This is a genomic window from Marinobacterium arenosum (genome assembly GCF_019795155.1).
Lineage (GTDB): Bacteria > Pseudomonadota > Gammaproteobacteria > Pseudomonadales > Balneatricaceae > Marinobacterium_C > Marinobacterium_C arenosum.
The window spans coordinates 1-47561 of the sequence record NZ_JAILYN010000035.1 but is presented as its reverse complement, the minus strand read 5'-3'; the positions used below and the strand labels follow the sequence as shown (position 1 = coordinate 47561).

Genomic DNA, 47561 nt, shown 5'->3' with positions numbered 1-47561 from the left:
ACTCTGACCGGCCTGAAGTGCTTTGGCAAACGCCTGGATATCGATTTCGTACTTATCAGCCATGATGTGTCGCTCCCTTTTTCAGTCAAGTGTAGGAAACGACACAGAACTCTGAACACTACCAATTTCAAATATCGTCCCCGGCCAGCTCCCATTACTTCGCGCAATCTGGCCGGATTCGCATCCCTGCACAACTACCCATCGGGGCGTCGTTCCGGCAATCAGTGGGGGCCGGCTGTTACGCTGTTGAAAACGGCCTCTGGCGCACCCTTTTACTTCAACTTCCATGAACCGCTGGATAGGGAGAAGGTAGAATCCACACGCTCCAGTCAGGTGGGAAACGCTGGAAATGACGAGGGACAACCGGACAGTGAGCAACAAAAAGCATTGGCAAATACGGTGATAATAGGCCCTTCCGGATCAGGTAAGACCGTCGTCCAGGCATTTGTCTTGGCCCAAGCTCAGAAATTCAATCCGACATGTGTGGTATTCGACAAGGATCGCGGGCTTGAAATCTTCGTGCGGGCCATGGGCGGTGTGTACTTACCACTGAAAAGCGGCCAAATAACCGGATTCAATCCGTTCCAACTGGAACCGACTGAGCACAATCTGCTATTCCTGCAGGCCCTGATTAAGAAGTTGATTACGGCCGATAATTACCAGCTGAGCGTACGCGAAGAGCATGAGGTCTCTGACGCGGTGAATGCAGTAATGACCGGCCTTCGCAAACCTTCACGACGCTTGCGGGCATTACTGGCCTTTATGGATCAGACCAATTCGGAGGGTGCAGGCGCCCGTCTGAAGCGCTGGTGCGACAGTGGTTCGCTGGCGTGGGTCTTTGATAATGATGAGGATCAGCTCGACTTCGCGGACAGTCGTCTATTCGGCTTTGATATCACCTCTTTTCTGGATAACCCGGAAGTACGCACGCCGATCGTGATGTACCTATTTCATCGGATGGAGGAGTTGATAGACGGTCGACGCTTTATCTGTTTCATGGATGAGTTTTGGAAGATGCTGCTGGATCGTTATTTTGAGGATTTTGCCCAGAACAAACTGAAGGTGATTCGTAAACAGAATGGCTTTCTGGTTATGGGTACTCAAAGTGCCAGGGATGTACTGCGCTCCCCGATCTCGCACTCCATCATTGAGCAGTGTGCGACGATGATATTCATGCCGAACCCGAAAGCAGATCGGCAAGACTACATTGATGGTTTCAAGCTAACGGAGCGGGAGTTTCAGCTAATCAAGCAGGATATTCCCGAGCATTCGCGCAGTTTTCTTATCAAGCAGGGACATAACTCTGTGGTCGCGGAACTGAATTTAAAAGGCTTCGATGACGAACTGGCTGTCCTATCGGGTACGACCGGAACGGTCGATTTACTGAACCGGATCATCGAGAAAGTTGGTGAAGAGCCCATAGTCTGGTTACCGGAGTTTCAAAAGCAAAGGAGAATGCAATGACGAGGGAACAACCAGCGCTGGCGGCGGCATTAGCCGCTGCAATATGGATTGCCAGTCAGGCCTCGGAAGCCACGGCCGGCGGGATTCCGGTGTTTGACGCATCCAACCTGTCCCAACAAGTAAAGCAAGTAATAGAAATGCAGAAGCAACTCGACGCTCTGAATAGACAGGTGGCTGCTGCAGAAGGTACTCGGGATGCATTGAAAGGTGTACGCAACATGGCAGGGATTATTGACACCCTATATGACCTAACTACAACCGTCGACACTCAGGAGGTTCTGTATACTTCCGGTATTCGCTCAGCGGAGCATTACGGATTGCAGGGGGACATGGCCCTCTTTTACCAGGACCAGAACCGGCAAGCCGCGGCCTGGGTTGCCAATTCACAACGGTTTATGGGGCAGGCGAACGATCGCTTCAGCACTCTGCGCACGCTGATAGACAAGATTGATGACTCGCCAGATCCCAAGGACATCATGGACCTGAGTGCACGCATCCAGGCGGAAAGCGTATTTCTTGAGAACGAGTTAGTCCGGCTGCAGATGATGAAGTCCGAGGCTGAGGCCCAGCAGGCCCTGAACCGTCGCCGCGCGACTCAGCTGCGCCTGGAGATGATTAAAGGTAATACAACGCGTTTCTAACCACTGAGAGCAGTCGATGAACTTCGTACGTACGAAGTTCATCTACAGCCTTAATAGCAGCAATCAGGTGCTTCTATGTTCTATACTTTCACCGACTTGTTTGCCAATGTTGACAATTTAACACATGACTACATATTGGTCTCGACCCAGGCTCTGATTACCTGGTTTACTCCAATGTTCCGCAGCCTGTTGATAATTTTCGTGGTCTTTTGGGGTATCGCTCACATCCGCGGTGCTATCCAGGAAACAGTAAAAGACGGAATGTTGAGGGTCATCAAGGTCGGCTTTATCGTAGAGCTTGCTCTAACCGTCGGTCAATATAATAGTTTGGTTGTTGATGCCTTCTATAAAGGGCCGGATCAGATAGCGGAAATAATTGGAGATGCAGCCTCGTCTCTACCTGCACTGGAATCGGAAAGTTCAGAGTCGTCACGCACGATGCTGGATAATATGGCGACTATGGGCTTTAGGTTAGGCCTTAATGCTTGGGAAAAAGGCGCTATTTGGGGGAATGGTGACTTTGGTATGTACTTTGTTGCACTGATTATTTTTGCAGCAATCGCCCTCCTAACTGCTTATGCGGGATACTTGCTGCTAATGTCAAAAATAGCACTGGCTATTTTATTGGCAGTTGGGCCGCTATTCATAGCCATGATCCTATTCGAATCGAGCAAGCGATTTTTTGAGTCTTGGCTTGGCCAAGTTATGAATTTTGGCTTGGTGGCGGTTCTTGCAATTGGTGTGCTGAAGCTCCTGTTGTCTATGTTTAGCACTTACCTCAACAAGCTTACCGAGTCCGGTAATATCGGCTTGGAAGACACAGTCGCGTTGGCGATTTTATCGATTATAAATATCTTGGTGCTTCGCCAAGTGCCGCAAATTTCATCGGCATTGGCAGGTGGTATATCGCTAACGTCACAAGGAGCATTTACCGATTTAGCCCAAAGGTTGGGCGGAGCTACACGGAGGCTAGGGCGAGCTGCAAATGGAATGCGACCAGCAAACGTACAAAAAAGCTATCAGGGCATTAAGCAGGGTGTCAGGGAGGATGCTAAGGCCGCCGTCGTACCCTTCAAAGCTGCCGGGAAAGCTTATCAAAAAGTATTCGGCGGTAACGGTATATCCAAATCATGACCTCTTAGTAGTGGGTAGCCCTACACGGCATACCTAAATGGCGAGTCAATTGCTTATTAATTGAGAGCATATATGGGTGATATTGGTTTTTGGGAGATGGGTTTTGACCGGGTAAAGGAGTGACATGAAACTATCACAATATTCGATCCTGCTACTCGTGTTTAGTTTGGCGGCATGCTCCAACGCGCCGTCAGTTCCTACGTATATGGATGATAAAAGAGGCATGAGGCCCATCAATCCCGGTATGATCCCCATTACAAACAATGGGGGATTTCGATCAATAAACATGGACACTACTCCAAGACTTTATGGTATTCAGGTACAACCATAGGGTGATACGCAAGGACGCTTTCATGACAGATAAAATAAGTGCGGCCGAACTGGAACGCCGATATTTTGATGAAGCAAATGGCTGGGAGCGGGATATAACTACACGCTTAAGGACTTCGGAGAGAAGGGCTTGGCGTATCGCTGTGACCGCCTGCCTGGTAGCCTTCGTCGCTGTTGGTGCAGTGGCAGCTCTCACGCCGTTGAAAAGCGTCGAACCTTTCGTTATCCGAGTTGATCAGAGCACGGGTATTGTCGATATAGTACAAGCGCTTCAAGATGGACAAGCCAACTACGATGAAGTGGTAAACAAGTACTTTCTCAGTAAGTATATTCAGCATCGTGAGCGGTACCTCCCGGAAACCCGCGATTATGATCGTCGTGTTGTAGGGCTGATGTCGGATGCTGCCACCGCTCAGGTATATGCGGAATACACAGACCCTCGCCGCAACCCCTCGGCCCCCATCGCTCTATATGGCGATACTGCTCGGGTAGATGTAAGTATCAAGAACATCAGTTTTATCAGTCCTCAGGTGGCGCTAATTCGGTATACCAAAAAGGTGGAACGAGCGGGCCAGCAATCACCGGCTAGCCACTGGGTAGCTACTGTGCCTTTTACGTATATCCAGGCACCGATTGGAGAGAGTGATCGGTTGGTCAATCCGCTGGGCTTTCAGGTAAGGGATTATCGCAATGACCCCGAAACGGTTCTGGGTGGGTGATTCGATGAGTGGTTACCTGCGAATTGCCAATGCCCTTTGCCTGGGTTTGTTTTTGACTTGCCGGCCAAGCCTGACGGCTGCTCTGGAAGATCCCGAGGGGGGGCCCTACGACGAACGGGTCAAGTTTATCGACTACAACGCGGCAGAAGTGGTGAAGCTGGTCGGTCATTATGGCTACTCAACTCATATTCAGCTGAGTTCGGCCGAAAGCGTGCAGCAGATTGCCATTGGTGATGATGCGGCTTGGCAGGTGGCTCCGGTCAACAATCACATTTTCCTGAAGCCTAAAGCACTAGATGCGCAGACCAATATGACAGTACTGACGGACCGGAGGACCTATAACTTCGAATTGAGTGCGAATTGGGCAGGGGGTGGCGCGAAACCAGAGCCCTCCAATATGTATTTTCAGATTAACTTCCGCTACCCGAAAGAGGAAGCTGATGAAGCCATTCGTAAGGCTGAGAAAGTAGAGCTTCAGGCCGCCTTGAAAACCCCTCCACCTCCGGTGCCGCACAATTGGAACTATTGGGTGCAAGGCTCGGATGAAGTGTCCCCAGTACAGGCCTTCGATGATGGTCGCTTTACCTATTTGGCCTTCCACAACAATCGGGAAATGCCGGCTGTCTACCTTGAACATGAGGACGGTAGTGAAAGCCTGGTCAACAGCCATGTAGAAGGCGATACCTTGGTTGTTCATCGTGTGGCTCCCGTTTTGGTGCTGCGCAAAGGCTCTGCTGTAGCCGGCATTTTCAATAAGTCGTTTGATCCAAACGGATTCAGTAATCCCACCGGCACTACATCACCGGACCTCAAGCGGGTTATCAAGGAAGAAAACAGATGAGTCAGGATGGAGTGAAACGGGATGGTATTGTCGATGGCGAGCGCGGCCTTCCGGCCGTTAATCCCCATCGCCGTGGCCACGCAGGAGTTGGCTCTAGAGTTGCCTTGGTAGCTTTGCTGATCGTGGCGGCTGTTGGTTTGGTTGCCGTGAACGGCGGTTTTAGTGGTGATGAACCAAAGGATGAACAGGGTACCGGCAAAAAGCGTGCTGTGGTGAAAAATAATCTGCCACCATTGCCACCACCTCCGGCCCCTCCAGCATCACTGCACTTTGAATCCCCCCCTGAAACCATATTGCCGGCAATGCCGGTGGCCGGAACTGGCGAAAGGGTGTCACCGCCAAGGTATTATGAAGATGAGAACACAGATGAATCGGCAAATTCAAAGGAACGTAAGCTGGCCGGTTCCCTGTTGGTGTATGGAGCTCCAGGTAACTCCGACAAAGAGGATTTGCTGAGGTTATCCGCAGAAGAGCAAACCCAGCGGATCATTGCGGCGCAAAATCAGTCACCCGGTTCACCCTTCGGCGTGCAAGAGGCATCCGATTTAGATGGTCTGCAACCCAAGTTGCAGCCTGTACGGATATCCGGGAACAGGGCCTCGCTTATGAAACAGCGCAGCTTTTTTATTACTCGCGGAAGCTTTCTGGATTGCGCCTTGGAAACCGCGATCAGTAGCGATCTGGCTGGCATGACCAGTTGTCGTCTTACACGAAATGTCTACAGCACGGATGGCAAGGTGCTGTTACTTGAACGAGGCACCCGGATCACGGGTCAGTATCAGGGGGGCATGGAGCGGGGCCGGGCCAGGATCTTCGTTCTTTGGAATCGGGCCGAAACGCCCAACGGAGTGTTGGTAGAACTGGACTCACCAGGTACCGACCCCCTCGGTCGGTCCGGTCATGAAGGATATCTCGACAACCACTTTTGGGATCGGTTCGGTGGGGCGATCCTGTTAAGCCTGGTTGATGATTTCGGCACATACCTGAGCAACAAGTCACAGGACAAAGAGGGCGATACCATTTCTTTCGATGGTACGCGGGATGCCGCCCAAAATGCCGCCAGCATCGCTTTGGAAAACTCAATCAATATTCCACCCACCCTGTATAAGAACCCAGGGGAGCACATCAGCATTTTCGTTGCCCGCGACTTAGATTTCAGGGGGGTATATGACCTCGAACTTATCAAGTAATTCAGCTCCACTGCTGGAATACCTGGAGCAGTTGCGTCCCTTCCTCCTTGAGTCGCGGAACACCGAGGTGTGCATCAACCAGCCTGGTGAAGTGGTGATTGAGGGGGCCGACGGTTGGAAACATCATGCGGTACCGGAAATCACTTTCGACTATTGTCGACAACTTGCCAAGCTGATAGCGACGTTTTCACAGCAGAGGCTGGATGAGCAGGAGCCGCTGATGTCGGCGACTCTGCCCGGGGGCGAGCGTATCCAGGTGGTGATTCCTCCGGCGACACGCGCAGGCACGGTCAGCTTGACGATCCGCAAGCCGTCCGATGTTCGTATAACGCTGGACGACTATGAAAAGGCCGGCGCCTTTGACGAATGTGTCGACTTTTCAACAGAGCTGTCGTCGACCGAACGAGATCTGTTGGCCCTGAAGAAAAGGCGGCAGTTCCGGGCCTTTCTGGAATTGGCGGTACGGGCCAAGAAAAATATCATTATTTCCGGCTCGACCGGCTCAGGCAAGACCACGTTGATGAAGTCGTTGCTGAGTCTGGTGCCTGAAGGTGAGCGCCTGCTGAGCATCGAGAATGTCGACGAACTGGGGCTATACAAAACACACCCCAATGCGGTCAGTCTGTTTTATAGCGCAGGTGGACAGGGTGTGGCGAACACTACACAGCAGCACTTGCTGGAATGTAGTCTGCGAATGAAGCCTGATCGGATCTTTCTCGCGGAGTTGATCCGAGGAGATGAAGCTTTCTACTACCTTCGCAACGTGAACAGTGGGCACCCCGGATCGATTACCTCGATGCATGCTAACAGCGCGCGGCTTGCCATGGAGCAGTTGGTGTTGTTCCTGAAGGAGTCGGCCAGTGGTCACAGCATGAGCCGGGCGGATATCAAACAGCTGCTATTGATGTGTGTCGATATCATCGTGCAGATCAAGAACGTCGGCGGTCGCCGCATGATCACGGAAATTTTCTATGATCCCGAGTCTCAAAGACGGCAGATGGTTTAAAGAGGGGCTGGGTTGTTGGCTTGTAACTAGCAGATAAAAGGCTTTGTGGTAAGGAGCTCCAAGTAGGAGGGCTCTGATCATCGCCAGACCGTAAATGAATGATCAATGGATTGAGTATAGATTGCGGAAACGGGGGCACGGAGACGGACACCATGCTTATGGTTGCCCCTCATCATACGTTGCCGCTTTAAGTTTCCAACATGGACGGAAGCAAAAATGAAGGGAAGGCTGATCAGTTTCGGTATCACATTGTTTGCCTCAACACTTATTGAGGCTAGCGCGGAGATACCGGTCATACTGCCCGTTGCCGAAGGTGATATCGGGCGCCCTGGTTTTGTTTATATCGGGAGCGGTAATGAAGCCGCAGAGCACGGTAGTATCAAACTGCGGCCCTTTGGTGAATATCGCCAGATCCCTTACGAAATCAGGTTTAATGTTAGCAAGCAAGCTATCTGTTCGAACTCCAAGACGCCTGTGGTCACACTCTGGGCGGGTTATGCCACTGTGCCGGCGGCGGTCGATGCGAATACTTCTGAATACCATGGATATCTGAATCCCGATATCGCTACAGAAAAGACCCGTCTTTACCACGCGACTCGGCAACTCGAACGCAGGCGATCGTACACTAAGGTGGTCGATATACGATGCTTGGCGAACATCGTGGCAACACCGGAGACGGCTCCGGATTCGGCCCAGCGGACTGCGCCAGTGCCGGCAGCGACAAGGGCCTGGCCGCTTGAGGTCGGCGACAACCTGCAACAGAAGATCGAGCACTGGGCGAAAGAGGAAGGCTGGTTCCTGGTCTGGCGCGCTCAGGACGCCGACTTCATCGTGCAGGGCCCGATGCGTGTCGAGGCTAAGAATTTCGAAGGCGCCATTCAATACCTTTTCAAAGCTCTGCCGCCTGGTATCGGACTCAAGTATGAGACCCGTGCAAACCAGGCCCCACCGTATCTAATCGTGTACAAGGACGTGTAATGAACATCATCCCCGCCTTATTAATGGCAGTGCCGTTGGCGCTGGCCGCTTTGACCGGCTGCACGGGTATGCCGGCCGACATGGATGTGGCGGTTAAGGAAAAGCCGTACCTTCCTGTCAAAGAAGTGCCGAGGGCTAGCCCACAGGTGCTGGCCGAGAGGGTCAAGTCGACTTCGGCATCCATGGAAGCGCCGGTTCCGTCACGTCCCAAGGTGAACTGCCAGGTCTTTCCGGGTTCGTTGAAACACAACCTGGAGCAGATTGCCCGAGATAACAGCGGCACTTTGGTGTGGCTGGCACAGGGGGACCTGATGGTTGATCTGGCGGCGGAAATTACGGCGGAGTCTTACCATGATTGCGTTTCTATCATTGTGACCGCCTTCCAGAAGGAGGGCGCCACGATCAGCGCAATCGAGCGTGACAATGCGATCCTGATAAGGGAGCGATAGACGATGAATAAAGACTTCCGGCTGTTGCTGATCGCTGTCGCATTGTTTGTGATCGGCTGCACTCCGATCCAGAAAAAGGTCCATCAGCAACACAGCATTGTGCAAGAGGATACCGATGCCACCCGCCAGCATGCCCCTCAGGCGGATATTGGCTTGGTGCGTGAGGCCGGGCTTTATTTGGGTCGCGGTCAGCTTCGCGCCGATAAGCCATTGATCCTGAAGCGTCAGCTCGGTGGGCCTGGTCTGCAGGCGATCGAGCCCAAGACCGTAGTGGAGTTTGCGGCGCAATTATCCGCCTACATTGAGATGAAGGTGGATATAGCGGCGGACGTGTACGAAATTCGGGGCGATAGCGGTAGCACGACGGCTGTCACCGACTCTACCGGTAGCAGCACGGCTATTGCCGTAAGCGCTGTTACCCGTTCAACGGGTGATCAAACTTTTCCATCCGCGGTTCGCTACCGTTTCGCATCGTCGGAAATGGTGGAAGCTGTGCTGGATTCGATAACCAGTCAGTTCGGGTTGTCTTGGCGGTACCTCGATGCGCAAAAAAGTTTTGAAATCTTTCGTTATGAAACTGCGGTACTGGATCTGCCGATTCCGAACACCGACCGTGACCTGGAAATGAACATCGACTCGACGGTGCTCAAGACGACACTTAAATCCATCGATCAGCTACGGCATTCCATCCTGACCGGAGTCGCGGCGCTGGCCACGAACGAGGCGAAAATCGAGCTTACCGAAGCAGGTACGCTGCTGGTCAGTGACCGACCGGCCAATGTTTCAGCCATCCGCCGTTATATAGAGGATGAACGCAAGCGGATCATGCGCCAGGCACTGCTGAAAGTCCGCCTCTATACCTATGATTCAAGTGAGTCCTCGGAACTCGGCCTGGACTGGGATGCGGTTTTTAACGACGGCGAGACGCAACTGAATGTATCCGGTCCCGGCACAGGCATTGTCAGTGCCATCTCTGGCGGGATCGCCGTTATCAATCCGACCAGCAAGTTTGCCGGCTCCCGTGTTGACTTCGATGCCCTGGCAGAAGAGAACGGACTGTCCGTTGAGTACGCCAATGACTTGCTGACCCTGTCCGGGCGGGCGGTCACTCTGTCCCAGGCGCGCAGGATCGCATACCTGAAGTCCGTGACCGGCTCGAGCTCGGCATCCTCGGACTTGGTGCAATCCACCCTGGAGCCGGGAGAGATCGATACCGGCCTGTCGCTCTACCTCCATCCATTCGTGACCGGGGACGACATCGTATTGACGCTGGGTCTAACCCTGACCTCGCTGATCGACCTGCCGTCGGAGGTCAGCGGCAATAACCGTATCACCACGCCGGAAACTGCCAATCGGTCGACCTCCCAAGTGGTCAGGCTTCGCAATGGTGGGGCCATGGCTATGACTGGTTTCCATGTTGTGACCGCCGAATCGACCGAAACCGGCGTGGCATCTCCGGCTTTCAAGGCCCTGGGTGGCAACAGCCAGGCAATGCTTGAACGCCGTCGGGCTGTGCTGGTCATCACAGCTGACATTGTGGAGTAGGCTGATGATCCTTGCATCGCATATTGAGGAGGTGAATGGCCGTCTCTTCGCTCTGGGGGCCATCAAACCTTGGAGTGAGCGAGTCAGCCGTAATCCGCGTCCGCCACGTTATATCCGGTTGCGTAGCGCGCGGATTGGCAAGGCCAAGGGGGTCTACGCCGTGCCTGAACGTGTTGCCCGAGTGGAGGTGTATTCCCTGGCGGCGCTTCTGGTTCTTGCCTGCGGCGGCGATGGAGCCAGCCACAGTGCTTCGCTGAGAAATGCCCTGATTCTGGTTCAACTGTCGAACGACCAGGTTTGGTATGCGTTGATCAAAGATGGCGAATTGCAGGCTGGTAGCGACATCCTTCACGCGACCTCGACAGAATCGGACCGAGAGATGTGGCGCAATCGGCTGGCCGAAGCGAAGCAGCTGGTGCCGGAGGACAGCGTATACATGTTTGACAACGTTGCCGGTTTGGTCGACGGCCTGACCGGCGTCGCGGGCGGTGACCTGGAACAGCAACTTCTGCAGTCTGCGAGGCTTTGCGGAAGCGGCGGCATGCCCCGGAAGCGCCAATTGCTTTTGGGGGCTATTGGTTCAGTGGTCATTGGCGCCGTTGTTGCGTTCTATCTGAACCTGCAGCCGGTCCATACCGAAGAGCGTGCCGCGCGTTTGGCCCAGGCGCGTTCCCTGTATAGCAGTGCGGTTGCCGACTACTACCGTACTATTCCCAGCATCCAGGGCGGAGCCTTCCTGCAGCGTGCACTGAGCGTCCCGATCAATAAGCTTGGTGCGGATCTGGCATCCATTAGCTGCAACTACAGTCAATGCAGGGTGATCTATTCAACCGAGCATGCACGACTTGTTTCACCGGTCATCAGGTGGGCGCAATTGCTTGATGCTCAGGCATCTTACGACTCGACGTCCGGAATACTGTCATTGAATTTCGATGCCTCGATTCCGCAGTCGCCCCCGGCCATCCCGCATCTGGATCCCCAACAAGCCCAGCTCGTCTGGGCGGACCTTCGTGCGGCATTGAAACCGCTGGGTGGGATAACGGTTTCCGCAACCGACCCTGCACCGGCGCCAGGCGCACTCGACTCGGGCGAGACGCTGAAGACCGGTAGTTGGGAAGTGGCAAGCGTGCCCTTTAAATACGCCCTGGCGGTCATTGACGGGTTGCATCGGGCCCCCGGGGCCGGCATCAGCTATATGCGCCTCTCCGGCGAGTTTCTAACCTTGGGGGGAACCTATGCAATTCAATGAAAAACTGAGCTGCTTGGCACTGGGCCTGGCGATGATCGGCGATCAGGCCGTCGCAGAGAAAACCGCCTGGGACCTGGTTGTTAAATCGTCGGAAACGGCGTACTGGCAGGCCTCGAAGGAAGCTGTCAGTGCTGAACTGGAATATGTGAAGGCTAGCAAAGCGCTGAAAAGGCAAGGCCAGGCCTTGCCGTCCCAGGCCGTTCTTCGCGAGCAGCTGGAAGCACTCGGCTTCCGGTTCGAAGGTGATCGTGTGGTGACGCCGGCGGAGGGATACCTACCGGTGAAAACAGTCCGGCCGGCCCCGGTATTTCGCTGGAAACGGGTAGCGCTCGGACAGACTGCCGGCCAGCCCTATGTGGAACTCAGGCGGCAGGGCACCGGTGAGATCAGGACGCTTATGCATGGTGACAGCATCGATGGCTGGACCGTCTCAATCCGAAACGCCTTGGTGACAGTCGTTAAAAACGGAATCCGAAAAACGCTCTGAACACGTCATCAGGAGGGAACCTGTGACTAACTTTTTTGCACCTGTTGCTAACCTTGGTCAGCAACAACTGACGGCCACTGCAAGCGGATATCAGGCGCCGGACGGGGCTCACCGTCTGTTGCCGGAAATGCTTTCAGTATTCGATGTGGTATCCCTGGCAAAGTGGCTTTCGGTCTCGTCTCGTCAACTGCCTCCGTTGAAAGATTTTCTGATCATGCTCGACAAGGATAATGTCGTCCGCATTTTCGGTATCAGGGACAAGGATGAAAAGGGTTATGAATCGGCAGGCCTCGCATTGGCCGAGTTCATCAGGGGACTGGGCAAGCAGGCCCGCACGGAATGGCTCGGCCCCAATACGTTCCGGGATCTCAACACCCTGAAAACGGAAATCTCGGCCCCATCCGGTGACGACGACAGCCCGGATATCGCACGGCTGTATGTCAGCATCCTGAAGCGTGCGGTACAGCTGAACGCGTCGGATATCCATATCATCATGATCAATGGCTTCGCCTATCTGCAGTTTCGGGTCAACGGACAACTGGTGACCGATGCCCAGCCCCGCACCGCCGAGGCGATCCGCGCGCTCTGCCGGCATGTTTATCATCATCGGGCGGATAACACCGGCTCACATTGGGAACCCCATATAGGCGCCAACTGCGTCGATAGCGTAGAGATCGAAGGCGTTATGACGCAATGGCGCTTTCACAGCTGGCCGAACGAGGACAGAAAACACGCCCATGTGGTATTTCGCCGAAATTCTATTCCCAACAAGGCTTCGTTCCTCGATATCTCTCACTGGGAAGATTACTCAGAGACAAAGCTGATCGGCGAGTTGCGTTGCTTGGGCTATGCGGAGCAGCACTGCCATCAGCTGCTGCGGATGTTTTCCGCCCCAAGTGGCGGGATCTTTATCGGCGGTAAAACCTGCTCGGGGAAAACCACCTTGCTGGATACCGTGTTGTCGGGAGTGGTGGCGTTGAGTGATTTCCAACGCCTGACCATCTGTGTCGAAGATGTTCCTGAGCTGAATATCCCGCGCGCCATCCGCACACCAGTCAACCTGGATATCGAGGGCGGCTATGGCTTCAGCGATGCGATCAAATCAGCCCTGCGCCGCAACGCGGATATCTGTGTGGTCGGCGAGATCCGTGATGCGGACTCGGGGCCGGCGGTCGAGCGCGGCATCCTGACCGATCATCTGGTGCCGGCCTCGGTGCACGTGAACGATCTGCTGTCGATGTTCGACCGGCTGGACGATCTGGGCGTTTCCCGCGCCTTCCTCTCGTCGTCGCGCCGCGCGGCCGGCTTCATCTGGCAGAAACTGCTGCCCACGCTTTGCGATCACTGTAAGCAGCCGGTCGACCCGCACTCCGCTATTGCCGGCCGCCTGCTCGATCGTGGCCTGTCCCTCGACGGGATTTATACCCGTAATCGGTCCGGTTGCGAGAAATGTCAGGGCATCCCTCCCGGCCGGATCGTTGCCGCCGAGATCATGGATGCGCCAAACGCGGCGATGCGGCGTGCGATTGCCGAGCGTGACGAACAGCGGTTGCTGGAACTCTGGCAACAGCGGGCCAAGGATCGCCAGGACCCGGTCGGCGTTCGCGCTCTGGACCATGCGCTTGAACATGTGAAAGCGGGTCGGGTCTGCCCGCTGGTGGTCGAAGCCGAACTGCAGCGTCTGGACATGGATGATCTCTGAGATGATGCACCACCTGGAACGGTTAAGACATCTCTGGGAACGTTGGCAATACGGTCTCGACTGCCGACAGCGATTCTATGAAAGCTTGGCGGATCTGCTCGATTCGAAGACCGGTGCCCTGGACGCGATGAAAGAGATGACGGCGGAGTACCGGCGTCACGGTATCGATAATGTCGATGCCCGGTTCGTGCTCGCGATCTCATCTGCCATGGCGGATGGCTACACCATCACCGATGCGCTGTCGTCCTATGTGCCGAATAACGAAGTTATGGTGATCTCGGCGGGGCGGGAAGGCGGTCAGCTAGCCAAGGGGCTGCGTGATGCGGCGGAAACGACCCGGCATTTGGGCCGGGTGCGCCGCTCCATATTCAGGCGTTCAATGAAGCCGACGGCATTTTACTGCCTGGGCTTGCTGATATTGATCGGCGGTCACCAGCTGCTGACGTTCTACACCCAATTCCTACCGGTAGCGCGCTGGGATCAACTGTCACGCAATTTTTACTATTTCGGTGCTTTTGTCATCGAGTATGGGGTTGTGCTGCTTGGGTTGCTGCTCCTGCTGCTGCTGTTGATGCGCTATCTGATCATTGGCGTACCGCAATCCGGGCTACTGGCAGTCGCGTACGACCGCTATCGACCGCTGGCCGACAAGCTGCCGCCCTGGTCGATCTATCGGGTGCTCAATGCTTTCGCCTTCTTGGCCAGCTTCGCTGCGCTGCAGCGCAATCGGTTGGCACCGCAGGATGCCCTGGAAGTGCTCTATGAGCAGTCGTCCGATTACCTTCGCCAACACATCGAATGCATGCTCAAGGCGATCGAGCAGGGGGAATCGCCCGGCGAAGCCATCACCGCTACGGGATTGCTAGAAACCAAGCAGCAGATGAGCCTGCGGATCGTCTCCCGTACATCGGGCTTCGCATCGGCCATCGAGCGGATCTCCGGTGACAACTTGCAGAGCGTCGAAGACCAGCTTAACCGGGCTTTTGCCGTCTACAACCTGTTCGGCTGGCTCTTTGTCGGCTGCATGATCGCCTGGGCAGCACTAACCCAGATGTCCGTCTCACTTTCGATTACTTGAATAACATGGAGTGAATGCAACATGAAAAACAACAAGGAACAGGGCTTTACCATTATCGAAATATCGATCGTGCTGGCGATCATGGCGGTGCTCGTCGCCGGTATCTGGTCGGCACTTGCCGGCAAGAACGACAGCGCGCGGGCGGAAAGCTTTGCCGACGAACTGGTGCAGACGGCTGCCAACTTGCAGCAGCGCCATTCGACCCAGCCGGCCGCCAGCCGCTATACCGGTATCACTCTGGCCAATACGACGCCGGCGATCACCGAGTCCCTGCGTAACTCGATCAGCGGCACCACGATCGTGCTGGAGTGGGGCGCTACGGTGACATTGGGCCCGACGTCCATCACTGGTGGCTCCGGCAATACCAATTTCATGTTTACGCTGAGTGGCCTGCCGCGAGCGCAGTGCGAAGCGATGCTGAACGTTATGGCCCAGCCCGCATTCACGGTGTTGTCCGGCGCTACCGGGACCACAAGCGTACGCTCGCGCTCCACGAATGACCCGCTGTCCGTGGCCGACATCGGCTCTGTTTGCAGCGCAGATAGCGCAACCAACGCCTTCCGTGCCGTGTACTGATTCAGGAGAGCGCGGCGATGGTCTACGCTACGATGATCCTGTTGGCGATCTCACTGGCGACAGCGTCGTTTATCAAGTTGCAGCAACGAGATCTGGAACGGGATTTCGCTGCCAATGCGGCAGTCCATTTCGCGCAGTACAGCCAGGCCGCCGCCAGCCGGATGTTTGAAATGGGCAGCCAGTTCACTGTCGCAGCGGGCTACGCCGGCGGCGCTCCACCGGCGGCGGGGGCGCTATGGCTGAAGAATCCGGCCGCCTGTGCGATTGGCGGCATTCCAACGCTGCCGAACGACGAGGCCGGCAACCCGGTCGACGACTCGTTCGTCCCCTGTGACTTCGATGACCAGAACATCTACGGCCACAGCTATACGACCAGCTGGACCACGGTCTACCCGGGCACCCGGATGACCATCCAGCTGGGACCGGTGCCGTTCACTATCAACGGTGAGCGCCGGGACGATCTTGGCGGCCTGATTGCCATCAAGGCGCAGGCGCTGTCGAATGCCGGCCTGGGGGATTCGACGCTCGATGTCCTGTTGCGCTACGACTTCAACCCGACGACCGGCGCCCTGACGGCAACGATCGACCGCACCAGCCCGTTCGCCGTCGATCCTCATCTACGTATCGACGGCAGTAATATGATGGATGCGGCGGCACCGATCCGCTGGGCCAGCGGCCTGGCGATTACGCCGAACGGCACTGCTATGGAGCTGTCAGCACCGGGAGGAATAACCGTCCAGAACGACGCCACCTTCAATGGCGATGTAGAGGTGGCCACCGGCGATGTGACCGTCACCGCCGGTGACCTGATCCTTTCGGCCGGTACCGCCACGATGGTCGACGGACAGCTGACCGGGGTGCAGATCGATGGCGCCTTCAATGCCGTGCTGTCGCATGCGGTCTACGATCAGCGTATCAACCGCAGTGGTGACACCGTTAACAAGCCGACCTGTCCGTCCGGCTCCACTCCGCAGATCTTCGTCGCCGCCGCTTCGGTGCCAACCGGGGAGGGGATGATGATCGTCGACAGCTCAGGGGTATCGCGTTCGGGCAGTATCCAGCGCTTCCGCACCAGCGCCGACGACCTGGGCAGCCAGTGGCAGGTCTGGGCCGAGGTGTATCTGGATAGCACCGGTTGGATCAAGCTCCACTCCAGCGAAGGTGACCTGCGCTCTTCAATTAAATGTACTTAGGGGAAATACAAGGAATTCAAGGAATAAAAGATCTGGAAGAAATTAAAAGGATTTAAAAGAAATAAACAGGAGGTTTTATGTTTGTCAGATCTATTACCCTCGCCATGTCGGTTAGTTTTTCTATACCGGCGGTGGCGGTCGAATTGACGGATTCTTCAGAAAACAGCCAAGACTCGATAGCTATGCCTTGGATGACCGGTATCCGCGATTCGACAGGCGTCGCCAACGTCGGTTCGGCGATGCTCGAATGGGAGGTCGGATCCTGGGGCGGCTGTTCAGCCCGACGCAAAAGCTGCGGCACATCACGGGGCTCAAGAAGCCGTTCGGTCACCTGTAAGGCTTATCACCTGGACGGCGTAACCGTCTCGACCCAGCCAACCAGCATCTGTCAGGCAGCTGCATCGGCGATCGGCTCGATGCCGAGCACCTCGAAGAGCTGTAGCCGGAGCTTCGGCTCCTGCAGTCCACCAAGCCCGCCGGCCAGCAGTGGCTCCTCCAGCTCCGGATCTGGCTCCAGTGGCTGCCCTGCGGGTGACGCACTGTGCAATAAATACGTCGAAGTCTTTGAGCGTAACCCGTTCGAAACCAACGACACGAGCGGTTACAACTGGTGGACAAACGAAATCGAAAAATCGAAAAGCAAAGACCAAACCACGGAACAGTACGTAAATAGTAAGGTGTTTAGGACTGCGTTTATTAACGGCGCCCAGGGGGAAAAAGACTGTGCGGTAATGAATCGAAAAGAGATACAAACACCCGGCTGCTAAGAAAATATTGTCAACATGTTGAGTAGACATATTAACACCTTAATACAGCGCTATTGAAACAATCCCCAAGGGAATTGACATGATTGCATTTGAAAACTTTTACATACCCTATTCGGAAGACATCAGCGGAATTCAATTCTACAACAGCTACTACGGCCGAGAGTTTGGCGGTGTAAGTGACGGCTACGTTACATTTCCCAACTTGTTCCTTAAGGATGAAAATTTTGTTATCAGCGGACTTCACTTCGACGGGGATTTAATTACCTTCCACGACCACATTGACAGTCTTTCAGCTGAAGAACTGGAGGACTACCAGCAGTGGACCGACAACGATGCTCCGCCCTACCCGGCACAGGCCGACGCCGAAAGCGTGGTTGCCAAGTGGTCGGCGGTCGCGCCCTCGGCGAATTACGCCGCGATGGCAGTTCGCTTCGCCGACGACGCCGTCACCAGCGCGGCGATCAAGGAGACGCTGTGGATCGAGGAGTGGGGCCGCTTGGCCGCATACGTGGCCAAGACTCACGCGCCGGAGTGGGGCAGCGATACCGCGCTGCTGACCGGCTTCTACACCGAGGGGGTCGGCAGTATCAGCTCGATGCTGGAACCGTACCACGATCAGCCGGATGTCCAGGCCGCCTACGCCGAATCGGCGCTGTTCCTGACGCTTAGCGAAGCGCAGAAGGACCAGTACATCATGATGACGCTGGACGACCGGTTCAAAATGCTGTTCGTCGAGCAGTCGAACTGGGACAGCTATTTGGCGGACAACCAGCACTACAGCCAGCTGAGCAACGCATTTACCAACATGGTCCCGTCCGACGATCCGGACGTGACCGGCGACGAGTACGTGGTCAGGGCATGGGGCGAAGCGCCCGCGGCGCTGACCGAGATCGGTCAGCAGCTGCAGGCCAACGGGGTCAATGGCGTCCAGTGGTTCCTGGACGTCCTGGACGAGTACCAGGGCCAGAAGTTGTACGCCGACCTGAACGACGATATCGACCCGATCGTCCGTATGTACGATGCGATGATGGGGCGGATGCCGGACCGGGGCGGTGTGCAGTTCTGGATCAACGAGTACAAGAACGGCACTTCGCTGCAGAGCATCGGTGAATCTTTCGCCAACTCGGCCGAGTTTTTCGAACTGGAAGGTGACGCCAGCAACGAGTCGGTGCTGACCGCGCTGTACCAGAACGTACTGGGCCGCGAACCGGACGAAGAGGGTTACCAATGGTGGCTGGATACCATGAACAACGGTGAATCCCTCGGCGGCGTGATTGTCGGCTTTACTGAGTCGGCCGAATACAAGGCGGCCAGCGAAGTGGCCGTCGAAGCCACTAAAGTGAACCTGTTCGGCCCGAATCTGCGTGATGTCGTCAATAACTACGGGGACTATGGCTTCGAGCAGCATGAAGCGGTTGGTGTTTCCGTCACTCCTGAATTGTTCTTCTTATATTGATTATGGGGCGCCGATCCTATTGTGTACCGCCCTCACTGGCAGGAATTGGCCGCCGATGCCGCAACGTCCAGAGCAGTCCATAGACGGCGCCGGCCATTAAAAGGTGCTTCAGGCTATGGCCGCTGATCAGCGATTGGCTCCAGTCGTCGATCGGTCGGTCCAGCAGTTCGCAGAGCTTGGCCAGCAGATAGACCAGCATCGCCAGGCCCAGGGTCCACTGATGGCTGTAGCGCCAGCGGTAGAGCAGCAGGATCAGTACCAGCAACAGGGTCGCCAGCGTCTGCAGCAGCAGATAGAGCCGCAGATCGCCGTGACTGGCCCGCTCGGTGCTTATCCATAGCAGCACGCTGATCGCGCCCAGTGCCGTCAGCGGCCAAAACAACCCGCGTCCCGCCGCCGTATTAATAAACTCGCCAACAAGTATGCTGAGCAGGGCCATCAATGCCATTGCGATGCCGAGCCGGTCGATCACCAGGGTCTCGTTATTCGGTGCCAGGTGATAGTGGATAGAGCCCACCCCTGTAATTAGCACGGCCGCAAAGAATAGACGGTAGTGGAACCTGAAGGGGCCAATCATCTGCGAGCGCCGCTGGTTGCGCAGCTGCCAGATTCCCGCCAGTGCGACGGCTATCAGCGGCAGGTTGGACAAGACGTTAAGGTTATTGGGAATGCCCAATAAAGTTCGTTGATCGGCGAAGTCGTGATAGCTCAGCGGTTGGGCGATCGGTGGCAGTAACCAGGTGACCACGGCGGCCAGCAGGCTGAGCGAGATCAATAAAGTGGCGCGCCAGGATCGCCATTGGCGCGGCTGAGATGGCGGCTCGATGGGCATATGTTCAGCATAGCCTCGGGATTCGCGGGCAGGCGCTTTCTTTATAACTAAACAAACGATTGTTTTATTTCAAATCCGTCTAAATAAATGACCTGTTTGGTCGTTAAACTCTATATCCGGTTCGCATAAGTGGTGCTCACGCGGCGAACCCCACATTCGATCCTCTCTCGATAAAGGCAAACCCCGGGCAACCGGGCGACGCAAAGTCACGGATCCCACCGGGATGGCCGGGCCACCGAAGGAGAGCAGCGTCAGGGAACGGCGGTAGGAGGATCTTTTCCTGAGTTTACTCATGGGAGGTCATTATGAACCGTTGGTCCCGGGTGTTGGCTGGTAGCTCCCTGCTATTGCTGGCCGGATTACCACTACAGACACTAGCTGATGCTTTGCCTGCTGCAATCCAACAGTCTGCAAATTCCACATATCACGTATCCTTGCCTCATTGTGCGCCAGATGAATGCCCGGCAGCGGTGGAGCAGGGGATGCTGCGGTTGGTGATGGACGAGGAGCCGGAGCAGGTCACCGAGCAGCAACAGGCTCAAGCCAATGCAACCCTGGCCCGGCAGCAGTTCTACCGCCGTCTGGTGCTGCTGATGAGTATCGCCGGCCGCTGACAACGGGCCGGCTTGTCGCCGCAGGCCGTGGCTGGTACAACAGGGCTTCCGTTTTCAGCCCGGTGCCATCGCCAATGTCCCTGCGTCATCTGCGTACCCTGGTCGAAGTCGAGCAACAGGGCTCCTTTGTCGCCGCCGCCGACTGCCTCGGCCTGACCCAGTCGGCGGTCAGCCAGCAGATCCGCGCACTGGAGGAACTGCTCGGCGTGACCCTGTTCGACCGCAGTGGCCGCAGCCCGGTGCTGAACAGCGATGGCCGTGAAGCCTGTGCCCGCGCCCGGCAGCTGCTGCAACAGTATGACAACCTGTCCGATGGACTGGGGCCGGCGGCGGGCCAACGGGGTAGCCTGGCGATTGGTGCGATTTACACCGTGCAGGAAGGAGCTCTGGCGCCGGTTTTGGCGCAGATGCGAGGTCAATTTCCACAGTTGGTGTTCAAGGTGTTTCGCGGCATGTCGGCCGATCTGGGGCGACGGGTCGAGGAGGGCGAACTGGATGCGGTGATCATGACCGGCCCGCCACAACACCTGGCCAGTCACTGCGAATGGCAGCCGCTGGATAGCGAACCCTTTTACCTGATCGTGCCGGCCGACAGTCCACAGCTGAGCGCAGGCGAGCTACTCGGCACGCTTCCCTATATACGGTTCGATCGTCGGGCTTGGGCCGGCACCATGATCGACACCGAATTGCGGGCCCAGGGGATACAGCTTAACGAGCTGATACAGCTGGATTCGCTGCAGGCGGCATTGCGGATGGTCGAGCATGGGCTCGGCGTTACCATCATGCCGCTGAACCGCAAGTTTATTACCGATGTCTCGGCTCGCTTCCGGTTGCTGCCGTTCGGCGAGCCGCAACTGACCCGCCAGATCGGCTTTTATCAACGTCGCGAACATAACCGCCGTCAATTGACCGAGCCGCTGCTGCAGGCGATGCAGGCGTATTACAGCAGTGAAGTTGATGAAAAACTCCTTAATTAATTCTTACTTATAGCGTTATAAAAGATAAATTTTATTAATGTTTCGAGGGCTCTATGCTGACACCTTCAACAGTCTGGAGGTGTGAGAGATGGAGGTTCTGCAGGCGCTGCTGCCGGTCATCCTGTCGATTCTGGCCGGTTATGGTTTTCGCCGATACGGCGGTGTGCCGCTGCGCAGCTGGCAACACCTGAGCCTGGTCGCCTACTACCTGTTCACCCCGGCACTGGAGATCCGGGTATTGGCCAACAAGCCGCTGGATGGGCTGCCCTGGCAGGGCCTGATCGGCAGCGTGCTGTCGGTACTGCTGTTGTTGACCCTGCTGTTGATCGCCTGGCAGCGCTGGGGGCGCCCGCAGCAGGCGGCCACGTTCACCTCGCTCTACCAGGGCGGCATCCGCTTCAACACCTTTATCGCCCTGGTGATGGCCGGCCAGTTGTTTGGCGATGAAGGCATGGCGGCGGTGGCATTGGTGGCGGCAGTGATGATCCTGCTGGTCAACCTGCTCTGCGTGCTGATTTTCGTCTACTACCTGGGTAGCGAGCCGGTCCGGCCGACGCTTTTACTACGCGAGCTGCTGAGCAACCCGCTGATCGCCGGTTGCCTGGTCGGCCTGGCGCTCAACCTGTCCGGCATTGGTCTGGGCGGTGCGGCGCTGTCGTTTTTTGATCTGATGGGCCAGGCGGCGTTGCCGATCGGCCTGATGGTGGTCGGCGCCAGCCTGCAGCTGGAGCGGCTGAAGGGCAATTGGGAGGTGATCTATACCGCCTCGCTGGTGCAACTGCTGCTGAAGCCGGTGCTGGCGCTGGCGGCCGTGGCCTGGTTTGGTCTGGGCGGTGCGCTGGCCGCGGCGTTGGTGCTCTGCTTCGCCGTGCCGGCACCGCCATCGGCTTATGTGCTGGCGCTGAAAAAAGGCGGTGACAGCCAGACCATGGCGGCAATGATTACCGTCCAGACTTTTTTTGCCGCGTTCTCGATGCCGTTAGTGATCGGCCTGATCTGAGGCGGGCTGGGCAGTGGTCGCAGCAGCCTCTATCATCGTGTTGATAGCCTAATCGATAAGCTGCGAGAAATGTCGTGGAAGCCGAAGACCTGAAGTATCTCTGGGTATTGCTGTTCGTATTGGCCGCGTTCCTGCCGATCACCCTCAGTGCCCTGCGCCGCCGGCGTGAGAATCCGCCGCCGATGGCGGCCAACGACCGCAAGCTGTACCGCCTCTGGCGCAGCGACCCGGACGCCTATCAGCGCCAGTATGGCGCGATGGACCGGCAGTACCTGGCCGCTCAGAAAGAGAAGGCGCAATCGGCCAGCGACCGTACCAAGCCTGACTAGTCGCTTGCATCATTGCGTGGACTGCCGGAAGATGCGCCGCTTTTCTGACGGTCGGCCACAATGCCGCTATTCGCCTAGCGTTAATCGCGGTGGGCTCATAGACTGATCAGAACTGATCGTCCGGGAGTATTGTATGCATGACTTTCTGAATCGACTGCCCAAGGCCGAACTTCATCTGCACCTGGAGGGCAGCCTGGAACCGGAACTGATGTTCGAGTTGGCCCAGCGCAACGGCATCCAGCTGCCTTACGTGTCGGTCGAGGAGGTGCGCGCCGCCTACCAGTTCGGCAACCTGCAGGATTTCCTCGATATCTATTACCAGGGCGCCGAGGTGCTGCAGACCGAGCAGGATTTCTACGACCTGACCTGGGCCTACCTGCAGCGTTGCAGCGAACAGAACGTAATCCATACCGAGCCGTTCTTCGACCCGCAAACCCATACCGACCGCGGTATAGCGTTCGAGACGGTTATCAACGGTATCGACCGGGCGCTGCGCGATGGCCGGCAGCAGCTGGGTATCAGCAGCCGGCTGATCCTCTGTTTCCTGCGCCACCTCGATGAGAGCGCCGCGTTCGAGACCCTGCAGCAGGCAATGCCGCACCGTGACAAGTTCATCGCCGTCGGCCTGGACAGCTCCGAGCGTGGCAATCCGCCGGAGAAATTCGCCCGGGTGTTCGCCGCCGCGCGTGACGCGGGACTGCTGACCGTGGCCCATGCCGGCGAAGAGGGGCCGGCCGCCTATATCCGCGATGCGCTGGACCTGTTGCAGGTATCCCGCGTCGACCACGGCGTGCGCGCGGTCGAGGATGAGGCGCTGATGCAGCGGCTGATCGACAGTGGTATGGCGCTGACCGTCTGTCCGCTGTCCAACACCAAGCTGCAGGTGTTCAGCGATATGCGTCAGCACAATATCCTGCAGATGCTGGCGCGGGGGGTGAAGGTGACGGTCAACTCCGACGATCCGGCCTATTTCGGCGGTTATATGACCGAGAATTTCGTTGCCCTTTATGAGGCGCTCGGCCTGAGCAAGACCCAGGCCGTTCAGCTGTCGCGCAACGCGTTCGAGGTGGCGTTCGTCAGCGAGCCGGAGAAACAAGCGCTGTTGGCGCGGTTGGACCGTTTCGCCGCCGACGAAGGGGTTGGCTGAACCGACGCATATTCGCCAAGCGCGCCGCTTGCGGCCACACTGAACCTGGTAGTGAATCCAGCGGCGCGCCTTGGACAGTGTGTCGCACTATATCGGGGAGGTGGCTGGCGATGGCGCAACCGCTGTATCTGATCCTCGACCAGGGCGGTCAGTCCAGCCGGGCGCTGGTCTATAGCGCCAGCGGCCAGCAACTGGCCGCCGCTCAGCGACCGGTACCGACCGATCGGCACGAGGGTTATATCTGCCAGCCGATCGAACCGCTGGTGGCGTCTTTGCAACAGGCCGCGGTTGCTGCCTGCCAGGCAGTTAATCCTGATCAGCGTAGCCAGCTGCAGTCGGCGGCACTGGTCTGCCAGCGTAGCAGCTGCCTGATTCGCGAACGCCACAGCGGCCGACCGCTGAGTCCACTGGTCAGCTGGCAGGATAACGGTGGTCAACCGGTTATTGATCGTCTGACCGGTCAGGCCGACCGCATCCAGGCGCTGACCGGGCTGCACCCGAACGGCCACACCCCGGCCGCCAAATGGCGCCGGCTGTTGGACAGTTATCCCGCACTGCAGCAGGCCGATCCCGAATCCCTTGCCCTCGATACCCTGTCCAGCTATCTCTGCTACCGGCTCTGTGAGGAGTCGCCGTGGTTGATCGATCCAGTCAATGCTTCCCGCACCCTGCTTTACGATATCCGGCGAAATGACTGGTCCGAGCCGCTGCTCAGTTTGTTTGGCCTGCGACGGGACTGGCTGCCGGCACTGCAAGCCAACCGCAGTCGATTCGGTACGCTGAGAGTGGCCGGGCTGGCGTTGCCGCTGCAGATGGTTACCGGGGACCAACCGGCCGCGCTGTTCGATAATGGCTGGCCGGCGCCGGATACCCTGTCGGTCAATCTCGGCACCGGCGGTTTCCTGCAACTGCCGCTGCCAGGCGACTGGCAATCGCCAAGCGGGTTGCGTCTGCTGCTGGCACCGGCGCTGGTGGGCGATTGTTCGCTACGGGTGCTGGAGGGGACGGTTAACGGCGCCGGCAGCGCGCTGGTTGCCGAGGCAGCGCTACACAATGAAGACCTCCGCCAACTGGACCATTGGCATCAGCCATCATCGTTGCCGCTGTTTTTGAACGGCTACGGCGGGTTGGGTTCGCCGGACTGGCAGCCGTTGTCGAGTCGTTACCTACTGACCGACGAAGTACCGTCGGACGCCCAGGCGCGGGTGCTGGCGGTGGCCGAAAGCGTGCTGTTCCTGGTGCAGCGTAATCTGGATCGGATGCGGGCGCTAGGCCTGATGCCGGCGCGCATCCGGCTCAGTGGCGGCCTAAGCCGCAGTCGGCTGCTGGTGCAGAAGCTGGCGGATCTCAGTCAGCTGCCGGTTTGCTGCGATGACGACCCGGAAGCCTCGGCCCGGGGGGCCGCCTGGCTGCTGGGTCAGCCGGACGACTGGCAGCGTTTGGAGGCCAGTTGCCGCCAACCCCGCACAGACACCGGCATACGCCAGCGTTACCGCTACTGGACGCAGGCGTTGGAGCAGTCGCTGTCGGATGGCGGCGTCAGCGCTAGCTGACGGGTGTCGGTCACCGACCGGGCGCGGCTAGGCCGGTCATTGTCCAGGCTGGAACGCCGCCGATGATGATCAGGTCATAATCCGGCTCACTCATCCAGCACCTTCGCTTCGGTGACCAGTTCACCGACCGAGAACGATTCCAGCAGGGCCGCGCCTCGCGCCAGCCACTTGCGGCCTTCGCGGACCGAGCGGATCTCGTACAGCATCACCGGCAGCGGTTGCTTGTTCAACGATAGGCCGGGCGGGATGCGCTGCTGGTTGATGATCAGGTAGTCGGGCCGCGCTTGGGCGAGTTGTCGGGCAGGCGGCGGCCAGCGCCTGAGTATCAGTCCCAGCCGGGGCCAGCGGGGGCGGGCGTTGGCGAGCAGCGCGCTGTCGAAGCTGATCAGCACGCACTGGTCGGCGACCGGCGCCAGCACCGGCAGGACCGCGGCAAGCACCTGCTCGATACCGAAGCTGGCGACCGCTTCCTCCTTGACCTCGGCGAACAGCGTCAGCTCCGGTTGTTTGCTCAACCACGCCACCACCGCCGCCAGGGTGGGGATCGGCTCCTGGGCGTATTTCGATCCCAGCCGGGCGCATTCGCCGGCGCCAAGCCGGCTCAGTTCGGCGGCGCTCAGCTGGTCGATACGGCCATTAACGCCGCTGATGCGCTGAAGTTCGATATCGTGGTAGACCATCGGTACTTGGTCGGCACTGAGCTGGATATCCAGTTCCAGCTGTCGTACACCCCGGTCGACCGCCTGCTGCAGTGCCAGCAAGGTATTTTCGGGATAGTGGCGCTGGTAGCCGCGGTGCGCCACCAGGCGAGAGATAAAATGCTTGGCTCGCATACCGACTCCCTGGTCTGAAATCCGCCTGTTAAGCCTAGCCGAGAATTGCCGACTTGCCGCCCGCCCCGATCCGGCGGCAATGGGTACTGACATAAAAGTGCAGCATCGACCGGGCCGCGTCCCACGACGGTTGCTAGTCTTTGTCAGACAACAATAACAACGAGGTAAAGGCCATGAGTTTGCTGGAAGAGATACCGCTGCAGTGCCCTTGCTGCGGCCAGTCGATCAGTGTGCTGGTGGATTGCACCGAATCCGACCAGCAGTATGTTGAGGATTGCCAGGTCTGTTGCGCACCCATGCTGTTGACGGTCTGGCTCGATGAGCAGGGTGAGCCGCATCTGCAGGCGAAGCCGGAAAACGGGTGACGCTTGGTTGCGACTTCCGCTGCGTTCTTCTCCGTCCGATTATCCGTTTTGCAGTGTGCATAAGCCCGCAGCACGGCTGCGATACGCCGTTGTTATCGCCGACGGCCAGGGGCCGGGGCCGGAAATATTTCCCGAATGCACGGCCTCCTTCGATCCCTATCTGATATGCGCAGCCGTCAGCCACTGCCAAGCGTTGCTGCACCGGCATCACCACAATGGAACCTTACCGGAACAGCCGGGAAGCTTTGACTAAGCTGAACGGTAAGTCGGGGTGCCGAACCGGCGGATTGCCGGTGAGCGGTGCTGGATTTGGGTTGTGGATGTACGTTGTCATGATATTCATCTAATGAATATCATGAATCTACCTCAGGTTGTTCTGGTGCGGCTGTCGGCCCGCTAAGCTAGCGGCCCTTTATCCGACGTCTCAGCCATCGAGCCAACCGATGAGGTTAATGCTTATGCACTCCATGCCCCGTCCTATTCGCCTGTTGCTATTGATACCCCTGTTGCTGGGGCTGGCTGGCTGCCAGCAGGAGCAGGACGCGCAGCTACCCCTTGAACCGCCGATACGTCCGGCCAAGCTGATTACCGTGGCCGACCCGGCTGCCAGCCTGGTACGGACGTTTCCGGCGGAGGTGCGCGCTACCGAGCGGACCGAGATGGCCTTCCGCCTGCCGGGCGAGCTGATTGAGATGCCGGTGCAGGAGGGGCAGCCGGTCAGCAAGGGAGATCTGCTGGCGCGGCTCGATCCCAAGGATTACCAGTTGGCGCTGGACCAGCAGCGCGCCCAGTACCGGCTGGCCAAGGCCCAGTTCGATCGCTTCGATGCCATGTTGAAGCGCAAGCTGGTATCGCCGGCCCAGTATGACGAAAAGCGGGCTGAGCTGGATGTCGCCCGCGCCGCGTTGCGCAAGGCTGAGCTGGATCTGGCCTACACCGAGTTGCACGCCCCCTATGAAGGGGTGGTGTCGCAGCGGTTGGTTGAAAATTTCCAGAATGTTCAGGCCAAGCAGCCGGTGCTGGTGCTGCAGTCGGGCGATCAGATCGACATTCTGTTCCAGGTGCCGGAGTCGCTGGCGGCCCAGCCGACCCGGCCGGATGCCCGCGCGTACCGCTCTGACGTGTTTTTTGAAGCGCGGCCGGAAAAGCCATTCAAAGCCGGCTTCCGTGAACGGACCGCCGAGGCCGACCCGCAGACCGGCTCCTATACGGTGAGCCTGACCATGACGCGGCCGGAGGAGCTGGCCATCTTCCCGGGCATGACCGCCTCGGTGCAGGTCGACCTGGCGCAGGTGTTTGAACTGGATGCCCGCCATGTGCTGTTGCCGGTGGAGTCGCTGTTCGTGCCCGATGGCCAGTCGCTGGCGGAGGCCAAGCCGCAGGTCTGGAAGGTGGACCCGCAGACCATGCGGGTCAGCCTGCATCCGGTCGAGGTGGGACGGGTGACCGCTCGTGGCGTCGAGATCCTGACCGGCGTAGAACCGGGTGACCAGATTGTCGCGGCCGGTGTACACCATCTGACCGAGGGAATGCAGGTACGTCCCTGGCAGCGTGAGCGGGGGTTGTGATGAACAGTGCCGCGTACTTTATTCGCCACCAGGTGACCAGCTGGATGATTGCGTTGCTGTTGCTGGCTGGCGGCAGCCTGGCTTTTTTCAGCCTGGGGCAGCTGGAAGACCCGGAGTTCACCATCAAGGAGGCGATGATCATCACCCGTTACCCGGGCGCCTCGGCCTTGCAGGTGGAGGAGGAGCTCACCTTTCCATTGGAAAACGTGGTGCAGCAGCTGGCCGAGGTGGACAACGTACGGTCAATCTCGGCGCCGGGGCTGTCGCAGATCACGGTCGAGATGAAAAGCATCTACGATGGCGAGGAGCTGCCGCAGATCTGGGACGAGCTGCGTCGCAAGATCAACGACTACCGGGACAACTTGCCGCCGGGCGTGGGCGCGCCTCAGGTGAACGATGATTTCGGCGACGTGTTCGGCATTCTGCTGACGGTGACCGGCGATGGTTACCAGTATCAAGAGCTGGCCGACTATGTCGACCACCTGCGCCGTGAGCTGGTGCTGGTGCCGGGGGTGGGCAAGGTCGAAGTGGCCGGCGCCCAGCGTGAGCAGATCCTGGTGGAGATCTCCCGCATCAAGTTGAACAATCTGGGCATTTCGCTGGACCGGCTGAGCCAGCTGCTCGGTACCCAGAATGTGGTTTCTAACGCCGGCTCCATCCGGGTTGGCGGCGAGTACCTCCGTATCTCGCCGACTGGCGAGTTTGAACGGGTCGACGAACTGAAGAACCTGATCATCAGCGAGTCCGGCGAGGATGAGCTGATCCGGTTGGGGGATGTGGCCAGGATCAGCCGCGGCTACCAGGAGGTGCCGAGCCACCTGGTGACCCGCGATGGCCGGCAGGCGCTGCATCTTGGCATCTCGTTCGCCTCCGGCGTCAATGTGGTTGATGTGGGCGCGGCGATCGACCGCCGTCTGGCCGAGCTGGAATATGCCCGGCCGATCGGCATGGAGGTCGAGGTGCTGTATAACCAGCCACAGGAGGTAGCCAAGTCGGTCAACAACTTCCTCGCCAACCTGGGCGCTGCGCTGGCGATCGTGATCCTGGTGCTGCTGCTGTTCATGGGCTTCAAGAGCGGCGTGCTGATCGGCCTGATTCTGCTACTGACCATCCTGGGGACCTTCATCTTCATGAAACTGCTGGCGATCGACCTGCAGCGGATCTCGCTGGGCGCGTTGATCATCGCGCTGGGCATGCTGGTGGACAACGCCATCGTGGTCACCGAAGGGGTGCTGATCAACCTCAAACGGGGGCTCAGCAAGCTGGATGCGGCCACCCTGGTGGTCAAACAGACCCAGTGGCCGTTGCTCGGTGCCACTGCGATTGCGGTGATCGCCTTCGCGCCGATTGGCCTGTCGCCGGATGCCACCGGCGAGTTTGCCGGTTCCCTGTTCTGGGTACTGCTGATCTCGTTGCTGCTCTCCTGGCTGACGGCGATTACCTTGACGCCGTTCTTCTGCGACCTGTTCTTCCGCGAAGCCAGCCGGGAAGAGGAGGTGGCGCCCGATGTCGATCCTTATCAGGGGATCGTGTTCAGCGCCTACAAATGGTTGCTGGACAGCTGTATGCATTACCGTGGGCTGACCGTGATGGTGTTGCTGGTGGCGCTGGGGGCGGCAATCTATGGCTTCGGTTTCGTCAAGCAGGTGTTCTTCCCGCCATCGACCACGCCGATGTTCCTGGTCGACTACTGGCGCGCCCAGGGCACTGATATCCGTGACACCTACCGCGATATAGGCGAGATCGAGTCCTGGCTGCTGGAGGATGATCGGGTCGAGTACGTGGCCTCCACCACCGGCCGGGGCGCCCAACGCTTCATGCTGACCTATGGGCCGGAGAAAAGTTATGCCGCTTACGGCCAGTTGATGGTCCGTAGTCAGAATTTCGAGCAGATCGATCCGCTGATGCGCGAGCTCGACCGGCACCTGAGCGAGCAGTACGGTTATGCCCAATACAAGCTTAAACGGCTGGAGATCGGCCCCAGCACCAGCGCCAAGATCGAGGTGCGGCTCAGCGGGCCGGAGCCCGACCAGCTGCGTGCCCTGGCGGCTCAAGTCGAAGCAGTGTTGCATGCCGACCCGGCGGCCGCCAATATCCGCCACGACTGGCGCGAGCGGACCAAGCTGATCCGGCCGCAATTTCTGGAAGCACAGGCACGCCGGGCCGGGGTCAGCAAGGAGGACCTGGACCAGATGCTGCAGATGAATTTCTCCGGCATGGATATCGGTCTGTATCGCGACGGCACCACGCTGCTGCCGATTGTGGCCCGCACGCCGGACAACGAACGGCTCAATATCGACAACCTGCCGGACCTGAAAGTCTGGAGTCCGGTTTACCAGACCTATATCCCGGTCGAGCAGGTGGTGGGCGACTTCTCGCTGCAGTGGGAGGACTCGCTGATCATGCGCCGCGACCGCAAGCGCACCCTGACGGTGATGGCCGACCCGGACCCGTTTTCCGACGAAACCGCCAGCGCGCTGTTCAGCCGAGTGCGGCCGCAGATCGAGGCGCTGCCGCTACCGGCCGGCTACAGCCTGACGTGGGGTGGGGAATATGAGAGCTCTCGCGATGCCCAGGCGGCGCTGTTCGCCACCATGCCATATGGCTTTCTGGCCATGTTTGTGATCACCGTGCTGCTGTTCAACGCGATCCGTAAATCGCTGGTGATCTGGCTGACCGTGCCGCTGGCGATCACCGGGGTGACCCTCGGCCTGCTGGCGTTACAGCTGCCGTTCGGCTTCATGGCATTGCTCGGCTTCCTCAGCCTGTCCGGCATGTTGCTTAAGAACGGCATCGTACTGCTGGATCAGATCAACCTGATGCTGGCCGCCGGGATCGAGCCCTACCGGGCGGTGTTCGAAGCCTCGGTCAGCCGAGTACGACCGGTCTGTATGGCGGCGATTACCACTATCCTGGGGATGATCCCGCTGTTGTTCGACGACTTCTTCGCCAGTATGGCGGTGGTGATCACCTTCGGGCTCGGCGTGGCGACGCTGCTGACCCTGATCGTGGTGCCGGTGCTTTATACACTGTTCTACCGCATCGACTACCGGCCGTTGGCTGAAATAGGGAGTCAAAATGACGCTGGATGAGCTGGCCGCTGTCGACCTGAAGTTGCTGGTGGCATTCAATGCGTTGATGGAGGAGCACAGCGTCAGCCGGGCCGCCGAGCGGCTCAACCTGTCACAGCCCAGTATGAGCCGCACCCTGCAGCGCTTGCGCCGGCTGTTCGCCGACGAGTTGTTCGTACGCCAGTCGCATGGTCTGGCACCTTCACCCAGGGCCGAGCAGCTGCACCGTCAGCTGCGTCCGTTGCTGGACGATATGCTGCGGCTGGTGGCGCCGGTGGTGGTGGAGCCAAGCCGGATGGCGCGCACCTTCCGTATCGCGGCGATCGACATCCTGGCCCAGCAATGGATCGGTCCGCTGCTCAACGAACTGCAGCGCCAGGCGCCCGGGGTTCGGTTACGGATCAGCAACCTGGAGCCTTACAGCATGGATGAGCTGGTTGGCGGCCAGCTCGATTTCCTGATCAGCCTGAACGAAACCGCACCGGCAAACGTCCACGCACGGGTGTTGGGGCATGATACCCCGGTCTGTCTGCTGCACCGCGATCATCCGCTGGCGGCGCAGGAGCTGACCCGCGAACGATTCCTCAGACTGCCGTTCGTGCATTTCCTGGTGCCGGGCTTCGACGAACGTCTGCCGGTGGACCGCGAGTTGGCGTTGCAGGGCGAGCAGCGTCGTATCCTGCTACAGACCAACAATCTGATCAGCGCGCTCAATGCCGTTCGCCACAGTGGCATGGCATTGCTCAGCGGCAGGCGGATCAGTGAATGCCTGCCGGGCAGTGAACAGCTGGTGGCCAAGCCGTTGCCGTTCCACCCGCATGAGGGGGCGGCAATCCGGCTGTTCTGGCACCGGCGCTACCATGATGATGTCGAACATCGCTGGCTGCGCGAGCTGATCGACCGGCTGTTCTGGCCAACGGATACCGGGAACCTTCAGGTAGTGGCACAATCACAACACTGAATCTCTCTCCGCGCTTGCGGCCAACAGGAGGGCCCTGTCCATGTTCTGGCGTCGAAAATCCGATAACTCCCCCACTAACCGGCAGCATGCCCAGGGGCTGCTGACCTCGCTGTATGTGATGGCAACGATGGTGGAAGCCCGCGACCCTTACACCGGTGGCCACCTCTGGCGGGTCAGCCAGTACTGCCGGCTGGTGGCGGAAAAGCTGGGCTTGCCGACCGACGAGGTCGCCCGGATCAGCCTCGGTGGTTTCCTGCACGACCTCGGCAAGGTCGGCGTGCCCGACGAGATTCTGCGCAAACCGGGCCGACTGACCGACCAGGAATACGACCTGATCAAGACCCATCCGGAGGTTGGCGCACGCCTGCTGGCCGGCCACCCGTTGGCCGAGCTGGTGATGTCGGCGGTGCTGCAGCATCACGAAATGCCCAATGGGCGGGGTTATCCACAGGGGCTTAGCGGTACTCAGCTCCCACTGGAAGCACGCATTGTCGGCGTCTGCGACGCCTTCGACGCGATGACCAGCCACCGCCCCTATCGGGCCGGGATGCCGCTGGCAAAGGCATTGGCGATTATCGAAGGAGAGCAGGGGAATCAGTTCGATACCGAGGCCGCCCAGGCGCTGGTGGCGTTGGCACGCAGCGGGCAGCTGGACTCTATCCGCGGGCATAGCGACGATGGTATTCCGCTGCAGGAGTGTCCGATGTGTGGACCGACCATCCTGATCCGCCGTGATCAGCAGCCGGGCGAGTTGACCTGCTGCCGTAACTGCGGCGCTGAGGCGGAGATCGTAGAGCAACAGGGGCGGCTGGTTATCGAGCCAACCGGACGCCAGGCTTCCCAGTCGGCGCTGGCGCCGCAGGCCGACCTGGCGCTGATCGATAGCCTGTTGACGATCGTAGTCGAGCATCTGCGCCTGCCGACGAAATCCTGAGTTTCTCTGTACTTTTCGCGGGCACCGTTCCTGGGTGCCTGCCACTGTTTCATTCCGACCGCTCCCGCGGGCTGGTCGCATTATCGGCGACCGGTCGGCCTGTCTGCTGGGTAATTTTTACCTAAGTACAATTGTGTATCGTTACCCGCCATTTATAGTGCATCCGCTCTGTAATCCATGTTCAGGCCTTAATATCCGTCATGGTAAGGTGATGGCTCAGAGTGATAATTCAATAATAACGATGCTTTATTTTTACCTTTGTTGGGTTGATTGATTAATTTTTAGTGAGGTATATGCATTAAATGGGTGCGATTTCTGTAAAAACGAAGGTGTTGTCACTGGCGATTCTGCCCGTGGTGCTGATTACCCTGATCATCATGCTGATCGTGCGGATGGAACTGCAGGCGTTGGGCGAGCAGGAGGTTGACCGGGCCCGCGTCGACATGATGGCCGATAAGAAACAGATGCTGAAAGACTACGTCAATATGGCGCTCACCAGTGTGCAGGAGGTCTACCGGTCAACTTCGCTGACCACCGAACAGGCCCAGGCCGAGGCCAAGAAGATCATCACCAACTTGGCCTACGGTAACGACAACTATATCTTCGTGTTTGATTACGATGGCGTCACCTTGGCTCATCGCCAGAAGCCATCGCTGCTCGGCAAGGATCTTTCCGGCCTGCAGGATAAAAATGGTCGCTACATGATTCGAGACCTGATCGGGCAGGCACGCAATGGCGGTGGTTTTGTCGAGTATGTCTGGTCGCTGCCGAACGGCGGCGAGGGGCCGAAATTGAGCTATGCCGCGGCCCTGCCGCAATGGAACTGGGCGGTCGGGACCGGCTTCATGATTGACGATATCGACCGGCGGGTGGCAGAGCTGCGTGACGAGATGACGCAGCGGATCCAATCTACGCTGATGACTATCGCCGGTGTGGCGCTGCTGCTGCTGCTGGTGATTGCCGCCCTGGCGCTCTGGCTGGCCGGTCGCATCGTAACGCCGCTGAGTGATACCGCCGCAGCGATGCGCGATATCGCTGAGGGGGAAGGCGACCTGACCCGCCGCCTGAACACCCTCAATGCCGACGAAATCGGTGCGGTGACCGACGGTTTCAATACCTTCGCGATCAAGATCCATCAGCTGGTCCGGGAGGTCAAAGGGGGGATCAGCGACCTGAGCGGCGCCACTCAGGGCATGCAGGGGGTAGTTCGTTCTACTCACGATGATGCCCAGAAACAGCACAACGAAACCCAGGCGGTGGCAACGGCGGTGCACGAGATGGCTGCGGCGGTACATCAGGTGGCCGGTGGCGCCAGCAATGCCGCCGAGGCGGCGAACAGCGCCGACGGCCGGGCGATCGAAGGGGCCCGGCTGGTGGAAGGCACCATCCGCAACATCGGCGAGTTGGCAGAGGAGGTGAACAGCGCCGGTACGGTGATTCAGCAGTTGGATACCCATACCGACAAGATCAGTGGGGTGATCAACGTGATCAAGGAGATCGCCGATCAGACCAACCTGCTGGCGCTGAACGCGGCGATCGAGGCGGCCCGTGCCGGTGAACAGGGGCGTGGTTTCTCGGTGGTGGCCGACGAGGTTCGCACCCTGGCGACCCGTACTCAGACCAGTACCGATGAGATCCAACAGATGATCGATGCGCTGCTGGCCGGGGTGGCCGAGGCGGTGTCGGTGATCGAGCGTAGCAAACGCAAAACCGGTCAGACTATCGAGCAGGCTGAACAGGCTGGCCTCGCGCTGAACGAGATCACCGGTGCGGTCAGCACCATCACTGATATGAACACCCAGATCGCCAGTGCCGCGGAGCAACAGACCACAGTGGCCGAGGAGATCAGCAAGAGCGTGCAGGAGATTGCCGATATTGCCGAGCGCTCGGCCGGTCAGGCTGACAGCCTGGCCAGCACCACCAACGGTATGGTGGAGCTGGAGCGGCGGCTCAATACCCTGATCGCCCAGTTCAAGGTCTGATACTGGGCCTACCTGCACCGCCGGTGTGGCAGCGCCGTCGACCCTGTGTCGACAGCGCTGTAACAGCGGCGGTTTCTCTATGCCTTTATCGACTTCGACTTCTCAAAAGCTACTGGCAAGCCTAGCTGATACTGGCGCGGTTGCCGTGCGCTGTCCTCTCCCTGCCTGTGTTATGTAAGTGCATCGTTACATTACTGTCCTGAAACTGAACAGAAATCCGGTAGAACAGGGGTTTTGTTGCAGAATCAGGCCGATGCCGACGGTCAAATCCACCTAAACTTTTAACATTCCCTTTGATTCAAGGTTTTCGATTGCGTGGGTAACTCGCCATGAATACGGGTAAAAGTCGGCAATTCGGTCTGACGACGGTGGAGTATGCATTGGTAGGGGCGTTGGTTTCACTGGCGGTCATTGGAGCCTTTGGTACCTTGGGCAATGCGGTTGGTGGTTCTGTTACCCAGATCGGTGTCGCCATCAACGGCGGTGTAGACGGTGGTTATGGGGGCTCCGGTGGCGGTTCTGGCGGCACGGGCGGTTCTGGTGGTTCAGGTTCGGGCGGCACTGGCGGCAGCGGCGGAGGCAGCGGCGGCGACGGTGGTGGTGGCGGTATTGGCGGTGGTGGCTCCGGCGGTAGCGGTGGTGCAGGTGGCTCGGGCGGCGATTCCGGCTCGGGCGGCTCCGGTGGTGGCGGTGGATCTGGTGATTCTGGTTCCGGGGGCTCCGGCGGCAGTGGTGGGTCTGGCGGCTCGGGCGGCGATTCCGGCTCGGGCGGCTCCGGTGGTAGCGGTGGATCTGGTGATTCTGGTTCCGGGGGCTCCGGCGGCAGTGGTGGGTCTGGTGGCTCGGGCGGCGATTCCGGCTCGGGCGGCTCCGGTGGTAGCGGTGGATCTGGTGATTCTGGTTCCGGGGGCTCCGGCGGCAGTGGTGGGTCTGGTGGTTCGGGCGGCGATTCCGGCTCGGGTGGCTCTGGTGGTGGTTCCGGTTCCGGTGGCAGTGGTGGTTCCGGTTCCGGTGGCAGTGGTGGTTCCGGTTCGACGGGTTCCGGCGGTAGCGATGGTTCAGGCGGTTCGACCGCTGGGGCGGGTGATGCCGGTGGCGCGGGCGGTAGCGATAATGGTGGTTCGGTTGCCAGCGGCGGAGAGCCTGGCGGCGGTGATCCGGCAGGCGGCGATTCCGGCGCTACTGCCGACGCTGGCAATGGCGCAGGTGGTGGTGCAGCCGGTGGTGGTGGCGGAGGCGGCGCAGCGGGTGAGGGCGCAGGCAGCGGCTCCGGTGGCGAAGAGGCGTATGCGGCCGATGTCGTTACCCAGGAGGGTGATGTGCTGATCCTTGCCAGCCTGGATTCTGAAGTTGTCGCGGGGGAGGAAGAGTCAGCGGTAGACGGTATAGGCGGCCTGGGTCAGCAAGCTGGCGACGGCAGTTCAAGCGCCAGCAGTGATACAGAAATCGATGAATATATCGAGAAGGCAAACGAAGTACTGCAAGAGAAGTACGGGGACTATCCGCTCTGGCAGTGGTTGCTGGGTATCCTGGCGGCGCTGTTCTACCTGTTGCTACTGAAATGGCTGGTATCGCCTACCACTAACAAGCCCAACAAACAGCGCTCCCGTCGTACCTGATTACGTGGGAGCGCTGCTTCAATCCATTCCATAGAGGGTACTAGCGGCCCGGCCATCGGCGCTAGCCAAAGGGCGGGCTGTCGATAGACCTTTTGCCCCCATCCTTCACCCGGAGTAGGCTATAGCGATCAAGCTTGCCGATCCTAAGCCCAATGTCTGAGAAACCCGTCCAGCCCCCCACATTACCCGATCAGGCGTCCGATGAAGCCTGGGTCAGCGTGATCCGCAAGATGGATGAAGCCTATGCCGACCTGATCCGCTATCAGGTGGAGGTCGAGCAGAAAAATGCAGAGCTGGAGCAGGCGCAGAGCTTCCTGGACAGCGTGCAGAGTGCTATGAGCGATCTGTTGATTGTTTGTGACCACCAAGGGGCGATCATCCAGGCCAACAAGGCGGCCGAGAAGTTGATCGGGCGTGATACTGAAACACTGGTCGGCCTGCCCATTCTAGAGCTGGTATCGGAGCCGTTTCGCAACAAACTCAACCGCTCGCTGCAGCAGATCCGCCTCCAGCCGTTACGTGATTGTGAACTGGAGCTGTTGGGGCCGGCCGGTGCCGTACCGCTGGCGGTCAACTGCTCGGCCCGCAAGGATCCGCGTGGGCGGCTGCTGGGGATGGTGCTGGTCGGCCGACCGCTCGGTGAACTGCAGCGTGCCTACAAGGCGCTGAACCAGGCCCATGCCGACCTCAAGCTGGCACAGGAGCGGCTTGTGCAGGCGGAAAAGATGGCCTCGCTCGGCCGGCTGGTGGCCGGTGTTGCCCATGAGCTGAACAACCCGATCAGCTTCGTCTACGGCAATATGCACGCGTTGCAGCGCTATACCGCCAAGCTCTGCCGCTATTTCGACGAGGTCCACAGCGGCGCCAGTCGTGAGCAGTTGCGCCAGCTGCGCGCCGAGCTACGTCTCGATAAGGCGATCAGCGATCTCAACTCGCTGGTGGAGGGCACCATGGAGGGGGCTGAGCGGGTGCGCGACATCGTCCGTGACCTGCGCCAGTTCTCCTCCTGTCAGGCCAGTGAGAAAGCGGAGTTCGACCTGATTCACGTGGTCCACTCGGCGATGCACTGGATCCTGAAGGAGAGCCGTCGTGAGATCGCGGTCGACGACCGGATGCCGCCGCAACTGGCGGCGCTGGGCCACGCCGGCCAGATCCACCAGGTGATCGTCAATCTGATCCAGAACGCGGTCGATGCAATGGCGGAGAGCGACCAGCCGGCGCTGATGCTGGCGGCCGGTGACGACGGTGAACAGGTCTGGTTCGAATTGCATGACAATGGTCCGGGGATTGCCGAGGCGGATCAGTTGCGCATCCTGGAGCCGTTCTTCACTACCAAGCCGGTCGGCCAGGGCACCGGCCTTGGCTTGTCGATCAGCTACGGTATTGTCAGTGAGCACGGTGGCCGGCTGACCGTGACGAACCATCCCGACAGCGGTGTGCTGGCCCGTATTAGTTTGCCCAAGGAGGCCGACGGATCATGCTGAACCTGCTCTGGCTGCAATCGGCCGGTTGCGGTGGTTGCTCGATGTCGCTGTTCAATGCCGAATCCCCGGATCTGCTGACCACTCTGGAGGCCGCCGGCATCCGGCTGCTCTGGCACCCGTCGCTGAGCGAAGCGACCGGCGCTGAACTGGTGCAGTTGCTGGAGGCGATCCTGATCGGCGAACAGCCGCTCGATATCCTCTGCATCGAAGGGGCGCTGCTGCGCGGCCCGCACGGCAGCGGCCGCTTCCATCTGCTGGGGGGCACCGGCATCCCGATGATCGACTGGGTAAGCCGGTTGGCCGAGCGGGCACAGTATTGTGTGGCGGTCGGCTCCTGTGCCGCCTTTGGCGGCATCTCCGCGGCCGGGGCCAACCATACCGAGGCCACGGGGTTGCAGTACGAGGGCGAGCTGGCCGGTGGCCTGCTGGGCAGCGACTACCTGTCTCAGACGGGACAGCGGGTGGTCAATATCGCCGGCTGCCCGACCCACCCCAACTGGGTTACCGAAACCCTGCAGCAGCTGGCGCTGGGAGAGTTGAATGAGGATCAACTCGACAGATTGGGGCGGCCAAGGCTCTATGCCGACCATTTGGTGCATCACGGCTGCAGTCGCAACGAGTTTTACGAATACAAGGCCAGTGCAGAGCTGCCCGGTCAGCAGGGCTGCCTGATGGAGAACCTGGGCTGCCTGGGCACGCAGGCCGATGCCGATTGCAATGTCCGACCCTGGCACGGCGAGGGCTCCTGCACCCGTGGCGGCTATGCATGCATCAACTGCACTGCGCCGGAGTTCGAGGAACCGCGCCACAGCTTTACTGAAACACCGAAGATCGCCGGGATTCCGGTCGGTTTGCCGACCGATATGCCCAAGGCCTGGTTCGTGGCATTGGCGTCGCTGTCGAAAGCGGCCACCCCGGAGCGGCTGCGGCGCAATGCCACCGCGGAATCGATCATCTATCCGCCAGGCAAACAAAACGATAAAAAACGATAAGAAGCGCCAACTATGAGCCGATTGCTGGTGGGGCCGTTCAACCGGGTCGAAGGAGACCTGGAGGTTAGCCTCGAGATATACGACAACCGGGTGCGTAGCGCCCGGGTCAACTCGCCGCTGTATCGCGGCTTCGAACAGATCCTGCTGGGCAAGACGCCGCTCGATGCGCTGGTCTATACGCCGCGTATCTGTGGCATTTGCTCGGTCAGCCAGTCGGTGGCCTGCGCTTGGGCGCTGGCCGATGCGATGCAGCTGACGCCGCCGCCAAACGGAGAGCGCTGCACCGCGCTGGTACTGGCCAACGAGAACCTGGCCGACCTGCTGACCCACTTCTACCTGTTCTTCATGCCGGACTTTGCCCGCGAGCGATACAGCGGCGAGGACTGGTATGCTCCGGTCGCGCGCCGCTTCAAGGCGGTGCAGGGCGATGCCGCCCGCGAGGTGCTGCCGGCGCGGGCCGAGTTCCTGCATCTGATGGGGCTGCTGGCCGGCAAGTGGCCGCACAGCCTCAGTATCCAGCCCGGCGGCAGCGCCAAGCCGGTCGAACCGCAGGAGCGGCTGCGGTTGCTGGCGATCCTGGCCGGTTTCCGGCGCTTTCTGGAGCGCACCCTGTTCGGCGCCGAGCTGGAGCAGATCGCCGAACTGGATAGCGAAGCGGCGCTGCGCGACTGGGCTGCGCAGGGCTATTGGCAGAGCAACGACCTGCGCACCCTGCTGTACCTCAGCGACCGGCTGGAACTGGATCGGCTGGGCCGGGCCAGTGACCGCTTTATGAGCTACGGCAGTTACCAGATCGATGGCGAGCGTTGGCTGCCGGCCGGCGTGCGCAGCCGTGGCGGCGCTGTAGAAGCGCTGGACACAGAGAAGATTCGCGAGGATCTGTCCCATAGCTGGCTGGATGGCGGCCACCTGCCGCGCCACCCGCGCGACGGGCTGACCGCGCCTTCACTGGAAAACCCGGACGGCTACAGCTGGTGCAAGGCGCCGCGACTGGATGGCGCGGTGGTGGAGACCGGTGCGCTGGCCCGACAGTTCATCAACGGCCATCCGCTGATTGTCGATCTGGTGGATCACTCCGGCGGTAATGTTCGCAACCGGCTGATCGCCCGACTGCTGGAGCTGGCATTGGTGGTGCCACAGATGGAGCGCTGGGTGAAGCAGCTCGAGTCCGGTGAGCCGTTCTGCCATCATGGCCGCCTGCCCGACGAGGCGGAAGGCGCTGGGCTGGTGGAGGCCGCCCGCGGTAGCTTGGGCCATTGGCTCAGTATCCGTGACGGACGGATCGCCAATTACCAGGTGATCGCGCCGACCACCTGGAACTTCAGTCCACGTGATGGCCTGCAGGTGCCGGGTCCATTGGAGCAGGCGCTGGCGGGTGCGCCGGTGATCGAAGGTGAGCGGGAGCCGGTGGCGGTGCAGCATATCGTGCGCAGTTTCGATCCCTGCATGGTCTGCTCCGTCCACTGATTGTTCTATATTGGACTATATGATCCGGCCCGATTAGGTTGTGGTCATACCCTCGCTGTTGAAGGACATAAAAAACAAAAAACCGCCCGAAGGCGGTTTTTTTATTTCAGAAGTGTGTCGGCTTAGCCGTGGTACTTCTGGAACACCAGTGTGGAGTTGGTGCCACCGAAGCCGAAGCTGTTGGACATGACCCGCTCCAGATCGACATTGTCGCGGCGCTCCTGAACGATCGGCATGCCTTCCGCTTCCGGGTCCAGCTGCTCAATGTTGGCGGAGGCGGCGATGAATTTGTTCTGCTGCATCAGCAGGCAGTACACCGCTTCCTGAACACCGGCGGCGCCCAGCGAGTGGCCGGACAGCGACTTGGTGGAGCTGACCGGCGGCATCTGGTCGCCGAAGGTCTCTTTCATCGCTTTCAGTTCCTGCACATCGCCTGCCGGGGTGGAGGTGCCGTGGGCGTTGATGTAGTCGATGTCGCCTTCGACGGTGCTCATCGCCTGCTTCATGCAGCGCACCGCGCCTTCGCCGGACGGTGCGACCATGTCGTAACCGTCGGAAGTGGCGCCATAGCCAACCAGCTCGGCGTAGATCTTGGCGCCGCGTGCCTTGGCGTGTTCCAGCTCCTCGATCACCAGGATGCCGGCGCCGCCGGCGATGACGAAGCCGTCACGATTGGCATCATAGGCGCGGGAAGCCTTCTCCGGGGTGTCATTGTACTTGCTGGACAACGCGCCCATGGCGTCGAACATCGCGGTCTGCGACCAGTGCAGCTCTTCACCGCCACCGGCGAAGATGACGTCCTGCTTACCCAACTGGATCTGTTCCATCGCGTTGCCGATACAGTGCGCGCTGGTGGCGCAGGCGGAGGTGATGGAGTAGTTGACGCCGCGGATCTTGAACGGGGTCGCCAGGCAGGCGGAAACAGTGGAACCCATGGTGCGGGTCACGCGGTACGGGCCGACACGCTTGACGCCTTTTTCCCGGGTGATATCGGCTGCTTCGACGATGTTGGCCGCAGATGCACCGCCGGAACCGACAATCAGGCCGGTCCGCTCATTGGAGACCTGGTCTTCCGGCAGACCGGAGTCGGCGATCGCTTCCTGCATGGCAATGTAGGTGTAGGCCGCCGCATCGCCCATAAAGCGCAGCAGCTTGCGGTCGATCTTCTCAGCGAAGTCGATATCGATGCTGCCGGCTACCTGGCTGCGGAAGCCACGCTCCTTGTAGTCCTCCTGGAATTTGATACCGGAGCGACCCAGTTGCAGTGACTCAAGCACCGACTCCTTGTCGGTGCCCAGACAGGACACGATACCCATACCGGTAACAACGACACGTCGCATAAGATGCCTCTCTAACTTATCTGATTAATCTTGGTTTACAGCCAGCTATAGATCTGTGCCTTCGGCGACCAAGCCCCGCCAGCCCGGCTGGCTGTTTCCGTAGCGGAACTGGGGTTGGTCGGGTTGTGCTCAGAAGGAGTCGGTTGAAGTAAACAGACCGACACGCAGATCTTTAGCAGTATAAATCTCTCGGCCGTCGACGGACATGGAGCCGTCGGCGATACCCATTACCAGTTTACGTTCAATCACGCGTTTCAGCTGGATGTGGTAGGTTACTTTCTGGGCGGTCGGCAGCACCTGGCCGAAGAATTTTACTTCGCCGGAGCCCAGTGCGCGGCCGCGGCCCTTGTTACCGCGCCAGCCCAGATAGAAACCGACCAGCTGCCACATGGCGTCGAGGCCCAGGCAGCCCGGCATTACCGGGTCGGATTCGAAGTGGCAGCCAAAGAACCACAGATCCGGGTTGATATCCAGCTCGGCGATGATCTCACCCTTGCCGAATTCGCCGCCATCATCGGTGATGGAGGTGATGCGGTCCATCATCAGCATGTTACCGATCGGCAGGCGTGCATTGCCTTCGCCGAACATCTCGCCGTGGCCGCATTGTAATAGTTCTTCGCGCGTGAAAGATGAAGGTCTTGTCATTTGAAAATGGTCTATCCAAAGGCAATTCAGTCAAAATAATTCGGCGATTATACCGGCTTGGGGCTGTATAGGCACGATTTGAATCGCTGAAAATCGTTGTTAATCATTGTGCGGCGCACTTAAAACGCAGGTTTTTGAGCGAAATTCCGAGGGTTGCCGCGATTCCCGTGATGCATAGATCGATGGGTGCATACAGCCGCTGCTCCACTCTAAATAGACAGGCGGACGTTCAGTTCGTTCGTCTCGCTGAGTGTTGCCGGCCAGGATCTGATTCGTGCTGAGAGACGCCCGGCAAGATCTTCGGATGCCGGACGTCTGCCAAGAGATTACTTGTTGCGATCCACCGCCAGGTCGGCCAGTTGGGCCAGGGTGGCTTTGAAGCTGCTGTCCGGCAGGGCGTCCAGTGCTTCCACCGCCCGAGCCGCTTCGCTACGGGCCATCTGCTGGGTGTATTCGATAGCACCGGTCTGGCGGACGATCTCAAGAACCGGTTGCAGATCGTCCAGGCCGCCCTTGCGGATCGCCTGGCGGATCAATTTACGGCCATCGTCGTCAGCGTTTTTCATCGCCTGGATCAGCGGCAGGGTCGGCTTGCCTTCGGCCAGGTCGTCGCCGACGTTCTTGCCCATCTCTTCAGCGTTGGACAGATAGTCCATCACGTCGTCGACCAGCTGGAAGGCTATGCCCAGATGACGTCCGTAGAGACGCAGCGCCTCGCGCTGTTCGGCGTTGCAGTCGGCCAGCAGGGCGCCGCTCTCGGTGGCGGCCTCGAACAGCATTGCGGTCTTGCCGAGAATCACCTGCAGGTACTGCTCTTCGGTGGTGTCCGGGTTCTTGCAGTTCAGTAGCTGCAGCACCTCGCCCTCGGCGATCACGTTGGTGGCATTGGAGATCACGTTCATGATCTCCATGTTGCCGATCTCGACCATGATCTGAAAGGCGCGTGAATAGAGGAAGTCGCCGACCAGCACGCTGGGGGCGTTACCCCACTTGGCGTTGGCGGTGGCGTTGCCGCGGCGCAGGTCGGATTCGTCGACCACGTCGTCATGCAGCAAGGTGGCGGTGTGGATAAACTCGATCACCGCCGCCAGCGGAATATGGTGACGGTCCTGGTAGCCGGCGGCATTGGCGGCCAGTAATACCAGCAGTGGGCGCAAGCGCTTGCCGCCGCTTTCAACGATGTAGTGACCGATCTTCTCGACCAGCGGTACGTTGGACCCCAGGTGATTGATGATGTAATCGTTTACGGCTTCGAACTGCGGCTCGATCTGCGGATTCAGTTGGTGTGGCTGCATGACGGCTTGGCTTGTGGCTGGGAGTATGGGCGCATGCTAGGGGGCCCCCGGAAGACTGTCAAGAAAGTCGCCTTTTCGATCAGTTGTTCGCTTGCTGTACATCGGGGAGGGCTGTATAATTCCGCGCCCTAACCTACCCACAATTTGCTCCCTACCATATGGTCTCACCATTAGAAGTAGGTACTTGTCCAGTAGCCGGGTAGGTGTAAATCGGAGATTATCAATGTACGCAGTTATCGTAACTGGTGGCAAGCAGTACCGCGTTCAGGAAGGTCAGACCCTGAAAGTGGAAAAACTGTCCGCTGAAGCTGGTTCCAGCGTTGAATTCGACCGCGTCCTGCTGGTTGGCAATGGCGACGACGTTAAAGTTGGCGCGCCGGTTGTCGAAGGTGCCAAGGTTGCAGCGGAAGTTGTATCCCACGGTCGTGGCAAGAAAGTACAGATCCTGAAGTTCAAGCGTCGTAAGCACCACATGAAGCGTCAGGGTCATCGTCAGTGGTTCACCGAAGTTAAGATCACCGGCATCAACGGCTGATCCTTAACCGGAAACAGGAGATAGAGTAATGGCTCATAAGAAAGCTGGTGGTTCTACTCGTAACGGCCGCGACTCGGAGTCGAAACGCCTCGGCGTTAAGCGCTTCGGTGGTCAGGCGGTCATCGCGGGTAACATCCTGGTTCGTCAGCGCGGCACCAAGTTCCACGCTGGTGACAACGTAGGTCTGGGCAAAGACCACACTCTGTTCGCAAAAGCCGATGGCGTTGTGAAGTTTGAAGTGAAAGGTCCAAACAAGCGTAAATACATCAGCGTTGTATCTGCCTAAGCACAGCGTTGTAAGTATTCAAAAAGCTCCGCCCAGGCGGGGCTTTTTTGTTTCTAGAATGGCCTTCAGGGCTGGAAGATATTTTCGGGAGGCTTTATGAAGTTTGTCGATGAAGCAGTGATTGCGGTGGAAGCCGGCAAGGGCGGTAACGGCTGCATGAGTTTTCGCCGTGAAAAATTTATCCCGAAAGGCGGTCCTGACGGCGGTGACGGCGGTGATGGCGGTTCGGTGTTCTTCGAGGCGGATGAGAATCTCAATACGCTGATCGATTATCGCTATACGCGCAGCTACAAGGCGCAGAATGGTCAGGGTGGCATGAGTCGCAACTGCACCGGTTCCAAGGGTGAAGACCTGGTGCTGAAGGTGCCGGTCGGTACCACCATTATCGATGTGGATACCGGCGAAACGCTGGCCGACCTGACGACTGCGGGGCAGGTCGAGAAGATCGCCCAGGGCGGTTGGCATGGGCTGGGTAACACCCGCTTCAAGAGCAGTGTCAATCGGGCGCCGCGGCAGACCACCAATGGTAGTCTGGGTGAGTCGCGCAACCTGAAGCTGGAGCTGAAGGTGCTGGCCGACGTCGGTCTGCTGGGCTTGCCTAACGCCGGTAAGTCGACGTTTATCCGGGCGGTGTCGGCGGCCAAGCCGAAGGTGGCAAACTATCCGTTCACCACCCTGGTGCCGAACCTGGGGGTGGTGCGCACCGAGAAACACCGTAGCTTCGTGGTGGCGGATATCCCGGGCATCATCGAGGGTGCTGCCGAAGGGGCGGGGCTGGGTATTCGTTTCCTGCGCCACCTGGCGCGTAACCGGATCTTGCTGCATATCGTGGATATGGCGCCCTGGGATGAGCAGACGCCGGCAGAGGCGGCGCGGGTGGTGGTCGACGAGCTGGAGAAGTTCAGTCCGACGCTGGCGCAGCAGCCCCGCTGGCTGCTGTTGAATAAGCTGGATATGGTGCCGGATGATGAGGTTGAAGAGCGCTGTCAGGCGGTGATCGAGGCGCTGGATTGGCAGGGACCGGTGTACCGTATCGCGGCGATCAACAAGACCGGTGTGCAGGCGCTGATTCACGATATTCAGGACTTCCTGGATCAACGTGCCGAAGCGGTCGAGGACAATCCGGAGCTGCTCGACGAGGAGCTGGCGATCCGTCAGCAGATCGACCGGGAGGCGCGCGAGCGGATCGAGCAGCTGCGCGGCCGTCGGCGTCGTGCGGTTGACGATGATCTGGATGATGATGACTTCGACGATGACGATTACGACGTCGAGGTGGAATGGGTGCGCTGATAGCGCCTTTGAGTTGAGGTGAGAGCGTGGCGACAGAACGGAATGCGCTGCAGAAGGGCAGGCGCTGGGTCGTAAAGATCGGCAGTGCGCTGCTGACCAATGATGGGCAGGGCTTGGATCGTGAGGCGATCGCCGGCTGGGTGGACCAGTTGGCGGCGCTGCGTGCCGAGGGGATGGAGATCGTGCTGGTATCCTCGGGCTCCATTGCCGAGGGGATGACCCGGCTGGGCTGGCCCGAGCGACCGCACGAGCTGCATCGGCAGCAGGCTGCGGCAGCGGTTGGTCAGATGGGGTTGGTGCAGGCTTATGAGGCAAACTTCCAGCGTCACGGTACTCATACCGCGCAGATCCTGCTGACCCATGAGGATCATTCCGATCGTCAGCGTTACCTCAACGCGCGGGCGGCGCTGCGTACCCTGATCGAGCTCGGCGTGGTGCCGGTGGTCAATGAAAACGACACCGTGGTCACCAGCGAGATCCGTTTCGGCGATAACGACACCCTGGGGGCGCTGGTTGCCAACCTGGTCGAGGCTGATGGTCTGATCATCCTGACCGACCAGCGCGGTCTCTACGAGGCTGATCCGCGCACTAATCCCGATGCGCGCTTTGTGTCGGTCGGCCGGGCCGGTGATGAGGCGCTGGAGGCGATGGCCGGCGGTGGTGGTCGTCTCGGCAGTGGTGGCATGCTGACCAAGGTGCGGGCGGCCAAACTGGCGGCCCGCTCCGGTGCGGTCACGGTGATCGTCAGTGGTCGTGAGGAGCGGGTGCTGACCCGGCTGAAGGCGGGTGAGGATATCGGCACCCTGTTGGTGCCGGATCGCGGTCCGATGGCGGCGCGCAAGAACTGGATTGCCGGCCATCTGCAGGCGCGCGGCACCCTGGTGCTGGATGCGGGGGCGGTGGTTGCGTTGACCGAGCGGGGTAAGAGCCTGCTGCCGGCCGGGGTGAAAAGTGTCAGTGGCGATTTTCAGCGCGGCGAGATGGTGATCCTGACTGATGAGCAGGGGCGGATTGTCGCCCGTGGCCTGGCGAACTATCCGGTCGCCGATGCCGGCAAGATTATCGGTCGGCCCAGTCGGGAGATCGAGACATTGCTTGGCTACGTGGTCGAGGAGGAGTTGGTGCACCGGGATAATCTGGTGCTGGCCTGAGCTTGTCGCTGTACTGCAATGAGAAAGGCGGCCTTCGGGTAATGCCGATCAGTTAAGCTCTTTAACTTGCTGATCAGGCAAGAGAAAATCCGGAATCCATGTTAAGGGTTCCGGATTTTTTTATGCATTTTAGTCAGGCAGTGGATGCCATCTCTCGCGTTTCTCCCGACCAATTCGCTTCGTTGTCTGAAGTGCTCTCCCCGGAGTTGATCGAGCAGTGCCTCCATGAGTCCGGCACTGTCGCCTTGCGCAAACGCCGCCTGCCGCTGGAAATGATGGTCTGGAGCGTGGTGGGTATGGCGCTGTTCCGGCACCTGCCGATGAGTCAGATCGTCAACCAGTTGGATATCATGCTGCCGGGCGATCGGCCGTTCGTGGCACCCAGTGCGGTGGTACAGGCCCGGCAGCGCTTGGGCGAAGAAGCGGTGCAGAAGGTGTTCGAACAGACGCAAGGGCTCTGGCATCAGCATACCCCGCACCCGCATT

General features: G+C 59.2%; 45 protein-coding genes and 1 riboswitch. Of the genes, 40 read left to right on the top strand and 5 right to left on the bottom strand.

Annotated features, from left to right (window positions below):
• From K6T12_RS15265 to K6T12_RS15180, 18 genes are all read left to right on the top strand, one after another.
• A partial coding sequence (locus K6T12_RS15265; RefSeq protein ID WP_449288531.1) for a TraG/VirB4 family ATPase occupies positions 1–1464 on the top strand: 1464 nt, incomplete at its 5' end.
• Positions 1461–2105: a type IV secretion system protein gene (locus K6T12_RS15260; RefSeq protein ID WP_222223736.1), complete on the top strand. Its 645-nt coding sequence runs from the start codon at positions 1461–1463 to the stop codon at positions 2103–2105. The genes K6T12_RS15265 and K6T12_RS15260, both read left to right, overlap by 4 nt.
• A gap of 75 nt (positions 2106–2180) precedes the next feature.
• Positions 2181–3239 carry a type IV secretion system protein gene (locus K6T12_RS15255; protein ID WP_222223735.1) on the top strand — a complete coding sequence of 353 codons (1059 nt, stop codon included), beginning with the start codon at positions 2181–2183 and terminating at the stop codon, positions 3237–3239.
• Between the two features lie 353 nt (positions 3240–3592).
• On the top strand, positions 3593–4288 hold the full coding sequence (locus tag K6T12_RS15250) for a virB8 family protein (RefSeq protein WP_222223734.1): 696 nt from the start codon (positions 3593–3595) through the stop codon (positions 4286–4288).
• Positions 4260–5129 (top strand): P-type conjugative transfer protein VirB9, encoded by an 870-nt coding sequence (gene virB9, locus K6T12_RS15245; protein ID WP_222223733.1) that lies wholly within the window; start codon positions 4260–4262, stop codon positions 5127–5129. The genes K6T12_RS15250 and virB9 overlap by 29 nt, the downstream gene beginning before the upstream one ends.
• Positions 5126–6319, top strand: coding sequence for a type IV secretion system protein VirB10 (gene virB10 / locus K6T12_RS15240; RefSeq protein WP_222223732.1), 1194 nt, complete (start codon positions 5126–5128; stop codon positions 6317–6319). Before virB9 ends, virB10 begins: the two co-directional genes overlap by 4 nt.
• Positions 6297–7325, top strand: coding sequence for a P-type DNA transfer ATPase VirB11 (gene virB11 / locus K6T12_RS15235; RefSeq protein ID WP_222223731.1), 1029 nt, complete (start codon positions 6297–6299; stop codon positions 7323–7325). Before virB10 ends, virB11 begins: the two co-directional genes overlap by 23 nt.
• Positions 7326–7541: 216 nt before the next feature.
• On the top strand, positions 7542–8303 hold the full coding sequence (locus K6T12_RS15230) for a TcpQ domain-containing protein (protein ID WP_222223730.1): 762 nt from the start codon (positions 7542–7544) through the stop codon (positions 8301–8303).
• Entirely contained in the window at positions 8303–8752 is a 450-nt protein-coding gene (locus tag K6T12_RS15225; RefSeq protein WP_222223729.1) for a hypothetical protein, read from the top strand. The genes K6T12_RS15230 and K6T12_RS15225 overlap by 1 nt, the downstream gene beginning before the upstream one ends.
• Positions 8753–8755: 3 nt before the next feature.
• A complete protein-coding gene (locus K6T12_RS15220; protein WP_222223728.1) occupies positions 8756–10297 on the top strand; it encodes a hypothetical protein in 1542 nt (513 codons plus the stop codon).
• A 4-nt stretch (positions 10298–10301) separates the two neighbouring features.
• Positions 10302–11546 carry a hypothetical protein gene (locus K6T12_RS15215; RefSeq protein WP_222223727.1) on the top strand — a complete coding sequence of 415 codons (1245 nt, stop codon included), beginning with the start codon at positions 10302–10304 and terminating at the stop codon, positions 11544–11546.
• Complete coding sequence (locus K6T12_RS15210; RefSeq protein WP_222223726.1) at positions 11533–12033, top strand: hypothetical protein; 501 nt, start codon at positions 11533–11535, stop codon at positions 12031–12033. The genes K6T12_RS15215 and K6T12_RS15210 overlap by 14 nt, the downstream gene beginning before the upstream one ends.
• Positions 12034–12055: 22 nt before the next feature.
• Positions 12056–13735 (top strand): ATPase, T2SS/T4P/T4SS family, encoded by a 1680-nt coding sequence (locus K6T12_RS15205; RefSeq protein WP_222223725.1) that lies wholly within the window; start codon positions 12056–12058, stop codon positions 13733–13735.
• Position 13736: 1 nt separating this feature from the next.
• On the top strand, positions 13737–14813 hold the full coding sequence (locus K6T12_RS15200) for a type II secretion system F family protein (RefSeq protein WP_222223724.1): 1077 nt from the start codon (positions 13737–13739) through the stop codon (positions 14811–14813).
• A 21-nt stretch (positions 14814–14834) separates the two neighbouring features.
• Entirely contained in the window at positions 14835–15389 is a 555-nt protein-coding gene (locus tag K6T12_RS15195; RefSeq protein ID WP_222223723.1) for a type II secretion system protein, read from the top strand.
• Positions 15390–15406: 17 nt separating this feature from the next.
• On the top strand, positions 15407–16582 hold the full coding sequence (locus tag K6T12_RS15190) for a hypothetical protein (protein ID WP_222223722.1): 1176 nt from the start codon (positions 15407–15409) through the stop codon (positions 16580–16582).
• 77 nt (positions 16583–16659) lie between these two features.
• Positions 16660–17349, top strand: a complete 690-nt coding sequence (locus K6T12_RS15185; protein WP_222223721.1) for a hypothetical protein — start codon at positions 16660–16662, stop codon at positions 17347–17349.
• Between the two features lie 79 nt (positions 17350–17428).
• Complete coding sequence (locus K6T12_RS15180; RefSeq protein ID WP_222223720.1) at positions 17429–18805, top strand: DUF4214 domain-containing protein; 1377 nt, start codon at positions 17429–17431, stop codon at positions 18803–18805.
• Positions 18806–18821: 16 nt separating this feature from the next.
• Here the strand turns inward: K6T12_RS15180 and K6T12_RS15175 are convergent, their stop codons facing one another.
• Entirely contained in the window at positions 18822–19637 is an 816-nt protein-coding gene (locus K6T12_RS15175) for a ceramidase domain-containing protein (RefSeq protein ID WP_222223719.1), read from the bottom strand.
• 165 nt (positions 19638–19802) lie between these two features.
• Positions 19803–19877: riboswitch (cyclic di-GMP riboswitch) on the top strand.
• Positions 19878–20119: 242 nt separating this feature from the next.
• Between K6T12_RS15175 and K6T12_RS21580 the strand changes: the two genes are divergently transcribed.
• The 6 genes from K6T12_RS21580 to K6T12_RS15150 all read left to right on the top strand — a co-directional run bounded on the left by K6T12_RS21580 (position 20120) and on the right by K6T12_RS15150 (position 25257).
• Positions 20120–20251: a hypothetical protein gene (locus K6T12_RS21580; RefSeq protein ID WP_255611780.1), complete on the top strand. Its 132-nt coding sequence runs from the start codon at positions 20120–20122 to the stop codon at positions 20249–20251.
• 74 nt (positions 20252–20325) lie between these two features.
• Entirely contained in the window at positions 20326–21228 is a 903-nt protein-coding gene (locus K6T12_RS15170; RefSeq protein WP_222223718.1) for a LysR family transcriptional regulator, read from the top strand.
• A gap of 88 nt (positions 21229–21316) precedes the next feature.
• Positions 21317–22228, top strand: coding sequence for an AEC family transporter (locus tag K6T12_RS15165; protein ID WP_222223717.1), 912 nt, complete (start codon positions 21317–21319; stop codon positions 22226–22228).
• 74 nt (positions 22229–22302) lie between these two features.
• Positions 22303–22557 carry a hypothetical protein gene (locus K6T12_RS15160; protein WP_222223716.1) on the top strand — a complete coding sequence of 85 codons (255 nt, stop codon included), beginning with the start codon at positions 22303–22305 and terminating at the stop codon, positions 22555–22557.
• 133 nt (positions 22558–22690) lie between these two features.
• Positions 22691–23704 (top strand): adenosine deaminase, encoded by a 1014-nt coding sequence (locus tag K6T12_RS15155; protein WP_222223715.1) that lies wholly within the window; start codon positions 22691–22693, stop codon positions 23702–23704.
• A 110-nt stretch (positions 23705–23814) separates the two neighbouring features.
• The gene (locus tag K6T12_RS15150) at positions 23815–25257 is read left to right on the top strand and encodes an FGGY family carbohydrate kinase (RefSeq protein ID WP_222223714.1); all 1443 of its coding nucleotides are present in this window, start codon (positions 23815–23817) and stop codon (positions 25255–25257) included.
• 86 nt (positions 25258–25343) lie between these two features.
• On the opposite strand, the gene K6T12_RS15145 is transcribed toward K6T12_RS15150, so the two are convergent.
• Complete coding sequence (locus tag K6T12_RS15145) at positions 25344–26090, bottom strand: glycerophosphodiester phosphodiesterase family protein (RefSeq protein WP_222223713.1); 747 nt, start codon at positions 26088–26090, stop codon at positions 25344–25346.
• A 173-nt stretch (positions 26091–26263) separates the two neighbouring features.
• On the opposite strand from K6T12_RS15145, the gene K6T12_RS15140 reads away from it, so the two are divergent.
• From K6T12_RS15140 to K6T12_RS15090, 11 genes are all read left to right on the top strand, one after another.
• The gene (locus K6T12_RS15140) at positions 26264–26455 is read left to right on the top strand and encodes a CPXCG motif-containing cysteine-rich protein (protein WP_222223712.1); all 192 of its coding nucleotides are present in this window, start codon (positions 26264–26266) and stop codon (positions 26453–26455) included.
• A 458-nt stretch (positions 26456–26913) separates the two neighbouring features.
• Positions 26914–28023 (top strand): efflux RND transporter periplasmic adaptor subunit, encoded by a 1110-nt coding sequence (locus K6T12_RS15135; protein ID WP_222223711.1) that lies wholly within the window; start codon positions 26914–26916, stop codon positions 28021–28023.
• Positions 28023–31115: an efflux RND transporter permease subunit gene (locus K6T12_RS15130; protein WP_222223710.1), complete on the top strand. Its 3093-nt coding sequence runs from the start codon at positions 28023–28025 to the stop codon at positions 31113–31115. Before K6T12_RS15135 ends, K6T12_RS15130 begins: the two co-directional genes overlap by 1 nt.
• Positions 31102–32055: a LysR family transcriptional regulator gene (locus K6T12_RS15125; protein WP_222223709.1), complete on the top strand. Its 954-nt coding sequence runs from the start codon at positions 31102–31104 to the stop codon at positions 32053–32055. Before K6T12_RS15130 ends, K6T12_RS15125 begins: the two co-directional genes overlap by 14 nt.
• 40 nt (positions 32056–32095) lie before the next feature.
• On the top strand, positions 32096–32989 hold the full coding sequence (locus K6T12_RS15120) for an HD domain-containing phosphohydrolase (RefSeq protein ID WP_222223708.1): 894 nt from the start codon (positions 32096–32098) through the stop codon (positions 32987–32989).
• Between the two features lie 302 nt (positions 32990–33291).
• Positions 33292–34971, top strand: a complete 1680-nt coding sequence (locus K6T12_RS15115; protein ID WP_222223707.1) for a methyl-accepting chemotaxis protein — start codon at positions 33292–33294, stop codon at positions 34969–34971.
• 510 nt (positions 34972–35481) lie between these two features.
• The gene (locus tag K6T12_RS15110; RefSeq protein ID WP_222223706.1) at positions 35482–36297 is read left to right on the top strand and encodes a hypothetical protein; all 816 of its coding nucleotides are present in this window, start codon (positions 35482–35484) and stop codon (positions 36295–36297) included.
• Positions 36291–36590 carry a hypothetical protein gene (locus K6T12_RS15105; protein ID WP_222223705.1) on the top strand — a complete coding sequence of 100 codons (300 nt, stop codon included), beginning with the start codon at positions 36291–36293 and terminating at the stop codon, positions 36588–36590. Before K6T12_RS15110 ends, K6T12_RS15105 begins: the two co-directional genes overlap by 7 nt.
• Before the next feature lie 152 nt (positions 36591–36742).
• Entirely contained in the window at positions 36743–38074 is a 1332-nt protein-coding gene (locus K6T12_RS15100) for a sensor histidine kinase (RefSeq protein WP_222223704.1), read from the top strand.
• Positions 38068–39066 carry an NADH-quinone oxidoreductase subunit B family protein gene (locus tag K6T12_RS15095; protein WP_255611778.1) on the top strand — a complete coding sequence of 333 codons (999 nt, stop codon included), beginning with the start codon at positions 38068–38070 and terminating at the stop codon, positions 39064–39066. The genes K6T12_RS15100 and K6T12_RS15095 overlap by 7 nt, the downstream gene beginning before the upstream one ends.
• A 12-nt stretch (positions 39067–39078) precedes the next feature.
• Positions 39079–40533 carry a nickel-dependent hydrogenase large subunit gene (locus K6T12_RS15090; protein WP_222223703.1) on the top strand — a complete coding sequence of 485 codons (1455 nt, stop codon included), beginning with the start codon at positions 39079–39081 and terminating at the stop codon, positions 40531–40533.
• A 122-nt stretch (positions 40534–40655) separates the two neighbouring features.
• Here K6T12_RS15090 and fabB read toward each other — a convergent pair whose 3' ends face one another.
• The 3 genes from fabB to ispB all read right to left on the bottom strand — a co-directional run bounded on the left by fabB (position 40656) and on the right by ispB (position 43813).
• The gene (gene fabB / locus K6T12_RS15085; protein WP_222223702.1) at positions 40656–41873 is read right to left on the bottom strand and encodes a beta-ketoacyl-ACP synthase I; all 1218 of its coding nucleotides are present in this window, start codon (positions 41871–41873) and stop codon (positions 40656–40658) included.
• Positions 41874–42002: 129 nt separating this feature from the next.
• Entirely contained in the window at positions 42003–42518 is a 516-nt protein-coding gene (gene fabA, locus K6T12_RS15080) for a 3-hydroxyacyl-[acyl-carrier-protein] dehydratase FabA (protein WP_222223701.1), read from the bottom strand.
• 326 nt (positions 42519–42844) lie between these two features.
• Positions 42845–43813 carry an octaprenyl diphosphate synthase gene (gene ispB, locus K6T12_RS15075; RefSeq protein ID WP_222223700.1) on the bottom strand — a complete coding sequence of 323 codons (969 nt, stop codon included), beginning with the start codon at positions 43811–43813 and terminating at the stop codon, positions 42845–42847.
• A 223-nt stretch (positions 43814–44036) separates the two neighbouring features.
• On the opposite strand from ispB, the gene rplU reads away from it, so the two are divergent.
• The 5 genes from rplU to K6T12_RS15050 all read left to right on the top strand — a co-directional run.
• Positions 44037–44348 (top strand): 50S ribosomal protein L21, encoded by a 312-nt coding sequence (gene rplU, locus K6T12_RS15070; RefSeq protein ID WP_222223699.1) that lies wholly within the window; start codon positions 44037–44039, stop codon positions 44346–44348.
• Positions 44349–44376: 28 nt separating this feature from the next.
• On the top strand, positions 44377–44634 hold the full coding sequence (gene rpmA / locus K6T12_RS15065; protein WP_222223698.1) for a 50S ribosomal protein L27: 258 nt from the start codon (positions 44377–44379) through the stop codon (positions 44632–44634).
• Between the two features lie 96 nt (positions 44635–44730).
• Entirely contained in the window at positions 44731–45924 is a 1194-nt protein-coding gene (gene cgtA / locus K6T12_RS15060) for an Obg family GTPase CgtA (protein WP_222223697.1), read from the top strand.
• A gap of 26 nt (positions 45925–45950) precedes the next feature.
• Positions 45951–47075: a glutamate 5-kinase gene (gene proB / locus K6T12_RS15055; RefSeq protein WP_222223696.1), complete on the top strand. Its 1125-nt coding sequence runs from the start codon at positions 45951–45953 to the stop codon at positions 47073–47075.
• A 122-nt stretch (positions 47076–47197) separates the two neighbouring features.
• Positions 47198–47561: transposase domain-containing protein (locus K6T12_RS15050; RefSeq protein WP_222223695.1), on the top strand; the 364-nt coding region annotated here is incomplete at its 3' end.

Bases quoted from the DNA above. Each gene is read 5' to 3' on its own strand.
- K6T12_RS15185 (WP_222223721.1), top strand. From the start codon at position 16,660: ATGTTTGTCAGATCTATTACCCTCGCCATGTCGGTTAGTTTTTCTATA.
- K6T12_RS15255 (WP_222223735.1), top strand. From the start codon at position 2,181: ATGTTCTATACTTTCACCGACTTGTTTGCCAATGTTGACAATTTAACA.
- virB11 (WP_222223731.1), top strand. From the start codon at position 6,297: ATGACCTCGAACTTATCAAGTAATTCAGCTCCACTGCTGGAATACCTG.
- K6T12_RS15155 (WP_222223715.1), top strand. From the start codon at position 22,691: ATGCATGACTTTCTGAATCGACTGCCCAAGGCCGAACTTCATCTGCAC.
- cgtA (WP_222223697.1), top strand. From the start codon at position 44,731: ATGAAGTTTGTCGATGAAGCAGTGATTGCGGTGGAAGCCGGCAAGGGC.
- K6T12_RS15180 (WP_222223720.1), top strand. From the start codon at position 17,429: ATGATTGCATTTGAAAACTTTTACATACCCTATTCGGAAGACATCAGC.
- fabB (WP_222223702.1), bottom strand. From the start codon at position 41,873: ATGCGACGTGTCGTTGTTACCGGTATGGGTATCGTGTCCTGTCTGGGC.
- K6T12_RS15195 (WP_222223723.1), top strand. From the start codon at position 14,835: ATGAAAAACAACAAGGAACAGGGCTTTACCATTATCGAAATATCGATC.
- K6T12_RS15230 (WP_222223730.1), top strand. From the start codon at position 7,542: ATGAAGGGAAGGCTGATCAGTTTCGGTATCACATTGTTTGCCTCAACA.
- K6T12_RS15220 (WP_222223728.1), top strand. From the start codon at position 8,756: ATGAATAAAGACTTCCGGCTGTTGCTGATCGCTGTCGCATTGTTTGTG.
- K6T12_RS15115 (WP_222223707.1), top strand. From the start codon at position 33,292: ATGGGTGCGATTTCTGTAAAAACGAAGGTGTTGTCACTGGCGATTCTG.
- K6T12_RS15095 (WP_255611778.1), top strand. From the start codon at position 38,068: ATGCTGAACCTGCTCTGGCTGCAATCGGCCGGTTGCGGTGGTTGCTCG.
- ispB (WP_222223700.1), bottom strand. From the start codon at position 43,813: ATGCAGCCACACCAACTGAATCCGCAGATCGAGCCGCAGTTCGAAGCC.
- K6T12_RS15190 (WP_222223722.1), top strand. From the start codon at position 15,407: ATGGTCTACGCTACGATGATCCTGTTGGCGATCTCACTGGCGACAGCG.
- K6T12_RS15200 (WP_222223724.1), top strand. From the start codon at position 13,737: ATGATGCACCACCTGGAACGGTTAAGACATCTCTGGGAACGTTGGCAA.
- K6T12_RS15120 (WP_222223708.1), top strand. From the start codon at position 32,096: ATGTTCTGGCGTCGAAAATCCGATAACTCCCCCACTAACCGGCAGCAT.
- K6T12_RS15135 (WP_222223711.1), top strand. From the start codon at position 26,914: ATGCACTCCATGCCCCGTCCTATTCGCCTGTTGCTATTGATACCCCTG.
- K6T12_RS15250 (WP_222223734.1), top strand. From the start codon at position 3,593: ATGACAGATAAAATAAGTGCGGCCGAACTGGAACGCCGATATTTTGAT.
- K6T12_RS15100 (WP_222223704.1), top strand. From the start codon at position 36,743: ATGTCTGAGAAACCCGTCCAGCCCCCCACATTACCCGATCAGGCGTCC.
- K6T12_RS15210 (WP_222223726.1), top strand. From the start codon at position 11,533: ATGCAATTCAATGAAAAACTGAGCTGCTTGGCACTGGGCCTGGCGATG.
- K6T12_RS15165 (WP_222223717.1), top strand. From the start codon at position 21,317: ATGGAGGTTCTGCAGGCGCTGCTGCCGGTCATCCTGTCGATTCTGGCC.
- K6T12_RS15125 (WP_222223709.1), top strand. From the start codon at position 31,102: ATGACGCTGGATGAGCTGGCCGCTGTCGACCTGAAGTTGCTGGTGGCA.
- rplU (WP_222223699.1), top strand. From the start codon at position 44,037: ATGTACGCAGTTATCGTAACTGGTGGCAAGCAGTACCGCGTTCAGGAA.
- K6T12_RS15140 (WP_222223712.1), top strand. From the start codon at position 26,264: ATGAGTTTGCTGGAAGAGATACCGCTGCAGTGCCCTTGCTGCGGCCAG.
- K6T12_RS15170 (WP_222223718.1), top strand. From the start codon at position 20,326: ATGTCCCTGCGTCATCTGCGTACCCTGGTCGAAGTCGAGCAACAGGGC.
- K6T12_RS21580 (WP_255611780.1), top strand. From the start codon at position 20,120: ATGCTGCGGTTGGTGATGGACGAGGAGCCGGAGCAGGTCACCGAGCAG.
- fabA (WP_222223701.1), bottom strand. From the start codon at position 42,518: ATGACAAGACCTTCATCTTTCACGCGCGAAGAACTATTACAATGCGGC.
- K6T12_RS15130 (WP_222223710.1), top strand. From the start codon at position 28,023: ATGAACAGTGCCGCGTACTTTATTCGCCACCAGGTGACCAGCTGGATG.
- K6T12_RS15225 (WP_222223729.1), top strand. From the start codon at position 8,303: ATGAACATCATCCCCGCCTTATTAATGGCAGTGCCGTTGGCGCTGGCC.
- K6T12_RS15260 (WP_222223736.1), top strand. From the start codon at position 1,461: ATGACGAGGGAACAACCAGCGCTGGCGGCGGCATTAGCCGCTGCAATA.
- K6T12_RS15215 (WP_222223727.1), top strand. From the start codon at position 10,302: ATGATCCTTGCATCGCATATTGAGGAGGTGAATGGCCGTCTCTTCGCT.
- virB9 (WP_222223733.1), top strand. From the start codon at position 4,260: ATGACCCCGAAACGGTTCTGGGTGGGTGATTCGATGAGTGGTTACCTG.
- K6T12_RS15090 (WP_222223703.1), top strand. From the start codon at position 39,079: ATGAGCCGATTGCTGGTGGGGCCGTTCAACCGGGTCGAAGGAGACCTG.
- K6T12_RS15175 (WP_222223719.1), bottom strand. From the start codon at position 19,637: ATGCCCATCGAGCCGCCATCTCAGCCGCGCCAATGGCGATCCTGGCGC.
- rpmA (WP_222223698.1), top strand. From the start codon at position 44,377: ATGGCTCATAAGAAAGCTGGTGGTTCTACTCGTAACGGCCGCGACTCG.
- K6T12_RS15150 (WP_222223714.1), top strand. From the start codon at position 23,815: ATGGCGCAACCGCTGTATCTGATCCTCGACCAGGGCGGTCAGTCCAGC.
- virB10 (WP_222223732.1), top strand. From the start codon at position 5,126: ATGAGTCAGGATGGAGTGAAACGGGATGGTATTGTCGATGGCGAGCGC.
- K6T12_RS15145 (WP_222223713.1), bottom strand. From the start codon at position 26,090: ATGCGAGCCAAGCATTTTATCTCTCGCCTGGTGGCGCACCGCGGCTAC.